The sequence below is a fragment of the Bradyrhizobium sp. SZCCHNS2022 genome (assembly GCF_032377575.1).
Taxonomy (GTDB): Bacteria; Pseudomonadota; Alphaproteobacteria; order Rhizobiales; family Xanthobacteraceae; genus Bradyrhizobium; species Bradyrhizobium aeschynomenes.
In genome coordinates, this window is the sequence record NZ_JAUHHZ010000001.1 from 4,853,015 (window position 1) to 4,908,599 (window position 55,585).

Below are 55,585 nucleotides of genomic sequence, written 5' to 3' on the forward strand. Positions count from 1 at the left end.
CGCTCGCCGCGCCCGCGGTCGAAGAAGAGAAGGATTGAGCCGTGCGCGAGCGTTGGCCTCTCATCGTCTTTGCCGTCATCGTTGCGGCGATCCCGTTCATCCCGGGCGTGCCGCCGTTCTGGATCGTGCTGCTCGACAATATCGGCCTGTCCGCGCTGGTCGCGATGGGGCTGGTGCTGCTGACCGGCGTCGGCGGCCTCACCTCGTTCGGCCAGGCGGCCTTCGTCGGCTTCGGTGCCTACACGACCGCGGTGCTGTCGGCGCAATATGGCGTCTCGCCCTGGCTGACCCTGCCGCTGTCGCTGCTGGTGTCCGGCCTTGCCGCGGTTCTGCTCGGCCTCGTCACGGTGAGGCTGTCCGGCCACTATCTGCCGCTGGGCACGCTCGCCTGGGGCCTTGGGCTCTACTACCTCTTCAGCAAGCTTGCCTTCCTCGGCCGCAATGACGGCATCTCCGGCATCCCGCCGCTGTCGATCGGCAGCCTCAGGATGCTCGATCCCGGCACGATCTATTTCGCGATCTGGGCCGCCGTGCTGATCTCCGCGCTGCTGACGATGAACCTGCTGGACTCCCGCACCGGCCGCGCCATCCGCGCGCTGCGTCGGGGCCACATCGCCGCGGAAGCGTTCGGCGTGTATTCGCCGCGCGCCAAGCTGCTGGTGTTCATCTACGCCGCCGTCCTCGCCGGCCTGTCCGGCTGGCTCTACGCGCACTTCACCCGCGCGGTGAACCCGACGCCGTTCGGCGCCCAGGCCGGCATCGAATATCTGTTCGTCGCGGTCGTCGGTGGCGCCGGCTACGTCTGGGGCGGCGTGCTCGGCGCTGCGATCGTCGTGGTGCTGAAGGAGGTGCTGCAAAGCTATCTCCCGCTGCTGCTGCATGGCGAGGGCCAGCTCGAGACCATCGTGTTCGGCATCCTCCTCGTCACCCTGCTGCAGCTCGCGCCGACCGGCCTGTGGCCGTGGCTGACTGCGCGGCTGCCGTTCAAGCCGCTCGCCAAGAAGCCGGACACCTCGCTCAAGCTGCCGGCGCGCGAGCGCGCTGCAAGCACGCCGAACGTGCTACTGCAGGTCGACAATGCGCGCAAACAGTTCGGCGGCGTGGTGGCGGTCAACAACGTCTCCTTCGACGTCCAGGCCCGCGAGATCGTGGCGCTGATCGGCCCCAACGGCGCCGGCAAGAGCACGACCTTCAATTTGATCACCGGCGTGCTGCCGCCGACCTCCGGCAACATCTCGGTGCTCGGCAAGGCCGTCGGCAATGCGCCGCCGCAGGACGTCGTCAAGCTCGGCATTTCCCGCACCTTCCAGCACGTCAAGCTGGTGCCTGACATGACCGTACTCGAGAACGTCGCGATCGGCGCGCATCTGCGCGGCCATTCCGGCGCGCTCTCCAGCATGTTCCGGCTCGACCGCGGCGACGAGGCCAAGCTGCTCGCCGAAGCGGCGCGGCAGATCGAGCGCGTCGGGCTCGGCGACCAGATGCACCAGCTCGCCGGCTCTCTGTCGCTCGGCCAGCAGCGCATCGTCGAGATCGCCCGCGCGCTGTGCGTCGATCCGATGCTGCTGCTGCTCGATGAGCCCGCCGCCGGCTTGCGCCACATGGAGAAGCAGCGCCTCGGCGCGCTGCTCCGCGACCTCAGGGCCGGCGGCATGTCGGTGCTGCTGGTGGAGCACGACATGGGCTTCGTCATGGATCTCGCCGACCGCATCGTGGTGCTCGATTTCGGCACCAAGATCGCCGAGGGCACCCCAGCCGCGATCAAGACCAATCCCGAGGTGATCAAGGCGTATCTCGGAGCCACCGCATGAGCACCCTGCTGGAAGTCAGCGACGCCCACGTCTCCTACGGCAAGGTCGAGGCGGTCCGCTCGGTCTCGCTCACCGTGGCCGAGAACGAGATCGTCACCATCATCGGCGCCAATGGCGCCGGCAAGACGACGCTGCTGAGCGCCATCATGGGCGTGTTTCCGCTCAAGGGCCGCGTCTCCTTCCTGGGCGAGGACCTCGCACGCTACGAGATCGAGGACCGCGTCGCCCGCGGCCTCTGCCTGGTGCCGGAGCATCGCGAGCTGTTCGCGACCATGAACGTCGAGGACAATCTGCAGCTCGGCGCGTTCAGGATGTCGAAGGCGCATGCTTCCAGAGGTTTCGAGCACGTCTATACGCTGTTTCCGAAGCTGAAGGAGCGGCGCAAGCAGCTCGCCGGCACCTTGTCGGGCGGCGAGCAGCAGATGCTGGCGATGGGTCGCGCGCTGATGGGCTCGCCGAAGATGCTGATGCTCGACGAGCCGAGCCTCGGTCTGGCGCCGATCATCGTCGCCGGAATCTTCGAGATCGTCGCCAAGCTGCGCCAGGAAGGCGTCTCGGTGCTGCTGGTCGAGCAGAACGCCAAGGCCGCGCTGAACGTCGCCGACCGTGCCTATGTGATGGAGCTCGGCGAGTTCGTGCTCAATGGCAAGGCGAGCGACATCGCGACCGACCAGCGCGTGGCGGCGAGCTATCTCGGCTTTGCCGAGACGGCCGCGAGCTGAGCCGGACCTGGAGATGGGACGGCGCTGCTTCAGGATGGCGCCTCCTTCGACAAGAGGAAGTCGACCATCACGCGCTCCAGGGCCCGGTACATGTCGGTGCCGGTCGCCGTCAGGCAGCCGCGTTCACGCGCGGCGGCGATGAACGGCGAGACCTCCGGCTTGGTGATGACACAACCGCAATAGGCTGACGGGCTGACGGTCGCCATGTCGACCGGCAGGGGATCGCCGGGCTGCATGCCGGCCGGGGTCGCATTGGCGACCATGTCGAATCCGCCGGCATCGGTGCTGCCGATGACCGCGCGGCCTTTGCCGCGCTCATTGAGACGCGCGATCAGCGCATCGCGACGGCCTGGATCGCTGTCGTGAATGGCGAGCTCGCGCACGCCGGAATCGATCAGCGCCAGCGCGATCGCCGAGCCGGCACCGCCTGCCCCGACCTGCAAGGCGCGAACGCCGGCGGGATCGAAGCCCGCGGCCTTCGCTGCACCGACGAACCCGAGCCCGTCGACCATGTCGCCGTGCCACTTGCCATGGACGCCACGTCGCATCAGGTTCACGGCGCCGATGAAGTGCGCGCGCTCGGTCGCGGTCGTGCAGGCCCGGTAGCAAGCGAATTTATGCGGGATGGTCGCCACGATGCCGTCGAGATTTTTGACCCGCGTCATCGTCGCGATGAAGGCAGCGAGATCGGCCGGCGCGACCTGGACCGCAACCAGGATCGCATCGCTCTCGCGATCCGCGAAGGCTTCGCTGACACCGGCCGGCGCACGGACCTGCGCGATGGGATCGCCGATGATGATGTGGAGCCTGGTGGCGCCGGTGGGGGCGAAGATCATCGCGGCCTCTCGGAAAACGATAAAGATTGTGGTCCAAATAGCCGAAAGGCCGGCTCATCGAGCCGGCCCTTCTCATTCGAAGCTATGGTCTGTCCGCTCACTTCGCCGGGACGTACTTGCCGTCCTTCACGGTCAGGATGATGCGGGCGCGGTCGTCGAGGCCGGAGCGGTCCTTTTCGGTGAAGTTGTAGACGCCCTGCGAGGCCGCCATGTCCTTCTCGGTCAGGAGCGCCTGGCGGATCGCCTCGCGGAACTCCGGCGTGCCGGGCTTGGCGGTCTTGAGCGCCACCGGGATGACGCGCTTGAGGATCTCGAACGCGTCGAACGAGTGGCCGGCGAACTGGCTGCGGCTGTTCGGACCGTACTTGCCCTCATAGGCCTTGTTCAGCTCCATACCCGGCTTCTTGGTCAACGCGCTGTCGTCCTGCGTCTCCGGCGACATCACCGGGCCCGAGGCCATGATGACGCCTTCCGCCGCCTTGCCGGCGATGCGGATGAAGTCCATGCTCGCCGCGCCATGGGTCTGATAGATGAGACCCGTGTAGCCGCGCTCGCGCAGCTCGGTCTGCGGCAGCGCCGCGGCGGTGCCGGAGGCGCCGACCAGGATCGCATCCGGATTGGCGGCGACGAGCTTCAGCACCTGGCCGGTGACCGAGGTGTCGGGACGCGCGAAACGCTCCTCGTCGGCAATGGTGATGCCCATCGGCACGGCCTGGTTCTTGAGGTCGTTGAACCAGAGATCGCCATAGGAGTCGGAATAGCCGATATAGCCGACAGTCTTGATGTTGTGCGCCTTCATGTGCTCGTACAGCACCTTGCCCATGATAGGCACCGGCTGCGGCATCACCACGGACCATTTGGCGCGCTCCGGCGTGACCGGGAACGGCGCCAGGCCGAAATGCGGAATGCCGGCTTCGCTGGCGACGTTGGACACCGCGATGGTCGGCGGCGTCAGCGCCGAGCCCATGATGATGTCGGCCTTGGATTCGGTCACGAAGCGGCGGGCGTTGGTGGTCGCCGTGGTCGGATCGCCGCCGTCGTCGAGCACGATCACCTTCAGCGGCACGCCGCCGATCTCCTTCGGCACGAACTCCAGCGCATTGCGCTCGGGGATGCCGAGCGCCGCGCCCGGACCCGTGGTGGTGGTGGTGATGCCGATGGTGATCTCGCTGGTCTGCGCCAGCGCCGGGACCGACGCGAGCATCGCGATGACGCCAGCCGCCGCCAGATAGGCCTTCCTCATAAAATCCTCCCTCAATCTTTTCGGTTCAGCTCGTGATCCGCCGATCCTGTTTGCATTCCGCCCCTTGTCCGGGGCGCCTTCCAACACGGCCGGCCGATATGTGTCCAAACGTGATCATAGCATTGAACACGAGAAGATCACTTCTCACCATCCGACCAAAGCACGACAGCTGAACATCCTTAAGACGGCCGCATGTCGCACCTATTCCAGCCTCATCCTCCGAGAAACCTGGCTCGCATCTCCTCCGGGAACGGCGCCGATTTCAGCCTGTCCGGGTCCGCCGGATCGCGGCCGACCAGCACCCGCGTCTCGAAGCCCTCGATCGCCAGCGCCTCGCCCTTGAACACCTTGTGGGTGACGTCGAAGGAGGAGCGCTTGATGCTCTCGATCCGGCTCTCGATCGTGATCCAGTCGCCATAGGTCGAGGGGATGTAGAATTTCGCGCGGGTGTCGACCATGGGGATGCCGACCAGTCCATAGCGGCGGACGATGTCCTGCTTGGAAAAGCCGGCCGCCTCGAACATCACCGAGGTCGCATCGTCGAACATCGCGAAATAGCGCGGATAGTAGACGATGTTGGCGGGATCGCAGTCGCCCCACTGGATCTGCACGTCGCGGCGGTTGACGAACATCAGTTGTGTCCCTCGCTATCGGCTGCGGAGACGGTGAGCCCCCTCTCCCCGTCCTTCACGGGGAGAGGGTCGGGGTGAGGGGCAGCCACGCGCACCAGACTCGCGGAGAGCCCCCTCACCCGGATTGCATCTGGCGATGCAATCCGGCCTCTCCCCGCATCCGCCTTCGCTCTTCGAGCTACGGCGGACAAGCGCGGGAAGAGGCTGGGAGCGAGCTCGTGGCGAACAGTGGTGTCCATCAATCCAACTACGCTTCACCGTTTTCCTGGGCGGTGGGCACGCTGCGCTTTGCCCACGCTACGGATCTCTCCGTCGTCATTCCGGGGCGCGCAAAGCGCGAGCCCGGAATCCATGTCTCGATTGCGTCAGACGCCAAATGGATTCCGGGCCCGACGCTTTCGCGTCGTCCCGGAATGACAACCATGTGGACGTCGGTGCGCTGCACTTATTTCGGCGCCATGCGCAGCGAGCCGTCGAGGCGGACGACTTCGCCGTTGAGATAGGGGTTCTCGACCATGTGCAAAGCGAGTGCGGCGAATTCGTCGGCGTGGCCGAGCCGGCGCGGGAACGGGATCGCGGCGGCGAGCGAGTCCTGGGCCTCCTGCGGCAGGTTGGCGAGCAGCGGGGTCAGGAACAGGCCGGGCGCGATGGTCAGCACACGGATGCCGAACTGCGCCAGCTCGCGCGCGATCGGGAGGGTCATGCCGACGATGCCACCCTTCGAGGCCGAGTAGGCCGATTGCCCGATCTGGCCGTCATAGGCGGCCACCGACGCCGTGTTGATGACGACGCCGCGCTCGCCGGTCGCCTGCGGCTCCAGCTTGGTCATGCCGTTGGTGACCAGACGCAGCATGTTGAACGAGCCGATCAGGTTGACCTTGATGACCTTCTCGAAATCGGACAGCGCCATCGGACCGTCGCGGCCGACGACGCGCTTGGCGACGCCGATGCCGGCGCAGTTCACCAGCACGCGCGGCTGCTGGCCGAGCGCCTTGACGGCCTCGGCGACGCCGGCTTCCGCGCCCGCGGCGTCGGAGACGTCGCAGACCACGGAGACGCCGTTGATCTCGGCTGCGACCTCGGCCGCCAGCTTGGCGTTGAGATCGAACACGGCGACCTTGGCGCCCTGCGACGCGAGCTTGCGGGCGGTGGCGGCCCCGAGGCCGGAGGCGCCGCCGGTGACGATGGCGGCCTGATCCTTCAACAACATGTCGTTTCTCCCTTGAATGCTCAGGTCAGCGGGCCAGGATGACGTCGTCGTCCGGCGCCGCAGCGTAGATGCGCTCGATCAGGTCCTTGCGGTTCTCCAGCACGGCGCGCTGGTTGATCGAGCCCTTGTCGGTGACCTCGCCCTTGTCGATGGACAACGGCAGGCCGAGCAGCACGGCGCGCGCGATGCGGGTCGACGAGCCGGTCGCGGTGGCCAGGAACTTCGTGAACCGCTCCCGGAACGCTTCCCGGATCAGGGGATCGGCAGCGGTCGCGGCGAGGTCGTCGAACGGCAACGTCGCGTTGATCAGGCGGCAGCCGTCGAGATCGAGCACGACGATGGCCGCGATCTCGTCGCGGTTGATGCCGGCAATGATCACGTCGCGCGCCAGTGGCGCGCAGGCCGCGACGAAGCGCGCCCTGAGAGGGCCGACCGAGACCCAGGTGCCGGATGCGAGCTTGAAGTCCTCGGCGACGCGGCCGTCGAAATCGAAGCCGGCGTTGAAATCGTTGGGGTCGACGGGCTTCAGCGCGTCGCCCATCTGATAGTAGCCTTCCGAGTCGAACGCCGCGGCCGACACCTCGGGCAGGCGCCAATAGCCCGGCGTGACGTTCGGGCCTTTGGCGCGCACTTCCATCTTGCCGTTGTTCGGCACCAGCTTGGCCTCGTTGCCCGGCACGGGAAGGCCGACATGGCCGGAGCGGCTGGTGCGCGGATTGACCGACATGAAGAACGGCGCGGTCTCGGTCGAGCCGAGGCCGGTCAGCATCGGCACGCGATATCCCGTCTCGGCCACGGAGAGCTCGTCGAGCTCGTTCCAGACGTGCGGGGCGAGAGCGGCGCCGGAGAAGAACATCGCGTGCAGCCGCTTGAAGAAGGTCTTCCGCAGACCCGGGTCCTCGCGGAAATACGGCAGTAATGACTCGTAGCCCTTGGGGACGTTGAAGTAGACCGTCGGCGAGATCTCGCGCAGGTTGCGCACCGTCTCCTCGATGCCGCCGGGCACGGGCTTGCCCTGGTCGAGATACATCGAGCCGCCGTTGAACAGGGTCAGGCCGATGTTGTGGTTACCGCCGAACGTGTGATTCCACGGCAGCCAGTCGATGATGACGGGCGGCTCGTCCTTCAGGAAGGCCAGCGTCTCGCGGATCATCACCTGGTTGGCGCAGATCATGCGCTGGGTGTTGATGACGGCCTTCGGATTGCCGGTCGAGCCCGAGGTGAGCAGGAATTTCGCGATCGTGTCCGGACCGATCTTGTCATTGATAGCGTCGAGGCCGGGGAACAGCGGCGAGGCGATGAGATCGGCGAGCATCGTGACCTTGCGGCCCGGCACCGCGCCGAACGACGCCACGATCTCGGTGCCCTCGGGCACGTTGGCGACCAGCGCGTCAGCGAACTTGTCGGCGTCGTCGACGAAGACGAGGCCCGGCGTCAGCAGCTTCATCAAATAAGCGAGCTTGCCGTAGTCGCGCGACACCAGCGAATAGGCCGGGGAGACCGGGCAGAACGGCACGCCGGCATAGAGCGAGCCGAACGCGACCAGCGCATGGTCGATCGAGTTGCCGGAGAGGATCATCACCGGGCGATCCGGCGACAGGCCGCGGGCGAGCAGGCCGGAGGCGATGTGCCGGCTTGCCGCCAGCAACGTGCCATAGCTCAGCTCGCGCCAGCCCTCGGGGCCGACGCGTTCGGCCATGAAGACGCGCTCCGGCGTTTCCTTGGCGAAGTGGTGCAGCCGGTCGGTGATCCGCTGCGGGAAGTCGCCGAGCGGCCGCGACGGCCGGAGATAGATGGTGCCGTCGTCACGGCGCTCGACGTTGACGACGGGATCGTTGAAAGAGATCGCGCGCAACGGATGAACACTGGCGCTGCGCGCCGTGTTGTCCGTCCCTCCCTGTGTGCTTGTTCTTGTTTGTGCGGTCATGTCACGTCGGCTTCACTTTTGCGGTCTTGTGATCGAGGAAGGCGCGGATACGACTCTTGGCCTCCTTGTCGCTCTGCGCGACGGTGGCCATCAGCGATTCCATCAGCAGCCCGGTCTGCGGGTTGGCCTCGGCGATCATCGGCAAGGCCTGCAGCACGGCGAAGTTCGTCAGCGGCGCGTTGCCCGCGATCTTGGCCGCCAGCTCCAGCGCCTTGGTCATCGAGGCACCGGCGTCGACGAGATATTGCGCGAAGCCGTAGGACGAGCCTTCGGTGGCCGAGTAGACGCGGCCGGTCAGCATCATGTCCATCATGCGGGCGACGCCGATCAGGCGCGGCAATCGGACCGAGCCGCCGCCGCCGACGAAGATGCCGCGCTGGCCCTCGGGCAGCGCGAAATAGGCCGAGGGCTCGGCGACGCGAATATGCGCGGCGCAGGCCAGCTCGAGGCCGCCGCCGATGACGGCGCCCTTCAGCGCGGCGATGACCGGCACGCGGCAGTATTGGATGCGGTCGAACACGCGATGCCACATCTGCGAATGCTGGAGGCCTTCGGTGGCGTCGCGCTCGCGCAACTCGGACAGATCGAGGCCGGAGGAGAAATTCTCGCCGAGGCCGTGGATCACGACGCAGCGGACGTCGTCGGGCAGGCTCGTGAAGCACTCGCCGATCGCGAGGATGATGCCGTCATTCAGCGCATTGCGCTTGGCGGGACGGTTGAGCCCGATCGTCAGGACGGCGCCCTGCTGTTCGATCTGCAGCAGAGACGGATCGCCCGCTGGCGTGGCGGTGTCGGCGTTTCCCATCGCTTGATTGTGTCCTGTTCAGAATAGTTATGTTTTATAACGATCTCGGCAGGAGTCAATAAGCGGCGCCTGAGATCGTGTTGTGCAATGCAAAATGGACGGTGCCTCGAATGAACTACATGAGGCGTGCGGGCGGCATCGTAAGACGCATCAGCGCAAAGGCAAATGACATGATGCGGCATTCCCGCGGCGAATTCGCGCCCGGGGTTTGCTGATCTCGTTCACCCTCTCATGCAGAGGGCGCAGGGAAGGCCAGGCGCCGACTGACGCCTGCGGCCCGCCTGCGAAAAAAATGCAGGCGGCAGGTACCACAGGTGCAGCCGGAGAACGCCCGGCCTTCCCTGCGCGATGGTCTTCACGCTTATACGCAGTCTGCCTGGTGCGCCGGGCTTGTTGGCCACCATTCGCGACAATGCTTACGCATTGCGCGGGACACCAGCATCGGGGTGCCAGCACGCTGCGACTTCACGTCCGCGTCACGCCGTTCGTCCGCGCGAGCAAAGCCCACGCTGCGGCATGATCGCGGCCACCGCTCCCCGCCCCGCGTGTCGTGACGATCGCGCGCAACGCCCCTCGGCTTGGGGCGGGATGGGGGAGATAATCACGATTTCCGATAAATCGCAAGATATTTTTATTTTACAGAATGCCCAAACGGCGCCATCGGATCGACTTCACAGTCGCGAGATATCTCCTCTCGTCATTCCGGGGCGCCCGCAGGGCGAGCCCGGAATCCATAACCACCATCGGGAGTATGGATTCCGGGCTCGTGCCGCTTCTCGGCCGCCCCGGAATGACCCGTGGATGGGTCGACGATCTGGATCATCTAACAGGTTAATTACGCCCGGCCGGGCGTCGAAGAATCCGATGCACCGTCGAAGTGATGCATCGGCCTGATGCGACAGTTTCTACCGCCGGCTCCGAAACTGAACGGCCCACAACACCCCATTCAGGGTGCCTTCAAAGCGCGCGCTGTAGAACGTTGACCGTCACCACACTTCCCAATGGAGGGGACCATGGTTTCGCTGAAGAATTCTCTTGCTGGCGGCGTTGCCGCGCTTGCCGTGACCGCCACCCTGCTCGCCGGCGCGGCGCCGGCCCAGGCGCATGACGGCCGCAACGCGGCGCTGATCGGCGGTCTCCTGGTCGGCGCGCTCGTCGGCGGCGCCATCGCGTCGGAAGCGCAAGCCTATGAGCCCGCGCCGGTGTACCGCTCCCACTACCGCGACGCTGCGTATGATGGCTACGGCTACGAGCGCCACCGCTACGTGCCTGCTTACCGCGACCGCAATTGCGACCATGGCGGCTACGGCCGGGCGTCGAGCTGGGACGACGAGGATTAGTCGCCGGCCTTGCCGAATACGAAGCTGTTGCGACGAACGACCCGGTCAGCCAATAACTCCGTCATGGCCGGGCTTGTCCCGGCCGTGACGACGTGGAGACAGGCGACCGCCAAACTCAGGCCGCCTGATGCGATCGCATTACGCAAGCAGCCGGGCCTACAACACCACGTGCACGTCGATGATGACGCGGTCCGCGTGCCGGGCGGCGGAGCCGACGAAGACGTGCTCCATCAGCCAGCGATATCTGTCGTGGCCGGTCTCGAAGCGCGGGTGGGTGCGGAAGTAGATCAGCTTGGGGTCCACCGGCTCGCCGCGCTTGAGCTTCTGCAAGAGGTCGACCGGCCCGAAGCGGATGCCGCGGTTTTCGACATAGATGGTTGCGCCGTCATCGGTCTCGAAAGCGTATTTGGCCTCGAGATCGATCAGCTCGTTCGGGCGGATGACCTGGAAGTCGGCGCCGAAATTGCAGATCCTGCCGCCGACGCCCTCGCCGTTCAGGCCGGGACCCTTCACCTCGCCGCCGTGGATCGGGATGATCCGGCGCACGCCGATGCCGGTTTCGCCGGCCGAGGTCACGGCGCCGATCATCACGGTGAGGGTGAAGACGTAGCGGGTGTCGAGAGCGGGCGTCGTCATCAGCGGGCCATCTGTTGCGGGAGCCAGGTCGCGAGCAGCGGGAAGGCGATCAGGATCACCAGCCGGATCAGGTCGGTTGCGACGAACGGCAGCACGCCCTTGAAGATGGTCGAGAACGACACGTCCTTGACCACGCTCTTGATGACAAAGACGTTCATGCCGACCGGCGGATGGATCAGGCCGAGCTCGACGGTCATCACGATGATGACGCCGAACCAGATCGGATCGAAGCCGAGATGCTGGATGACCGGAAAGATGATCGGCACGGTCAGGATGATCATCGCCATCGCGTCCATCAGGCAGCCGAGGACGAGGTACATCACCATGATCAGCGCCAGCACGCCATACGGCCCGAGGCCGAGGCCGGTCAGGAACTCCGTCACCTTCTGTGGCGTCTGCGTCACCGTGAGGAAATAGCCGAAGATCAGCGCGCCGATCAGCACCGTGAACACGGCAGCCGCGGTGCGCGTCGCCTGCAGCAGCGAGGCCAGGATCTTCTCCTTGTCCAGGCGCCCGGTGAACACCCCGATCAGGAATGCGCCGGTGGCGCCGACGCCGCCGGCCTCGGTCGGCGTGAAGCGCGGCAGGAAGGGCAGACCATAGAGGCCACCGATCACGAACAGGAACAGCAGCATCGGCGCCCAGATGCCTTTCAGGCCCTTGATGCGCTCGGACCACGGCGGCGCCTCGCCCTTCGGCAGGAAGTCCGGCCTGACGCGCCCGATCACCGTGATGGTGATCATGTACATGGTCATCGCCAGCAGGCCCGGGATGATGCCGGCGATGAACAGCTTGCCGATGTCCTGCTCGGTGATGATGCCGTAGACGGCGAGCACCGTCGACGGCGGCAGCATCGCGCCCAGGGTGCCGCCGGCGGCGATGACGCCGGTGGCGAAGGACTGCGGATAGCCGAAGCGGCGCATCTCGGGATAGGCCACCGCCGAGAAGGTCGCGGCCGTCGCGACCGACGAGCCGCAGATCGCGGCGAAGCCGCCGCAGGCCGCCACCGTCGCGATGCCGAGGCCGCCTCTAAGATGACCGACGAAGCCGTTGGCGGCGCGGAACAGCTCGCGGCTCATGCCGGAGTTGGACACGAACGTACCCATCAGCAGGAACATCGGGATCACGCCGAACGTGTAGTCCGTGACCGTGCGCATCGAGGTCTGGCCGACCAGCTTCAGCGCCGCCGTGCCGTTGACGAGATAGGCGAAGCCGGAGACGCCGACGAGGCCCATCGCCATGCCGACGGGAACGCGCAGCAGCATCAGCGCGAACAGCGCAACGAAGCCGATGACGGCAACCGCATCCGTGCTCATGCGGCACTACTCCGTGGGCTTGACGTGAGGGTCATGAATCTCCTCGGGATGGAAGATCAGGCGATAGGTTCGGATGGCGATCAGCAGCACCGCCGAGACGTCGCCGATCCAGGCGATGGCGAAGAACGGCCAGGTCGGCATGTGCAGATCGTAGGTGAGGACGTTGTCCTCATAGGTGCCGCGCACCTTGTCGAACAGGGTCCAGGTCTGCACGGTGACGACGAACAGCAGGACGAGCGTTGCGAAGATGTCGATCCAGCGCTGGTAGCGCGGACCGACATTGCCCCAGATCAGATCGACCGTGATGTGGGTGCCGCGATACGACGTCGCAGCAATGCCCCAGAAGATCAGGATGCCGAGCAGCATGCGCCCGATGTCGAACGAGTCCGGGATCGCGTAGTTCAGCGTGTTGCGCAGCAGCACCGACAGGAAGATGTCGAGCGCGACGATGCCGACGAAGAACGCGGCGATCCACTCGATCCCGTCGATGATCCGATCCATGAAGGCGCGCTGCATGGTGTGTCCGTTTCAGAAAGCCTGGTGCTTATCGCAGAGTGTGGAGCAAGCTGCTGCGCAGCTGTCGGTGAGCCCCCTCTCCCCGCGTGCGGAGAGAGGGTTGGGGTGAGGGGACGCTCCAAGCGCTCGGCTGAAGGAGTGGGTGCAGGTCCAGCCGCGAGGACTGCCCGTGCGGCTGCCCCTCACCCCAGCCCTCTCCCCGTGAAGAACGGGGAGAGGGGGCGCACCGTCTGCCGCGCAATAGCTTGGGTGACAATCAGACTTACTGCGCCAGCGCTTTGTACTTGGCGAGCGAGGCCTTCAGCTCGGTCATGGCGGCGTCGGCGTCGATGCCGGTCTTCTTGACGCCGTCGGCCCAGGTCTTGAACAGCGGCTCGGAGGCCTTCTTCCAGGCAGCGGTCTGCTCCGGCGTCAGCTTGTAGACCTCCTGGCCGGACTCGGCCTTGATCTTGTCCACGCCGGCGTCCTCGAACTTGCCCCAGGGCTCGCCGACCCGGCCGGCCGCTTCCGTGTTGCAGTTGTCGTCGATCGCCTTCTTCTGCATCGCCGACATCTGGTTGTACTTGTCCTTGTTCATGACGAAGACGAAGGTCGTCACGTAGAACGGCGCGTCCATGTGATACTTGGTGACCTTGTCGACGCCGAACAGCACCAGCGACCCGGCCGGGAAGGTGACGCCGTCGGCGACGCCGCGCTCGATGATGTCGCGCACTTCAGGCGCCGACGACTGCACGTTGGTGCCGCCGAGCAGGGTCACGAAATTCGCGATCGTCGCATCCGCCGGGCGGATCTTCATGCCCTTGACGTCCTCGGGCAAGACGACCTTCTTGGTCCTCGTATGGAAGGCGGAGGGGGTATGGACGAAGGCGAGGCAATATTTGACGTCCTTCATCTCCTTCTCGGCGTACTTGCGATACCAGGCATCGAGACCCTCCGAGCCGCCCTTGGCGTCGGAGATCAGGAACGGCAGCTCGCCGGCGCCGATGATCGGGAAACGGCCGGGCTGATAGCCGGGGTTCACATAAGTGACATCGGCGATGCCGTCGCGTGCCATGTCGTAATGGTCGAATGCCTTGCCGAGCTGCTGGGCCGGGAACACCTTGCCCTTGATGGTGCCGCCGGAAGCCTTCTCGACCGACGCGGCCCAGTCCTCCAGTGCCTTTTGCAGCGGATGGCTCGCCGGCACCCAGTGGGAAATCTTCAATTCGAACGTCTTGTCCTGCGCAAGAGCGGGAGTCACACCGGCAGCCAGCGCCAACGCCAGAAGCGTCTTCCTCATCGAATCGTCTCCTTCCATCGATTGAGCCTTCGAGGGCCCTTTGCTTCATTGTTATAGCATATAAGCATCATTGCAAGCGTGACGGCAGGCTTGCCATTGCTGCACGCGCCAAGCGGAGCCTGTCGCTGCGGCCGGCGTCAGTATGGCAGACGAAAGTTGCAGGTGCACGATTTTTCCTTAACACGTTAAGGATTTGCGATTCACCCAAAATTGCGCATCCGCATCGACACACCAAGAGATTGCTCAATGCGCCTGGCCGCCGAGCTGCGACTGCGACATCATGCGCGCGGTTCCTCTCCGCGTCGGCGCGCGGCGTTTCAAACATCGGCGCAAAAGTCGTTTGAAACTTTGTAGGCGGTGCAAAACGCGCGCAGACATCGTTGACTGTGGACGTCACCAGCAATGAACGAGACGCGCATGAGCAGCATTCCCGCCGGATTCGAACCGCATTTCCGCAAGAGCCCGTTCACCGATCCCTGGGAGCCGCTCTATGCCAGGAAGACCGACAAGGCCGTCATCCTCGGCCTGCGGCTGGCCACACCGCACACCAATTCGCGCGGCTTGATCCATGGCGGCCTGATCGCCTCGCTGGCCGACAATGCGATGGGCTACAGCTGCGCCCAGGCGCTGGGCTGGGAGGTGTCCCTGGTCACGATCAATCTCGCGGTGGACTATATCGGCAGCGCCGGAATCGGGCAGTGGCTCAGCGTCGAGAGCGACGTCATCAAGAGCGGGCGGACGGTCTCGTTCGCCCATTGCCTCGTCCGCGCCGACGACGTCGTGATCGCGCGGGCCAATGCCACCTTCCACGTCACGCCGAAGCGGCATGACGCCCCGGCGTGACGCGATCACCCGAAGCGCCAGTTGCAGCTTTCCGTCACCAGATCGATGAAGGCGCGGACCTTGGCCGACAGCAGCCGCGAGCTCGGAAACACGATGTGGATCGGCAGCGGCGGCTGCTCGTATTTCGCAAGCACGCGCTTGAGGCGGCCGCCATGCAGCGCCTCCGCGGCCTGATAGGCGAGCACCCGCGTCACGCCGCCGCCGGCCTCGGCATATTGAATCGCGGTGTCGGCATTGTTGGTGACGAGCCGCGGACTGATCGGGATGCGCAGCTCGCGATCGTCCTTGACGAAGCGCCAGTCCGGCCACGGGCCGAACTGGATGGTCTGGTGCCTGGCCAGCGCCTCCGGGGCCCGCGGCTCGCCATGCGCCTTGAAGTAGGCGGGCGCGCCGACCACGATCCGCCGCATGCTGCCGACCTGGCGGGCGACGAGCGAGGAATCGCCGAGATGGCCGATGCGCACGGCGCAATCGATGCCGTCCTCGACCAGGTTGATGATGCGGTCCTCCAGACGCAACTCAGCGGAGACATCGGTATAACGGCTCAGATAGGCCGACATGACCGGGCCGACATGCAAGCGGCCGAAGCCGACGGGAGCGGAGACGACCAGCCGCCCGGCCGGCTGCAACCGCTCGCTCTCGGCCGCCAGCTCCGCTTCCGCGAGGTCGGCGAGGATGCGGCTGGCGCGCGCGAGGTAGCGCCGCCCGGAATCGGTGAGCGTCACCGAGCGCGTCGTCCGCTGCAGCAGGCGGACGCCGAGATGCGTCTCGAGCGCGGCAACCAGCCGGGTGACGGCCGACGGCGACAGCTTCAGCCGGCGCGCCGCCGGCGCGAAGCCGTTGAGCTCGGCGACGGTGACGAACGCCTGCATGGCATCGATGCGGTCCATGGGATTATTGCAGCATTCGCAACGATCCAGTGTCAAGCCACCGGATTATTTCCGGCGGGATTCCGGACCATATTCCGGTGCGGCGGCAGTTGCTGCCGCATCGACAGGGAGTCATTGCCATGACCCAGACAGCCATCCAACCGCCCACCGATGTCGTGTTCTCGCCGGCCGTGAAGGCGGTCCAGGCGCGGAAGGGATCGCGCGAGAGCTATGCCCGGATGGAGAGCCGCGGCTGGCGCCGCGAGGTCGACGCCGATCTCGCCGGCCGCCTCGCCGAGGCCACGAGCTTCTATCTCGCCACCGCCTCGGCCGACGGCCAGCCCTACATCCAGCATCGCGGCGGGCCGAAGGGCTTTCTCAAGGTGCTCGACAGCCGCACGCTGGCGTTCGCCGACTACAGCGGCAACCGGCAGTACATCACGCAGGGCAATCTGTCGGAGAATGCGCGGGCGTACATCTTCGTGATGGACTACGCGCACCGGCGGAGGGTGAAGATCTGGGGTACGGCGCGCGTGGTCGAGGATGATGCCGCGCTGACGGCGTCCTTGATGCCCGGGAACTACCGGGCGCGGCCGGAGCAGGTCATCCTGTTCACGATCGAGGCGTGGGACACCAACTGCCCGCAGCACATTCCGCAGAAGTTCGACGCGGCTGACGTTGCGGAAGCACTGGCCGTTCGGGACGCGAGGATTGCAGAGCTCGAGGCCGAGCTGGCGCGATTGAAGGGCGAGGGTGCAGCCGCTGTCTAAGTCCTGCGCCTGACAGGCCACTTCCGTCATTCCGGGTTCAAGGCCTCACGGCCTCGCCCCGGAACGACGGCGGTGGTGACGGAGTGGCTCAGGCGGCTTCCGCCGCCCGGCCCCAGTCGAACTCCGGAAAATACTGCGTCATCATCCGATCGGCATAGGCCACCAGATTGCCGAAACCCTCGGTGCGCCGGCGCAGCTCGGAGTCGAAGAACGGCGTCAGGATGCCCGCGATGACCGCGAACGCCGTGGCGTCGGTGCCGCAGGGACGATCCCCCATCAGATACGGCCGCTCGCCGAGCTGCACCGACAAGGCGCGCAACGAGCGTGCGGCAAGATCGATGTCCTCGTCGGGCGCATGGCGGCCCAGCCCGGAAATCAGGTAGTTCTCGGCGACGCGGAACTGCGCGTCCTCGCGCAGCTTGTCACGTCGGTCGGCGGGTGCGCCGTCGAAGAAATGCGCCGGGCCCTTGGCGAAGTTGACCGGATCGACCCAGCGCGCGCCGACGAGCGCAAAATACAGATGATGCTCGATCATGCGCTCGAACGCCCAGGCCTGCGCCCGCGCGCGCACGTCGAGCCCGGCATCGAAGTCGAAGCCGTAGCGCCGCTCGATATGGGCGCGGATGAAGGTGGAGTCGGCGATCAGCGCGCCGCCATCGTCGATGAAGGGCAGCTGGCCCTTGGGCGAGGCCGGCGGCATCGCCCGTTGTTTCCGATAGGCGAGCCCCGCCATCTTCAGCTGCACCTCCGTCTTGGTGACGAAGGGGCTGATCTCCGGCAGGCCGAAGCCCGCGCCCAAACCAAACAGCGCAATCATGACAGCACTCCCGACTTCCTGAGCAGGCGTCGGACGCTACGCACATGCTGCTGCCACCATGGTGTCAGCAGCGGCAGTAGCGTGGTGGCAAGGCCCAGGCCATAAAGCATCATCATCGACATCACCCCTTCAATCCTTGTGTTGGCCCGGTATAAGGACAGGCTGCTGCCAGCATCCTGTCAGCAGCGGCGGGGTGATCGCTTCCGCGGGGACCCACCATGAGACGCGCCGACCGGCTGTTCCAGATCATCCAGGTGCTGAGACGCACGCGCCGCCCGCTGACGGCGGATGCGATCGCGGCCGAGCTGGAGACGTCGAAGCGCACGATCTATCGCGACATCGCCACTTTGATCGGCCAGCGCGTGCCGATCCGCGGCGAGGCCGGCATGGGCTACATCCTGGAGAAGGGTTTTGATCTGCCGCCGCTGATGCTGACGCCGGACGAGATCGAGGCGGCCGTGCTCGGCGCGCAATGGGTGGCGGCCAATGCCGATCCGGTGCTGGCGCGCGCGGCGGAGGATCTGATGGCCAAGATCGCCGACACCGTGCCGGAGCGGCTGCGGCCGTTCGTGCTGGAGCCTGCGAGCCGCGCGCCGCGGCCATGGAGCCGCGAGCCCGACCGCATCGACATGTCACGCACGCGCTCGCAGATTCACGAGGGCCGCAAGATCCGCTTACGCTATCGCGACGAGCAGGGCCGCGACAGCGAGCGGGTGATCTGGCCGATCGCGATCGGCTATCATGACGCGGTGCGCATCCTCGCCGCCTGGTGCGAGCTGCGCCGCGACTTCCGCAGCTTCAGGACGGATCGCGTGGTCGAAGCGGCCTATCTGGACGACAAATATCCCGAGCGGCGCGAGGCGCTGCGCGCGAAATGGCGGCGCAGCCTGGTGTGGGAGGTTCCGAAGGATGTCTGAGCCGATGTCTGATCAGCTTGACGCCAGCCCCTGTCAAAGCTGCGGCGCCTGCTGCGCCTATTCGTCGAACTGGCCGCGCTTCACGATCGAGGAGGATGACGCGCTCGACCTGATCCCGCCCGAGCTGGTCAACGACAGGCTGTCGGGCATGCGCTGCGAGAACGACCGCTGCTGCGCGCTCGACGGCGAGATCGCACGCGCCGTGTCCTGCAGGATCTACGCAATCCGTCCGGATGTGTGCCGCATTTGCATGCCGGGCGATGCCGAATGCGCGATGGCGCGGCGCAAGTTCGGCCTGCCTGCGCTGCCGCGAGCGAAAGGTCCGCTCAGGCGGTGACAGGCGCGAGATCGTCGTCGAGGTCGTCGTCGAGCGGCGCTACCGCGGAGAGCGGCTTGGTCGACAGCGAGATTGGCTTCTTGCTCGACAGCGGGCTCGCCCGCCCGCCGCTGCTGCCGCGCGACTGCGCGTAGAGAACGGTGCCGACGCGGCCGCCGAACTGCAGCAGATCCTGCTCGGTGCAGGTGGAGGCGATCGCCAGCGCCAATGAATGCAAATGGGTCCGCCGGTAGCAGAACAGCGCGAGCATGGCGCGGACATCGGCCGACACGCTCTCGACCAGTGCAGGCAGTCCGTTTGCATCGGCGCGATAGAGCGCACCGAGAAGTTCCTCGCCGACCGGGCAGGCATCGCTGTCGAAGGCACTACGGCTTGGAAGCATCTGTTGAATCCTCTTCAAGCGAGGATGCAGCGCGAATCGCTAATGCGGGGTTAACCATGTTCGACGGCGGGCATAGCGACCCGCGCAGCCGCGTCTCAGCCGTTCGCCGCCATGAAGATCGACAGCCCGAAGCCGGTGAGGTGATGCAGCGCCTGGTCGACGCCGATCAGGGTCCAGAACCAGGGATGCTCGAGGGTCATGCCGAAACGCGACGAGCAGATGCCCTTGATGCGATCGATCGTGATGTGGATCGCAAAGTCGATCACCGCGACGAACCAGAACTTCGGCGCGACGATCAGGATCAGCACCATCGCCACGGCGAGATGGATCAGGCAGTGCACCAGCAATGGCAGTGCCCAGCCCTTCCGCTGGTCCTTGCCATAAGCCATCCAGGCATTCTGCAGCACGAAGTCGCCAATGATGTGCTTGAAGGTGAGCAGCAGCATCCAGCCGACCAGCGCACCTACCGGAACCTGCGACGACAAAGCGGGGAAAGACAAAGCTGACGCTCTCGCTACGACCAATCCTTTGACGCACCGGGAACTGGAGGCGTTCAGCGCAATCTGATGAGAATACCCGGCCAATTCGACGCGTATGCGACGCTTATGACATCTCTGGTGGCGAATTGCACGCGAAAGGGAACCTGAAAGCGCACTCTGCTACCCTTCCCACATCTTCGACGAGAGGTAAGGTTACCTTCACCGGCGTTGGCGTGCGACTCCGCGCCGTGCGGCGGCATTCATTCGGCCGCGTTGCTCTTCGGTTCCGGCGTCAGCGCCCGCGCGCGGATCTGGGCGATGGTCCGCTTCAGGGCGCCCTGCCCCGGCTCCGCCAGCGCGACGGCGCGGGCCTCGGCGATGGCGGCGGCGAGATCTTGGATCGGCAGCACGCCATCGAAAGTCGGCTTGGCCAGGCCGTCGATGATGGCATGCCAATCCGCGAGCCCCTGCCGGTAGGCGTCGCCCTGCCCCTGGATCATCGTCGCCGTCGCGATCACCGCGGCAGCCGCGGCGGGCTGCTTGTCGAGCGCACGGGCGATCATGTGCAGCCAGCGCTCGACCCAGGCCCGCTCCTCGCCATAGCGCACCGACTGCAGCCGCCAACGCCGCAGCCCGGCGATCAGCTTGAGCCGGCGCACCGCGAGCCGCGATCGGACCGAGAAGCGGACCTTGATGCGGCGGCGACCGAGCCAGCCGATCTGCTCGAAGCCGGTCAGCATCGAATCGGCGATGGCCTGCGGCAAGGCCCCGAGCAGTTCGTCGAGCCGAAACCGCCTGACATCGTCGGTGTCCCGCCCGCCCGGCCTGCGCCCCCGCTCCAGGCTCATCAATCTCAGCTGCGCGATCCGGATCGGATCCTCATAGGCCATGCGCGCCGCCAGCAATTGCGCGATCTCACACAGCGTGCCGACGTCGAGGTTCGATCGGCGAACGAACCGCTTGATGCGATCGACATAGAGCTGCGCGTAGCTGGCGCCCTGGTACTCCATCAGCAGATGGATCCCTTCGCTCACCGCCAGGGCAGCGGCCTCAGGAAGGCCATCGGGCAGAAAAGGCGGCTCGCCATCGTGGTCGCCGATGAAGTCGGCGAACAGATATCGCAGCGAGGACCGGACGCTTTCCACTGTGGTCAGCCTCCCCGGATCACGCCGATTTCGACACGGGCGCAGCGGCTGCGGTCTGTTGCGCCAGCCGCCGCTCGAGCGTCTCGATGTTCTGGAACAGGCGGGCGCTGGCCAGGCGCAGGAAATAGAAGGCGAAAGCGGGGTTCTGGACGTAGAGCTGCTCGACCTGGTCGTAGGACACCGACAGGATCAGGCCGCCCTCCACGCATTCCAGCGTCTGCGTGCGCGTATTGGACGGCGAGATCATGCCGAACTCCCCGACGATGGCGCCGATCGGCAGCTCGATGCCCGATTCGACCAGACGGAACCGGCCGCTGACGATGTAGTACATGCTGTCGGCCTTCTCGTCCTTGTAGAACAGGACCTCGCCGGGGCCGCATTTGCGCTCGGTCATGAACGGCTTCAGCCACTCCATGGACAGGTCGCTGTTGACCGACTGCTTCACGTCGCGGACCAGCTGCAGCATCTGATGCAGGCGGTAGCTGTTGAGCGGCAGCAGCACGCCGTGCAGGATGAGCACCGGGTAGTTGTGCGTCGGCACCGCGGTCGCGATCAGGACGATGTTGGTGAGGATGGCGAACACCCGCAGCGGAATCATCGTCCGCATCGACAGCGTGGCGACCACGAAGATCGATGCGAAGAGGCTGCCGGCGGCGCCTGCATGTTCGACCAGGTGTGAGGTATCCATCGGGATCAACCAGACCAGTGGGATTTCAAGGGGGAGCGGACGCCGAGGCCCGACCTCCAGACGGCGAATTTAGCGTGTCCATGCCGACTTCCGATATACGGCGAACAGACGACGATTGAACCGGTATTTGAGCCGGGACGGCAAAATTCCCCGCCCGCGGCGCCGGTCGGGCCGCCCGTCGACGTCGCGCAGCTCCGGCCGGCGTCGTCGACAACCTTCCCTGCTCAACGCACCTTGCCGCGGCCGGACCACGAGCACGACAGGCGCCTGCGTCCGACGACCCAAGCGTTGCTCCACCCTGCCGGCGTTGTCGCCGTGAGGTCGACGAAACATCGCCTGAGCAGTCAAGGAGTCGGCAGCGCGCGGCCCACCCGCCGTAATGTCGTCGATGATGGATGCGGCCCATCCGCTGCGCAGCGCTGGATCGTGCCCCTGTTCTGGGGATGCCTTACCGTTTGGTCGCCGAACGGGCCGCCCGGGTTCAGCAGGCGGCACGAACGGACACCGCCGCGGCCTTCCTGGACGCCACTTCCCCTCCTTTCGGTGCTCAATGCCTCCCCGCCTTGCCGGGCCAGCGCCCGCGGCACCGCTGCACCGCTGTCCGCCCAGGGCTTGCCCCCGCGGTTACATGTGTTTCATTGCTTTGGAGGTCGAGCGTCCCGACATGGTCGGCGACTGGAGCTGTGCGGCGCCGCGCTGGGCCGCGGTCGGCACCACCTCGCTGTCCGAGCTGCTGGCCCTCGACCTCGTCGCGTGCTGATGGCACGTCATCCCGCCCTGGCGCAGCGCATCCATGCCCGGCGCCGCTTTGGAGACCAAGACATGACCGATGGACCGACCGCCGTGGCCGAAGAGGCGCCCAGCACGCCCGTTCTGACCATCGAGGGCGCACGCGCCACGATCCGGCTCAACCGGCCCCGTCATCTCAACCGTCTTCAGCCGGAAGATCTCGGCGCCCTGATCGCGCTGTTCGATCGCATCGAGGCCGACGCCAGCCTGCGCGTGCTGATATTGACCGGGACGGGACGCGCCTTCAGCGCCGGCTATGATCTCGGGTCCATCGGCGGCGGGCCCGAGACGAGTCCGGCCGGCGGCACCGGCCCGTCCTTCGAAGAGGTCGCCGACCGGCTCGAGGATCTCGCTCTGCCGACGATCTGCCGGATCAATGGCGGCGTCTATGGCGGCTCGACCGACCTCGCACTGGCCTGCGATTTCCGAATCGGGGTCGACACCGCCGACATGTTCATGCCCGCGGCGCGGCTCGGGCTCCACTACTACCCGAACGGCATCAGGCGCTACGTCTCCCGGCTCGGCATCGATCACGCCAAGCGCCTGTTCCTCACGGCAGAGAGGATCGGCGCGGCCGACATGCTACGCATCGGCTATCTGACCAGCATGGTGGCGGCCGAGGCGCTCGATGCGGAGGTCGAGCGACTGGCCGCGCAGCTGGCCGGCAACGCTCCAGCCGCCATGCGCGGCATGAAGCGCGCGATCAATGAGTTTGCCCGCGGCGCCCTCGACGATGCGGCAGCTCGCCGCAGACATCAGGACAGCCTCAGCGGGACGGAGATCCGAGAAGGCATGAGATCGTTTGCAGAGAAGCGGGCGCCGAGATTTTGAGCGCAATGCGCGCGTCGGCCCCTCGAATATTGCATGCATCTCGCTGTATCCAGCCGGTGTGCCGCCACACGCTCAACGAACTATCGACTTAAAGCTCCAATTTGCGGTTGACAGCCTTTTGTCCGCAGCTAGCTTGGCTTTGGGCGGAGACTTTCACATGCAAGTGATAGACGCGTATTGGGGACGGCGGGCTCTGGACTACGTCGATGCGATCGAAGCGTCGAAGACCAGCGCGAGCGTGCTCTCCCAATTCGAGAAGATGATCGGCGATCTGGGCTTCCATGCCTACATCATGGCCGGAGTACCGGCGCCGGGCCAATCCCTGCAGCAGACCATCCTGGCCAACGGATGGCCGCGGGAATGGTTCGACATGTATGCGCGGGAGCAGTTTCACCGCTTCGATCCGATTCCGCGGCACTGCGTCTCGACACTGAATCCATTCGCCTGGTCGGAGGCGCCCTACGACCGCCAGGACGAGCCGGGTGCGCACGAGGTGATGACGCGCGCAAAGGACTTCCGATTGAACGAAGGGTTCTGCGTGCCCATCCATTACGACGATGCGGTCGGCGCCGTCAGCATCGCCGGAGAGCATCCCAATCTCGCCCCCGATGCCAGAGGCGCACTGCACCTGATCAGCATCTTCACGCATTCGAGGCTGCGAGCACTGGTGCGCGCGACCACGAGCAATCAGGGCCGGCGCCTGTCGCGGATCGAGGCCGAGGTGCTGAGCTGGGCGGCGCGCGGCAAGACCGCTTGGGAGACCGCGCGCATCCTCGGCGTCTCCGAGCGCAACGTTCGTTGGCACCTCGAGGAGGCGCAGCGCAAGCTGGAGACCAAGAACAAGACGGCGACGGTTGCGACCGCTCTTGTCAACGGCGAGATCTCGATCTGATCTGGCGTTTTTTCCACTGGATCAATTCGAGCGCATCAGCAATCTGCAAACCCCAAGTTGCTTCAGACGACCGGGGGTTTCGATGCCTGAGATTCATGTCGTTCGAAAAGATAATCGCTCGCTCTACGAGAAATATTTCGATCCTTATTTCCGGCTGCGCCACGATATTTACGTCAAGCAGCGCAAGTGGATGGACCTCGATCGTCCGGACGGACGCGAGATCGATCAGTTCGATACCGAAGATGCCGTCTATCTGTTCTGCATCGACAACGGCCAGCTGATCGGCGCGATGCGCGCCGTGCCGACGGTGCTGCCGACGCTGATGAGCGACATCTTTCCCTACCTCAATCTGCGCGGGCCGGTTCAACGGCCGGATGTCTACGAGCTGTCACGCATCTTCGTGATCCCGGAGCGGCGCGGCGAGCATGCGGGGCCCCGGGTCGATCTGCTGCTGCTCACCGCGATCATGGAGTACGGCATCTCGATCGGGCTCACCGGCTTCTCGATCGTGCTCGAAACATGGTGGCTGCCGCGCTTCGAGAAATGCGGCTGGAAGGCGCGCCCGCTCGGAGTCCCGCACATGATGGATGGGATGGCGGTGATGGCGGTCCTGGTCGATTGTGACGAGACGACATGGAAGTCGCTGTGCACGCAGATCGGCCTGAAGCGGCCGACGCTGACCTGGCAGGGGCTCGAAGAGGTCAGCCGCCAGGCCCTGCCGGATATCTTTCTTCATCTTCCACCAGCCGTTCAGCCAGCGCAATGAGCTGCTCCCGGTTCCGCGTCAGCCTCAGCCTGTGGAACGCCTTCAAGAGGCGGTGACCAAGGAGCGTCGCCTCATCCACCTCGAGGGCGTAAAGGTTGGACGGCGTGTTCATGGAATCCATCGCTGATACTTCAGGTTTTGAGCCGTGACTGAACCTTCAATCGAGAAGATCATCGAGCGTCTGCAATTCTGCATCGTAGACGCTCGGGCAATGCAACTCAAAATGTTAGAGAGGATTTTGTCAATATCATTGCTTGAAGCCCATGAGCTCAAGGAAAGATGCGCGCCCAAGCCGAACGACAGCAACCACTAGCAACACGAGACGCTACTTCCGTCACGCTGTTGCGCGTCCGGTCCCGCGGCGCAACCCGGGAGCACGCTCAAGGTCTTGATTTGTAGATGTGATTTGCAGAGGTCTTTCATTCACAAACGGCACAGCGGCGCCACATTGATCCGCCTGCACGTTGCCGCAAGCCTGCACCGCACCACGGCCATCGCCTGATTTCGCCGCAACATCCTGAAACAAACATGCGGATCGATGGCGCCCTACCGCCCCGCGGAGCCGACATCGCGCGACGACAGAGTTCTAGAATACGGAACTGAAATTGTCCGCGGTCGCTCTCCGCGATTTGGCTCTCGACGACAGCGCCTAATCGTCCACGAAGCGGACGGTGTCCGCGAGCGCGGCACGGCTGGTGCGATAGGAGTTGGCGTCATGGGCGAGGTCGGGATAGCCGAACGAGATGCCGCAGACGATCTTGCGGTCGTCGCCCAGGCCGAAATGGTGCCGCACCACGTCGGAATGAAAAGCCAGCGCGGCCTGCGGCACCGTGGCAACGCCGAGCGCCTGGGCTGCCAGCATGAAGCTCGTGACATAGCCGCCGCAATCGATCGCGCCGTAGGTGCCGAGCGCCTCGTCGCTGTGGATGATCGCGACATGCGGCGCGCCGAAGAAGTTGTAGTTCTCCAGCGCCTGCCGCGCATAGCCGGCCTTGTCGCCGCGTGCGATGCCGAGGGCGTTGTAGAGCTGGAAGCCGCTCTCGCGCCGCCGCTCCAGATAGACGCCCTTGTATTCGCGCGGGAACGGGAAGTCGCCTGAGGGCGGCTTGCCGCTCGAGGCGGCCGTGTACATCACCTTGCGGAAGGCCGCGGTCGCGGCGCCCGAGGTGATCTCGACCCGCCACGGCTGGCTGTTGCACCACGACGCGGTCTTCTGCGCGGCGGTGAGGATGCGCTCCATGGTCGCGCGCGGCACGGGATCGGCGCGAAAGCTGCGGCAGGAGAACCGCGCGGCCATCAGGTCTTCGAGAACGGAAATGGAGTCAGTGTGGGTCGCCATGGCTTTTGCTTCCATGTGATTGTCTCTCGTCTCGACCGATCTCACTCCTCATGGTGAGGAGGCGCGCAGCGCCGTCTCGAACCATGAGGCCACATCACGGGCCTCATCCTTCGAGACGCTGCTGCGCAGCTCCTCAGGATGAGGGTCTAATTGCGTCCCTTGGTCGGGACCTTGTTGAACGGCACATCCTTGTCGACCCGGATGTCGCCGGGCAGGCCGAGCACGCGCTCGGCGATGATGTTGCGCAGGATCTCGTCGGTGCCGCCGGCGATGCGCATCGACGGCGAGGTCAGCAGCATCTGCTGGAACTGGCCCTGCGTCTCCGCCTCGTCCGCGCCGGTGAGCACGCCGGCCGCGCCTTCGAGGTCCATGGCGTAGGTCGCGATGTCCTGCAGCATGACCCCGGCGACCAGCTTGCCGATCGAGTTTTCCGGACCCGGCCGGTCGCCCTTGGACAGCGCCGAGATCGCGCGGTAGCTGGTGTACTTCAAGCCGCTCGCCTTGACGGCCCAGGACGCCAGCTTCGAGCGCGTGGCGCGATCGTCGATGGCGAGGCCATTGTCGGTCATCAGATTCGCGCAGAACTCGAACATCTCGGGGAAGCCGGTCGCGAGCCGCGCGCCGATCGACATGCGCTCGTTCATCAAGGTCGTCAGCGACACGTTCCAGCCGTCACCCACGGCCCCGAGGCGCTGGCTATCAGGGATCACGACATCGGTGAAATAGACCTCGTTGAACTCCTGCATGCCGTTGGCCTGCTTGATCGGACGGACCTCGACGCCCGGGCTCTTCATGTCCAGGAAGAACATCGTGAGTCCCTTGTGCTTGGGCACATTGGGATCGGTGCGCGTGATCAGCAGGCCGTAGTCCGAATAGTGCGCGCCCGAGGTCCAGATCTTCTGGCCGTTGATGACCCAGTCGTCACCGCGCTTCTCCGCGCGCGTGCGCAGGCCTGCGACGTCGGAGCCGCCCGCGGGCTCGGAGAACAGCTGGCACCAGATCTCTTCGCCGGAGGCGAGCTTCGGCAGATAGCGGCGCTTGTGCTCCTCGCTGCCATAGGCCATCACGGTCGGACCGCACATGCCCTCGCCGATCTGGAACGGCTGCGTCAGCTTGCCGTAGACGCCCTCCTCCTGTTGCCAGATCACGCGCTCGATCGGCGTGGCGCCGCGGCCGCCATACTCCTTCGGCCAATGCAGACAGGCCCAGCCGGCGTCGGACTTCTTCTTTTGCCAGGCCTTGCCGACCTCGACGATGTCGGCGTGCTTGAGCCGGATGCGCCCGAGCGAGGAGCTCGCGAGCTCCTCCTCGAGCTCCTTCGGCGCGTTGGCCGCGACCCAGGCGCGCGCGGTCTCGCGAAAGGCGGCTTCCTGCGGGGTGTCGTCGAAATTCATGGTCGTTCTCTTTCCCGTTCGTCATTCCGGGGCGCGCGCAGCGCGAACCCGGAATCTCGACTTGATCAGCTCCAGATTCCGGGTTCGCCGCGTTCCGCGGCGCCCCGGAATGACAGCAACTACGCCCGCCCCTTGGTCGGGACCTGGTTGAACGGCAGGTCCTTGTCGACGCGGATGTCGCCGGGCAGGCCGAGCACGCGCTCGGCGATGATGTTGCGCATGATCTCGTCGGTGCCGCCTTCGACGCGCGTGCCGGGCGCGCGCAGCAGCATCGCCTGGAATTTGCCGGCGACCTCCGCCTCGGGGCCGCTGAGCACGCCAGCGGCGCCCTGCAGATCCAGCGCGTAGGCCGCGACGTCCTGGATCATCGGTCCGGCGACGAGCTTGCCGATCGAGTTCTCCGGCCCCGGGCGCTCGCCTTTCGACAGCGCCGAGATCGCGCGCATGCTGGTGTATTTCAGCCCGCTCGCTTTCACCGCCCAGCTCGCGAGCTTGGAGCGCACGTTGCGGTCCTCGATCGCCGGCCGATCGTCGAGCATGACGTTCGAGCAGAAGTCGAACAGCTCGGGGAAGCCGGTGGAGACGCCGGCGCCGATCGACATGCGCTCGTTCATCAGCGTCGTGAGCGCGACGTTCCAGCCGTCATTGACGGCGCCGAGCCGCTGCGAGTCCGGGATCACGACATCGGTGAAATAGACCTCGTTGAAATCCGAGTGCCCGCTCGCCTGCTTGATCGGGCGGACCTCGACGCCCGGACTCTTCATATCCAGGAAGAACATCGTGAGGCCCTTGTGCTTCGGCACCGTCGGATCGGTGCGCGTCAGCAGGATGCCGTAGTCGGAGTAGTGCGCGCCCGAGGTCCAGATCTTCTGGCCGTTGATCACCCACTCGTCGCCGCGCTTCTCGGCGCGGGTGCGCAGGCCGGCGACATCGGAGCCGCCGGCCGGCTCGGAGAACAGCTGGCACCACACCTTCTCGCCGGACGCCAGCGGTGGCAGATATTGCCGCTTATGTTCCTCGGAGGCGTAGGCCATCACAGTCGGGCCGCACATGCCGTGGCCGATGATGAACAGGCCGGAGAGCTTGCCGAACGGCCCCTCCTCCTGCTGCCAGATCACCCGCTCGATCGGCGAGGCGCCGCGGCCGCCATACTCCTTGGGCCAGTGCAGGCAGGCCCAGCCGGCGTCCGCCTTCTTCTTCTGCCAGGCTTTTGCGACCTCGAGAATGTTGGCGTTCTTCAGCGCGGTGCGGCCGAGCGAGGACGCGCGCAGTTCGTCCTCGTATTGCTTGGGCGCGTTCGCGGCGATCCAGGCACGCGCCTCGGCGCGGAACGCGGCCTCCTGCGGGGTGTCATCGAAGTTCATGGTCTAAACCCTGCTTTTGTAGCAATTGACCCGTCAGTTTCCACATCGTCATTGCGAGCGAAGCGAAGCAATCCAGTGCCAAACGAAGATTCTGGATTGCTTCGTCGCCTTCGGCTCCTCGCAATGACGACGGCACATTCAAGCTTGGCTCACGCCGCGTTGCGCTTGCGCATGCGATCGATCAGCTGGTCCTCCCAATAGGACAGGCTGCCGAGGCCGAGCGCGAGCGCGTTGGCGCGGCGGTAGTACATGTGGCAGTCGAACTCCCAGGTGAAGCCCATGCCGCCATGGACCTGGATGTTGTTCTTGCCGCAATGCTGATAAGCCTGCGTCGCGCTGATGCGCGCCGAGGCCGCAGCCTCCGGCAATTCCGGCGCGTTGGTCGACAACGCCCAGGCACCATAATAAGCGTTGGAGCGCGCGAGCGTCGCCGAGACATACATGTCGGCCAGCATGTGCTTGACGGCCTGGAACGAGCCGATCGGACGGCCGAAGGCGATGCGGTCGAGCGCGTAGTCGCGGCCCATCTCCAGCGCGCGGTCGGAGCCGCCGACCTGCTCGAATGCGGTCAACACCGCGGCGCGGTCGAGCACCTGGCTGATGATGCTCCAGCCCTCGCCGATCGCCCCGAGCGGCTCGGCTTTGCAGTTCGTGAAGGTGAGCTCGGCCTGGCCGCGGGTCGGATCGAGATTGGTCAGCGCCTTGGCCTCGACGCCGCCGGCCTTGGCGTCGACCAGGAACAGCGAGATGTCGCTGTCGCGGCCGGTCGATGCGGTGCGCGCGGCGACGATGATGAGATCGGCGATCGCGCCGTCGGCGACCGGCTTCTTGGTGCCGTTGAGCACGCCGTTGCCAGCTTCGAGCTTGATCGCCTTCGGCGACGGATTGCCGGTGCCCTCGAACAGCGCGAGCGTGCCGATCGTCTCGCCGCTCGCGATCTTCGGCAGCCAAGCCTGCTTCTGCGCATCGCTGCCGGCCAGCATCAGCGCTTCCGCCGCGAGATAGACGGTCGACGAGAACGGCACCGGCGCGAGCGCGCGGCCAACTTCTTCTGCGATCACGCAGAGTTCGAGATGGCCCGCGCCCGCCCCGCCATATTCCTCGGGGATCGCGACGCCGAGGAAGCCCATCTCGGCAAAGCCCTTCCACAGCGCACGGTCATAGGCCTCCTTGCCGTCGAGCACGACGCGCACGGCTTTCGGCGGGCACTTCTCGGCAAGGAATTTCCGCGCCTGGTCCCGCAGCTGCTTCTGGTCGTCGGAGAAATCGAAGTTCATGGCCGTTACTCGCTTCTTGGCGTCATTCCGGGGCGATGCGCAGCATCGAACCCGGAATCTCGATGTGATTAACTTCTGGATTCCGGGTTCACTCGCTTCGCGAGTGCCCCGGAATGACGGAATCAAAAAAATCTCATCACAGCACGATCACGTCGCTGTCGGGCGTGGCGGCATAGAGCCGCTCGACCAGCGCGGCGCGGCGTTCCAGGCCGGCGCGCTGGTTGATGTAGCCCTTGTCGGTCAGCTCGTGGCCGTCGATCGACGGCGGCTCGGCCATCAGCATGACGCGGCCGATACGCCGGCTGCTGGCGCCTTCGCAGTCCTTGTTGTGGGCCTGGAGGCCGCGACGGACGCAATCGATCACGGCGGGATGCTTCACCACGTCCTCGAACGTCGCTTGGGGATTGCCGACCAGTTGGCGGCAGGCGTGCAGGTTCGGCCACGCCAGGAGTCCGATGTAGTCGCGGTCCTGCCCCGCCACCAGCGCGTCGTGGATCGCCGGCGTCGCCGCCGCGATCGCGTCGGTGCGCAGCGAACCGACATGCACGAAGGTACCGGTGGTCAGCTTGAAATCCTCGACCACGCGTCCGGCGAAGATGATGCCCTGCACGGGATCATTGGGATCGACGAACACGCCGGCGTCGCCGATGCAGTAGAAGCCTTCGTCGTCGAACGCCTTCTTGGTCAGCTCGGGCTGGCCGAAATAGCCGGGCATCACGTTGACGCCGCGCAGCCGCAGTTCGTATTTGTCGCCGGTCGGCACCATCTTCAGCTCGACGCCGGGGAATGGCAGGCCGATCAGCCCGACGCGCTCGGTGTTCCAATAGGTGCCGGTCGAGGTCGGCGCGGTCTCGGTCGATCCCCAACCGGTGTAGAACACGATGCGCTCGCCGGTGGTCTTCACCGCCAGCGCCTGCATACGCTCGTAGAGATCGTCCGGCAGCCGCGCGCCGCCATAGGCCATGATGCCCAGATCCTTGAAGAAGGAGCGACACAGCGAATCGTCCTTCTCCATCGCTGCGGCCAGCGCGGCATAGCCGGCGGGGACGTTGGCGTAGTAGGTCGGCGACACCTCGCGCAGGTTGCGGAGGCTCTCCTCGAACATCCCGGGCATCGGGCGGCCGTCGTCGATGTACAGCGTGCCGCCATCGATCAGCAGGGGATTGAACGCCGCATTGCCGCCCATCGTGTGATTCCACGGCATCCAGTCCAGGACCGTGGAGATCGGCGCATCCGGCGCACGCGGACGCGTCTGCATCATCATCGCCGCATTGGCGCACATCATGCGCTGGGTGTTGATGACCGCCTTGGGCATGCCGGTGGAGCCGGACGTGAACAGCAGCTTGCCGACGGTGTCGGGCGTGATCTGCGCGATGGAGGCATCAACGTCGCCGGTGATGGGCGTCGCAGCGAGATCGGCGAAGCTGACGCTCGGAATGCCCTCGCAGGGACGCGCGACATGCACGACGGTGACGCCGTCGAGATCGAGCGCCTTCAGCGCCTTCTCGAAGGTCGGGCCGTCCTGCACCATCACGACGCCGGGCTTCACCAGGCCGAACAGATATTTCAGCTTGAGATGATCGTGGCTCATCAGCGAATAGGCCGGCGACACCGGCGCCGCCGGGGAGCGGGCCTGCATCGCGGCGAACGTCATCAGCGCATGCTCGATGGAATTGCCGGAGAGGATCGCGACCGGACGGCCGTCGAGCTTCAGGTTGAGCAGGCCCTGCGTCAGTCCGTCGACCGTGCGCTTGGCCTCCGCATAGGACAGCTTGCGCCATTGCCGCTCCGGACCGGTGCGCTGCGCGAGCCAGGTTCGCGTCGGCGCCTCCTTGGCCCAGCGGGCGAGCGGCGCGGCGAGATGCGGCTCATAGGCCTGCAGCGGAATCCGCGACTTGATGACGATCACGCCGTCCGCGCGACGCTCGACGTCGATGTCTCGCGCCAGCCAGTTGACCTTGCGGAATGCCGGCTTCTCCAACACCTTCGCTGCCGTCCCGTCCATTTTGCGTCTCCCGAAATATCGTCCTTTGCGGATCTTGATATCTAGCGGTTGGTATAGACCGGCTTGCGCTTCTGGAGGAAGGCTTCAATGCCTTCCTTGAAATCCTCGGAGCGGCTGCACAGCACCTGGTTGCGGTCTTCCATCGCGATGACGGCTTCGATCGATGACGCATCGACGCTCATGTTGAGACATTCTTTGGACAGGCGGAGCCCGACCGGCGAGGCGGTCATCATGGCCTCGATGAATGGCACCGCGGCGCTCTCGAGCGTGTCTTCCTCGACGATCTCCGACACCAGTCCGACCATCAGAGCGCGTTCGGCGCCGATGAAACGCCCGGTGAGAATCAGCTCGGAGGCGACGGAGACGCCAACCAGGCGCGGCAAAAAGTAGCTGGTGCCGATGTCGCAGCCCCCTAAGCCGAGCTTGATGAAGGCGCAGTTCATCCGCGCCGACCGCGCGGCGATGCGAATGTCGGCGGCGAGCGCCAGGGCGAAGCCGCCGCCGGCGGCCGCGCCTTGCACCAGCGCGATGATCGGCTGCGGACAGCGCCGCATCAGCATCACGATGTCGGCGATGCGGCGTTGCGAGTCCAGGGAGTCGGTCACGCTTGGCGGCTCGTTGACGCCGCCGCGGCGCTGCATGGCGGCCTTAAGATCAAGGCCGGCGCAGAAATTCTTGCCGGCGCCCTTGAGCACGACGACGCGCGTGGTGCGATTGCGCTGGAGGCTTTCGAAATAGGCGTTGAGCGCATCGATCAGCGCCGTGTCGAGCGCGTTCAGGTTCTCCGGGCGATTGAGCGTCACCCGGTCGACACCATTGTCATGCTCGATCAGCAGCGGTTGGGACATGGCGCGCTCTCTCCTCACCGTCATCCCGGCGAACGCCGGGATCCATAGCCACCGGCTTGTTTGGTCAGAGCGCGGCGTCTGCCGAGTGCTTCTCACAGACGCCGCGGAGTATGGGTCCCGGCTCAAGGCCGGGACGACGGCGGAATGTGCGTCAGCGCGGGGCCATGCGGATGGCGCCGTCGAGGCGGATGGTTTCGCCGTTCAGCATCGGGTTCTCGACGATGTGGACGGCGAGGTTGCCGTATTCCGAGGCGTCGCCGAGACGGGCCGGATGCGGCACCTGGGCGCCGAGGCTCTTGCGGGCCTCTTCGTTCAGGCCCATCAGCAGCGGCGTCAGGAACAGGCCGGGCGCGATGGTGTTGACGCGGATCTTCTGGCTGGCGAGATCGCGCGCGGCCGGCAAGGTCAGGCCGACGACGCCGCCCTTCGAGGCCGAATAGGCGATCTGGCCGATCTGGCCTTCATAGGCCGCGACACTGGCGGTGTTGATCGCAACGCCGCGCTCCTCGCCGATTGGCTCGGCGGTGACCAGGCGCTCGGCGAACAGGCGCAGCACGTTGAAGGTGCCGATCAGGTTGACGTTGATGATGCGCGCGAACTTCGCCAGCGGGTAGACGCCGTCCTTGCCGACGATGCGCTGCGAGCCGCCGATGCCGGCGCAGTTCACCAGCACGCGGGCGATGCCGTGCGCGGCTTCGGCCTTGGCGATGCCGGCCTTGACCTGCTCCTCATTGGTGACGTCGGCATGCAGGGCGACGCCCTTGAGTTCAGCCGCGACGTTTTCGGCATTCTCCAGGCTCTGATCGAGCACGGCGATCTTGGCGCCCTTGGCCGCCATGGCGCGCGCCGTGGCGGCGCCGAGACCCGAGCCACCGCCGGTGATGAGAACGGCAACGTTGTTGAGTTGCATGGTGCGTTTCCTCCTTTGTCTGTTTTCGGCGAATAGCGAATAGGGAGTAGCGAATAGAGAAGGATGCTCTTCCCCCCTATTCGCTACCCCCTATTCGCCATTCGCCCGTTTCAATATCCCGCCGCAGATCAGCGCCTCCATATGGGCGATGTACTGGCGGCAGACCTCGTCGGTGACCGGGCCGACGCCGATCGCGCGCGACATGGCGTGGCGGCCGAAGAACAGGTGATCGCAGGCGCCGATCAGGCTGGTGTAGAACAGCACGGGATCGACGGCGCGAAACTCGCCCTTGGCGATGCCCTCTTCGATCAGCCGGCGATGGAATTCCAGCAGCGGCGCGACGAAGAATTTCGACACCTCGTCGGCAGCTTCGGCGCTGCTCTCGTGCAGCAGATAATGGATCAGCCGGTTCATATAGGGAAACCGGTGATAGGCGCGGATGATGCCGCTGATGTGCAGCTTCAGCTTGGCCGTCGGCGGCAGCGGCTGCGCCAAGAGATATTCGAGATTGGCGACCTCGGTGGCGGCGTCGCGCGCGAGCAGCGCCAGCAGCAGGCCGTCCTTGTTGCCGAAATGGTATTTCACCAGCGCGGCATTGGAGCCGGACTTCTGGGCGATGTCGCTGAGCGAAATCTCGATCGAGGACCTCGCGATCATCAGCTCGCTGGCGGCGTCCAGCAGCTTTTCCGCGGTGGCATTCCGCCCCACGGCAAGCTTCTCCGGCGCGCTGGTCTGCAGCTGAGGTCCCAAGGCGTTTCCCATCGATTGTTGCGGCCAGATAAGCCGAAGCCGAAGGCGATCTCAAGAGTTAATTGATCGATTGACTAAAGCTCAATCGCGCATTTAAATCCCTCCCAATCAACGAACCAAGTCTAGGGAGGAAACCTCATGGCGGAAGCCTATATCGTCGCGGCTGCGCGCACGGCCGGCGGTCGCAAGGGCGGGCGTCTGGCCGGCTGGCATCCGGCGGATCTGGCGGCAAAGGTGCTGGACGCGCTGGTCGAGCGCTCCGGCGCCGCGCCGGACCAGGTCGAGGACGTGATCATGGGCTGCGTCATGCAGACCGGCGAGCAGTCCACCAACATCGCGCGCAATGCGGTGCTCGCGTCGAAGCTGCCGGAGAGCGTGCCGGGCACCTCGATCGACCGCCAGTGCGGCTCATCTCAGCAGGCGCTGCACTTCGCCGCGCAGGCGGTGATGTCGGGCGCGATGGATGTGGTGATCGCCGCCGGCGTGGAGTCGATGACCCGCGTGCCGATGGGCCTGTCGTCGACCTTGCCGGCCAAGAACGGCTTCGGGCATTACAAGAGCCCGAACATGGAGAGCCGCTATCCGAACATCCAGTTCAGCCAGTTCACCGGCGCCGAGATGATGGCGGAGAAGTACGGGCTCTCCAAGGATGAGCTCGACGAATACGCCTATAACAGCCATCAGCGCGCGATCGCCGCGACGCAAGCAGGGCACTTCAAGGACGAGATCATTCCGCTGCAGATCACCCGCGCAGACGGCTCCACCGACACGCATCACATCGATGAAGGCATCCGTTTCGACGTCAGCCTCGACGGCATCAAGGGCGTCAAGCTGATCGCCGAGAACGGCAAGCTGACCGCGGCCTCCGCCAGCCAGATCTGCGACGGCGCCTCGGGCGTGATGGTCGTCAACGAGCGCGGCCTGAAATCGCTCGGCGTCAAGCCGCTGGCGCGCGTGCACCACATGACCATGATGGGCGGCGATCCCGTGATCATGCTGGAAGCCCCGCTGCCGGCAACGCAGCGCGCGCTGCAGAAGGCCGGCATGTCGATCGACGACATCGATCTCTACGAGGTCAACGAGGCGTTCGCCTCGGTGCCGACCGCCTGGCTGAAGACCACCGGCGCCGATCCCAGCCGTCTCAACGTCAACGGCGGCGCCATCGCGCTCGGCCATCCGCTCGGCGGCTCCGGCACCAAGCTGATGACCACCCTGCTGCATGCGCTGAAGCAGCGCAACAAGCGCTATGGCCTGCAAACCATGTGCGAAGGCGGCGGCATGGCAAACGTGACGATCGTCGAGCGGCTGTAGCTCTCGCAACACCACCGGCGTCGTCCCGGCCTTGAGCCGGGACCCATAGCCACCGAATTGAATGTCGGGCGAGCTGGAGCCACAGCTCGCTCTCGCCACAGGCCCCTGTGGTTCTGGGTCCCGGCTCAAGGCCGGGACGACACCATTTTCCTGATTGAGCGGTGAGCCCATCATGACCCACCCGTCCATCTATGCCCAAAGCCATCCCGACAAGATCGCCTATCAGATGGCCGGCACCGGCAAGGCCATCACCTATCGCGAGCTCGACGAGCTCTCCAATCAGGGCGCCCAGCTGTTTCGATCGCTCGGGCTGAAGGCCGGCGACCACATCGCCTTCCTGATGGAGAACCGGCTCGCCTTCATGGAGATCGCCTGGGCCGCTCAGCGCTCCGGTCTCTACTACACCGCGATCAGCCGCTATCTCACCAAGGACGAGATCGCCTACATCATCAAGGATTGCGGCGCCAAGGTCTTCATCACCTCGCCGAAATGCGCCGAGCAGGTCCGCGACCTCGTCACGGCCGACGGCCCGCTGTTCTTCATGGTCGACGAGCCCGAGCCCGGCTTCCGCTCCTGGGACAAGGAGGCCGGCGCGCAGCCCAAGACGCCGATCGCCGACCAGGTCGCCGGCTATGACATGCTGTATTCGTCCGGCACCACCGGGCGGCCGAAGGGCATCAAGAAGGATTTCGAAGGCAATCCGATCGACCAGCCCAACCAGTTCCTGCGCGTGCTCTGCGCCGACATGTGCGGCATGAATGCCGAGAGCATCTATCTCTCGCCGGCGCCGCTGTATCATGCGGCTCCGCTGCGCTTCAACATGATGGCGATCACGCTCGGCGGCACGTCGATCATCATGGAGCATTTCGACGCCGAGGAGTTCTTGCGGCTGGTCGAGAAGTACAAGGTGACGCAGTCGCAGCTGGTGCCGACGATGTTCGTGCGCATGCTCAAACTGCCGGAAGACGTCCGCAAGCGATACGACGTCTCCACCCTGAAGGGCGCGATCCATGCCGCGGCGCCCTGCCCGGTCGACGTCAAGGCCAAGATGATCGAATGGTGGGGACCGATCCTGATCGAGTACTACGCCGGATCGGAAGGCAACGGCGTCACCGTCTGCACCTCCAAGCAATGGCTGGAACATCGCGGCAGCGTCGGCCGCGCCGTGGTCGGCAAGATCAAGATTCTCGGCGAGGACGACCAGGAGATGCCGACCGGCGAGATCGGCACGGTCTATTTCGCCGATGCGCCTGTGTTCTCCTATCACAACGATCCGGAGAAGACGAAGCGCGCCTACAACGCCAAGGGCTGGTCGACGCTCGGCGACGTCGGCTATCTCGACGCCGACGGCTTCCTCTATCTCACCGACCGCAAGTCCTACATGATCATCTCCGGCGGCGTGAACATCTATCCGCAGGAGACCGAGGACGTGCTCATCACCCATCCTGATGTCGCCGATGTCGCCGTGTTCGGGGTGCCGAACGAGGAGATGGGCGAGGAGGTCAAGGCTGTCGTGCAGCCGCACGACATGACGCGGGCCGGCAAGGCGCTGGAAGAACAGCTGATGCTGTTCTGCCGCCAGCATCTGTCGCCAATCAAATGCCCGCGCTCGATCGACTTCGAGCCGGAGCTGCCGCGCACGCCGACCGGCAAGCTGGTCAAGCGCCACCTGCGCGAGCGCTACTGGCCGAAGAAGGGCGCGGCATAGCTCCGCCCACGGTGTCGTCCCGGCCTCGAGCCGGGACCCATAGCCACCGTCGCATGTTTTGCGAAGGCTGGAGCTGCCAGCAAGCCTTACCACGTTATCCTGTGGTGATGGGTCCCGGCTCAAGGCCGGGACGACACTGATGAGGGCCGCGATGACCTCTCCTTCTCAACTACCAGCCCTTCCCCCTCTCCCCCTTCCCTCCGCCATCCGCTCGCGCTACGTCGACGGCATCAACGGCTTGCGCATGCATGTGCTCGAAGCCGGGTTCGAAACATCGGACCGGCCATGCATACTGCTGCTGCACGGCTTTCCCGAGCTCGCCTATAGCTGGCGCAAGGTGATGCCGGCGCTGGCGGCCGCGGGCTACCACGTGCTGGCGCCGGACCAGCGCGGCTATGGCCGCACCACCGGCTGGAGCGCCGACTATGACGGCGACCTCGCGCCGTTCCGCTTCACCAATCTGGTGCGCGATGCGCTGGGCGTGGTCTATGCGTTCGGCCATCGCCACGTCGCGGCGGTCGTCGGGCATGATTTCGGCAGCCCGGTCGCAGCATGGTGTGCCCTGATCCGTCCCGACGTGTTCCGATCGGTCGTGATGATGAGCGCGCCGTTCGCGGGTCCACCGGCGGCGCCGTTCGACATCGCCAACCACCCTCTTGCTCCGCCCGACGATCCCGTGCATCGCGATCTCGCGGCGCTGCCGCGGCCGCGCAAGCACTATCAATGGTACTACTCGACGCCAGAGGCGAACGCGGATATGCATCGCGCGCCACAGGGTCTGCATGATTTTCTGCGCGCCTACTATCATCACAAGAGCGCGGATTGGCCTGACAACAAGCCCACTCCGTTGCAGGCATGGACTGCAGACGATCTTGCCAAGCTGCCGACCTACTACGTGATGGATCTCGACAAGACGATGGCCGAGACCGTCGCGGAGGTGATGCCTGACTCGGCGACGATCGCAGCCAACCGCTGGCTGCCGGATCATGAGCTCGCGGTCTACGCCGCCGAATATGAACGAACAAGCTTCCAGGGCGGCCTGCAATGGTATCGCTGCGGCACGTCAGGCCTGTTCGACGCGGAATTGCAGACCTGGTCGGATCGCACGATCGACGTTCCGTCCGCATTCATCTCCGGCCTGCAAGACTGGGGCATCTACCAACGGCCCGGCGTGGTTGAAGCGATGCAATCCCGAGTCTGCACCAGGATGATCTTGTGCGAGTTGATCGACCGCGCCGGACATTGGGTGCAGCAGGAGCAACATGACAAGGTCAACGAGCTCCTGTTCACGTTCCTGAACAAATCGACAGCCTGATTTTGGACGCGTTGCGGCCTCATCAGGCGAATCGAGGAACGAACATTCGGGGTGCGACGTTTTGGCATCCGGGCGATGCGCATCAGGAGATGAATTCATGGATAAGAAGATCGCAGGCTTGTTGGGCGCGGTCGCCGCTGTCGGCGCGCTCGGCACGGGCCAGGCGTCAGCGGCTCCGGCCCCCACCGACGTGCTGAAGGCCAATTCCTACGCCGATCTGCTCGAGCCGATCCCTAATGCCGCCAAGGTGCTGCAGGCGCTCGACGAGCAGGCGCCGCCGGAGGCCGAGCCGAAGGTGCAGCTGGCGCAGTGGTATCATCACCACCATCATCATCACCACCATCACCATGGCTACTGGCGCGGCTATGGCTACGGCCCCGGCTATGGATATGGCTACGGCCCCCGGGTCTATGTGGTGCCGCGCCGGTACTACCATCACCACCATCATCATCACCATCACCACTGGTACTACGATCGCTATTGATCGTGGTGCGGTAAGAAGGCAAAGGGCGCCGGCCGCGAGGTCGGCGCTCGTCATTAGAAAAGGGCATGCGAGCATCATTGGGAGACAGGGGACTGTCGCGACGAGCAGGCCTGTGAATTTGTTTCTCCGTCATGCCCGGGCTTGTCCCGGGCATCCACGTCTTTCAGCGCGCTGGGACCGACGTGGATGGCCGGGACAAGCCCGGCCATGACGACGAGGAGAGAAAAACGTGTACTTCTGACATCCGATACGATTGTCTGATCAGCGTCAGGACTTACGCGCCTTCTCCTTCGCTGCACGGTGCAGATGGCGGTAGGTGCCGTCGAACACCGTGTCGGTGCTCGACACCCATTCGGTCTCCTTGGCGAGCACGGGCCGGCTGGCGTGGATGCGGCGCGACTGCAGCTCGCGCTCCGCCGCCTCGTCGGGACTCATCGGCTCCACCGTAAAATTGGCTTCCTCCGGAATCACGATCACCTGCGCGAACGGCTCGCCCGGGCGGAAGATGTGCGTTCGCCCCTCCGCCGGCGCCTTGAACACGCAGAAGAACAGCATCGGCCAGAAGTTGCGCACCAGTGCCGGCACCGCGATCGGACAGGTATCCGTGCGATCGGTGTAGAAGCGCGGATGCGGCTCGGTCCGGATTGCAAAGCCCGGGGGCACCTTGAGATCGAGCAGGATCTGATAGGTGTAGAACGCGCCGCCAAAATTTCGGAATGGCGGCCATTGCAGCCCGGGGCTGGGCGGCTCCCCCCAATCGCCAGTGATCTCCAGCTTGCCGTCGCGCGTCGTGACCTGCAGCTCGAAATCATAGGGGTAGAACAGCTCGATGCCGTATTGCGCGCCTTCGGAGAACGGCACGCAGTGCCAGACCTGCTCGTGCGAGCCATTCGCGCGCGGCTGCCGCTCGCCGGCCCAGCCCGGAATGTCCATCCTGGTCCGCCGCGGCGCCAGTCCTGGATCATTCAGCCTGTATTTGACGCTGGTCATTGGAACTCCTTAGGTAAACAAGCGGAAGCGCGAACGTTGATTTTGCCTATGGGTTCCCTGACTGGGGCCTGAATGCGACCTCACGATATGTTTCGCGGCCGCGGCGCGGCAGCAGTTTGACCGCGCTGCGGCAGAGCCATATACAGATTAGAAACGTTCTAAACACTCGAATGTTGAGAACGGCAATCCGGGGACTTTGGAATGAAGAATTTCGCCGACCTCACCGAGCGCGAGATCCTGGCGATCGCGATCTCGGCCGAAGAGGAAGACGGCCGCATCTATATGAGCTTCGCGGAAGACCTGGCGGAGCGGTATCCGGATTCGGCGAAACTGTTCGAGCAGATGGCCGAGGAGGAGAAGGGCCATCGCCACATGCTGCTCGAACTCTATGAGGAGCGCTTCGGCAAGAACCTGCCGCCGATCCGGCGCGAGAACGTCAAGGGCTTCATGCAGCGACGGCCGATCTGGCTGACCAAGAACCTGTCGCTCGACGCCATTCGCAGGGAGGTCGGCACGATGGAGTTCGAGGCCGAGCGCTTCTATGCCAAGGCCGCCGAACAGGCCAAGGATGTCGGCGTGCGCCGGCTGCTCGGCGATCTCGCCGAGGCCGAGAAGGGCCACGAAAAGGTCGCGGCGCAACTCACCGACAAGATTCTCAGTCCGGACGTCCGGGACAAGGAAGACGAGACGCGCCGCCGCGTGTTCGTGCTGCAATATGTGCAGCCTGGCCTCGCCGGACTGATGGACGGTTCGGTCTCGACCCTGGCTCCACTATTCGCCGCCGCCTTTGCCACGCATCAGAATTTCCAGACCTTCCTGGTCGGCCTCGCCGCCTCGATCGGCGCCGGCATCAGCATGGGCTTTGCCGAGGCGCTGTCCGACGACGGCTCACTCACCGGCCGGGGCTCGCCCTGGCTGCGCGGCGCCGTCTGCGGCGCGATGACGACGCTCGGCGGCCTTGGCCATACCATGCCTTATCTGGTGCCGGACTCCTGGCCCAACGCGTTCTGGATCGCGACGGCGATCGCCAGCCTCGTCGTGTTCTTCGAGCTGTGGGCCATCGCCTATATCCGCGCACGCTACATGGACACGCCATTCATGCAGGCGGTGTTCCAGATCGTGCTCGGCGGCATCATCGTGCTGGGTGTGGGGATATTGATCGGCGCAGCCTAGCATCGCCCCAGCAGGCGGAACGTCCAGCCGCGGTGCTGATGGCGCTCCATCGATCGCAACGGAAGGCTCGTCATGACACCACGCCTGCACTACGGCACGCCCGCGAAGATCCTGCATTGGCTGGTGGTGGCGCTGCTCGCCATCCAATATCCGATCGGCTGGCTGATGCCCGATCTGCACGCCAACACGCCGCCGGGCGCGCCGATGATCCTGCACATCTCGTTCGGCCTCACCCTCCTGGCGCTGATCGTGCTGCGCTTGATCTGGCGGCTCACCCATCCGGTGGCGCCGGAGAGCTCGCTGCCGCCATGGCAGCGGCTGAGCTCGGAGGCTGTGCATTGGATGCTTTATGTGATGGTGCTGGCCAGCACCATCACCGGCTGGCTATTCGCCTCGTTCCGCGGCTGGAGCGTGTCGTTCTTCTATCTGTTTCCACTGCCGATGCTGGCCACGCACAACCCCGCCGGCAACCGCGCCATCGACGGCCTGCACCAGGCCTCCGAGTGGCTGTTGCTGATCCTGATCATCGTGCATGTCGGCGCCGCGCTGGCGCACATCTTTGTCTATCGCGACCGCGTGATGCAGCGCATGCTGCCGGGCTGATCGTCCAACCAGCAATTTCGGTCAAGCGGCCGCCGCACGCCTGGGGTAAAAGGCGAGCTCCACGCGCACGGGGAGCAGGACCTTGGCTGCATCGCAATGGACGTTCGCAACCGCCGTCGAGACGGCGAAAGCTCTGGCACATCGCGAGATCTCGTCGGTCGAGCTGACTCAGCTCGCGATCGACCGCATCGAACGACATGACAACAAGATCAATGCCGTCTGCGTGCGCGACTTCGATCGCGCCCTGGAGGCCGCGCGTCGCGCCGACGCGGCGCTGGCGCGCGGCGAGAGCCGGCCACTGCTCGGCCTGCCGCTGACCGTCAAGGAGTCCTACAACATCGCTGGACTGCCGACGACCTGGGGTTTTCCGCAACAGAAGGATTTCATCGCGGCCGAGGATGCACTGACGGTCACGCGCGCGAAGGAGGCCGGCGGCATCGTGCTCGGCAAGACCAATGTGCCGCTCGGGCTCGGTGACTGGCAGAGCTACAACGACATCTACGGCACGACGAATAACCCTTACGATCTCGGCCGCACGCCGGGCGGCTCCTCCGGCGGATCGGCGGCGGCGCTGGCCGCCGGCTACGGCTCGCTGTCGCTCGGCTCGGACATCGGCGGCTCGCTGCGCGTGCCGGCCTTTCATTGCGGCGTCACCGCGCACAAGCCGACCTATGGCCTCGTGCCGACACGCGGCCACACGCCGCCGCCGTTCCAGCCGCTGCCGAACGAGGCGGATCTTGCCGTGGTCGGCCCGATGGCGCGCTCGGCCGCCGACCTGTCGCTACTGCTCGACGTGATGGCTGGTCCCGATCCACTCGAAGCCGGCACGGCGTATCGGCTGGAGCTGCCGCCGCCGCGGCATGCGCGGCTGCAGGATTTTCGCGTGCTGGTGGTCGCGTCGGATCCGCTGCTGCCGACCGACACCGCCGTGCGCGGGGCGATCGAGCGGCTCGCAACTGATCTGGCGAAGGCTGGCGTCAATGTGGTGAGCGAGAGCCCGCTGCTGCCGGACTTCGCAGCAACCAGCCGGCTCTACATGCGCCTGCTGCTCGGCTTCCTCGGCGCCACCATGCCGCCGCAGGTTCATGCCGAGGCCAACCAGGCCGTCGCGCATCTTCCGAAGGAGGCGATGAGCCTTGCGGCCGAGCGGCTGCGCGGCCTCGCGCTCAGCCATCGCGACTGGGTGCAGGCCAACAACGCCCGCTTCGGCCTGCGCGCGCAGTGGCGGGCGCTATTCGCACGGTTTGATGCGGTGATCTGTCCGATCATGCCGACACCTGCGTTTCCGCACGACCACTCGCCGGATCAAAGAGAACGTCGCGTCAGCATCGATGGCGTGGCGCACGACTACAACGATCAGCTGGCATGGCCAGGCGTCGCGACCCTGCCCGGCCTGCCGGCGACGGCCATCCCGCTCGGGCTTGCGGATGGCCTGCCGGTCGGCGTGCAGATCGTCGGCCCCTTCCTCGAAGACCGCACGCCGATCAAGCTCGCCGAACTGATCGAGCGCGAGTTTGGAGGCTTCACGCCGCCGCCGATGTTCGCGGATTAGTTGGCGTCAGGGACGCAGTCACGCGCCTCACCCAGCGCCGTCGTCCCGGCCTTGAGCCGGGACCCATAACCACCGGCCGTGGTGAGACGATGACTCGTAGTTGAGCCAACTCGATAGATTCCGCGGTATGGGTCCCGGCTCAAGGCCGGGACGACAGCTGTGTGTACGGCGACAGCCTCTACTCCTCACGCATCGAACACGATGACGCTGCGAAGGGTCTTGCCGGCCTTCATGTTGGCAAAGCCCTCGTTGATCTCGGACAGCTTCAGCTTGGCGGAGATCCAGTCCTCCAGGTGCAGCTTGCCGCGCAGATAGAACTCGACGAGGCGGGGCATGTCGACGCGGAAGTGGTTGGAGCCCATCGACGAGCCCTGGATGCGGCGCTCGCGCAGGAAGTCGAAGCCGTGCAGCTCGATCTTCTGGCCGAACGGGATCATGCCGACGATGGTCGCGGTGCCGCCCGGCGCGAGCATGGCGAACGCCTGCTCCGCGGTCTCCTTGCGTCCCAGCACCTCGAAGGCGTGATGCACGCCGCCCTTGGTGAGTTCACGCACCTGCGCGACGACGTCGCCGTCGGCGGGATTGATGATGTCTGTGGCGCCGAGTTTCGTCGCAAGCTGCAGCTTGGCCGGATTGGTGTCGATGGCGATGATGCGCCCGGCGCCGGCAATCTCCGCGCCGTTGATCGCCGCCATGCCGACGCCGCCGCAACCGATCACCGCGACGGTTTCGCCGGCCGTCACCCGCGCGGTGTTGACGACCGCGCCATAGCCGGTGATCACGCCGCAGCCGATCAGCGCGGCGAGCTCGAGCGGCATGTCCTGCCGGATCTTCACGATCGCGTTCTCGTGCACCAGCATCTGCTCGGCGAAGGACGAGAGGTTGAGGAACTGATGCAGCTTCTCACTTCGTCCCCATGACAGCCGATTGGACGCGCCGGGCGGCATCTTCACCGTGGTGTCGGTGCACAGCACCGGCCGGCCCGTCGTGCAATTGTCGCAGGTGCCGCAGAACACCGAGAGACAGGTGACGACGTGATCGCCCGGCTTCACATAGGTGACGTCGGAGCCGACCTGCTCGACGATGCCGGCGGACTCATGGCCGAGCACGGCGGGCAGTGGATGCGGATAGAGGCCCTCGATGAAGTGCAGGTCGGAGTGACAGAGGCCTGCCACGCTCGTGCGGATCAGCACCTCGCGCGGCCCCGGCTTGGGCACGCTGATGTCCTCGATCACCAGCGGCTTGTTGACCTCCATCAGCACGGCGGCTTTCATTGGCGTTCTCCCGATCTTGTTTGTTGTTGGTCGTGGCAAGCCTACGCCGCTGACAGCAGTTCGCCAACCTCCTCCATGTCAGCGGCACGTTCGCCGAGCAGCAGTGTCGAGATGGCATCATCCATCCTATTTTCCGCAAGCCGGAACGGATCGGACGGCGTCAGCCGATGATCGACGACGAGCTTGGCGAGCAACAGCCGGCGCGCATCGCCACGCATGGCGTGAATGCGCGTGCTCTCCCAAGTGAGGGAGACGGCGCTCGACGTGTGATACAGCAGACTTGTCGCGCGGCGGGCTTCGGCTTCGTTGTCGGCGCGCGCCGCGACCTCACGCGCAAAGCCGACCGCGCGATCGACCAGACGATGCAGCTGATCGCGCCAGGCCTGCGGCACAGCGGCGCTATCATCGAGCCGCGCGTGCAGATCGGCTGCCAGCGCCTGCTCCGCGCCGTGACGCCCGACCGCGCGCTTCAGCGCATCGAGCGCGACGATGTTGCCCGTGCCCTCCCAGATCGAGCCGAGATGGGCGTCGCGCAAGAGGCGAGCGGTGGCGAACTCCTCGACATAGCCGATGCCGCCGCGCATCTCCAACGCATCGCCGCAGACCTTGCGGGCATCGCGGGTGGCACGGAATTTCAAGGTCGGCGTCAGGATGCGGAGCAGCGCGGCCGCGTCCTGGCTGCCGGCCTCGGCACGGTCGAGCGCATCGGCCGTGAGGAAGCTCATCGACAGCGCCTGCTCGGTCGCGAGCAGGATCTTCATCAGTTGACGACGACCGAGCGGCAGGTCGACGATGCGCTGCCCGAACACCACGCGATTGCGCGCAACGGTGATGGCATCGTGCCAGGCGCGCCGCATCAGGGCCGTCGACTTGACGCCGTTCGAGAGGCGCGACGAGTTGACCATCTCGGCCATCTGAACGAAGCCGCGATCGAGCCGGCCGACCGCATAGGCAATGGCGCCTTCCAGCTTGATCTCGCCCGACGCCATCGAGCGGGTGCCGAGCTTGTCCTTCAGACGCACGATCCGATAGTGGTTCTGGCTGCCGTCATCGAGGAAGCGCGGCATCAGGAAAAGTCCCACGCCGCGCGTGCCGCCGTCAGCGCCATCGGGTCGTGCCAGCAGCATCGCCACTTTCGCATCGGCATTGGAGCAGAACCACTTCTCGCCATGCAGCCGCCAATGATCACCCTCGGGCACCGCGACCGTGGACAAGGTGCCGACATCGGAGCCGCCCTCCTTCTCGGTCATGAACTGTCCGCCCTGGGTCAGCTTCCGCATGTCAGTCTGCGTCAGGCCGTCGAGATATCGGGCTTTCAGCGCGTCGCTGCCGAAGCTCGCGAGCAGCCTGGCGCAGCCGTCGGTCACGTTGATCGGACAGCCCAACCCGAACTCGGCCTGGTTGAACAGGAAGGTGAAGGCGTGCTTGGCGACGACCGGATATCTGGTGGGCCAGCCGAGAATACCCTTGCGGATCGACATCGCATGGATGCCGAATTCGCCGAAGGCGGCGCGCTCCAGCTCGCGATAGGCCGGATGATATTCGATCCACTGCACGTCGCGGCCGAAGCGGTCGCGCTGATGCAGCACCGGTCCGTGGCGATCGGCCAGCCTGGCGCATTCGTCGAGATAGCCGCCGGCGAGCTCACCCAGTCGGTCGAGGTGCGGCACGAGGTGATGAAACAAGCGCTCGGGCAGATGGATGCGCAGGAGGTCTGCGAGCGCCGGATCGGCCCGATAGAAGTTCAGCCCGGTGGTATCAGGCGCCAGCAGCTCCGGGCGCTTGCCGCCGGTCATCACGTCATCGCGTCTCAGGAACTGATGCATGATCGTTAAGCCCTCGTTCGTTTCCGCCAGTCTTCTTACGGACTCTTCGACAGGTTGCGCCTGATCGGATACACAACAGCAACGGCTTGCGCCGAACCGGGAGCAGATCCATGACCAGTCAGCCGACGGAGGTTTATCGCATCTTCGGGGCGGAGATGTCGCCCTATTCGGTCAAGGTGCGATCGTATCTGCGTTACAAGGGCATTCCGCATCACTGGATATTGCGCAACGCGGAAAGCGAGGCGGATTATGCGCGACATGCCAAGCTGCCGATCATTCCGCTGGTGGTCGCTCCCGACGACGCGCCGATGCAGGATTCGACGCCGATCATCGACGCGTTGGAGCTCGACTTTCCGGAGCCGCCGATTCACCCGGCCGACGTGCTGACCAGCTTCGTCTCGGCCCTGCTCGAGGAGTTCGGCGACGAGTGGGGCAACAAATGGATGTTCCACTACCGCTGGGCGCGCGACGTCGACCAGCGCGCCTCGGCCGGGCGCATCGCCCGCATGGTTGCGCCGAAGGCCGACGAGACCACCTTCGGCAAGGTGGCGGAGAAGATCCGCGCCCGCATGGTGGAGCGCCTCTGGTATGTCGGCTCCAACGAGGTCAACGCGCCGCAGATCGAGCAGGGTTTCGTCGAGATGCTCGGCCTGCTGGAACGGCATCTCGCCATCAGGCCCTATCTGTTCGGCGGCCGGCCGTCTTACGGCGATTTCGGCCTGTGGGGGCAGTTCTACGAACTGTGGACCGATCCGACCGCCGGCGCGCTGATCGAGGGCAATGCGCCGCATGTGCTGGCCTGGATCCATCGCATGCTGTGGCCACGCGCCGAAGGCGAGTTCGAGCTGTGGCCGGAACTGTCGCTGACCCTGATGCCGATCCTGACCCGGCAGGTCGGCGCATTGTTCATGCCGTGGACGCTCGCCAACGAGCGGGCGCTGACGGAGAACCGGGACATGTTCAGCGTTCAGCTCGGCGACACCGTGTGGACGCAGAAGCCGCAGAAATATCACGCCCGCTCACTGCAGATGCTCCGCAGCAAATACGCGTTCCTGCACGACCGCAGCCGGCTCGACGTGGTGCTGGAGGAGATCGGCTGCCTCAATGGATTGCAGCCGCGCCCGGCCTGACATCAGACAGATTTGTGGGGATGGACGATAGGAAGATGGCCGCAGCTGCACTAGCTTGAACGGCAGCGAACGCATGTCGAGGACAAGCCATGGACATCCCTGCCTACAAGATCGCCCTGATCGTCGGCGCCGGCGAAGGGCTCTCCGCCTCGCTGGCCCGGCTGTTCGCGCGCGAGAAGATCCGCGTCGCGCTCGCCGCGCGCAAGACCGAGAAACTTGGCGCGCTGTGCAACGAGACCGGCGCCCGCGCCTATCCCTGCGACGCCAGCAATCCCGAGGAGGTCGAGCGGCTGTTCGGCCTCGTGACGCGCGAGATCGGCGAGCCTGATCTCGTGGTCTACAATGCGAGCGCCCGGGCGCGCGGGCCGCTCACCGATCTGGTACCGGCCGACGTGCAGGAGTCCATTGCCGTCAGCGCCTTCGGCGGCTTCCTGGTGGGGCAGCAGGCAGCGCAGCGCATGCTGCCAAACAAGCACGGCGCGATCCTGTTCACCGGCGCCTCCGCCAGCGTGAAGGGCTATGCGCAGTCGGCCGCCTTCGCGATGGGCAAGTTCGCGCTGCGCGGCCTCGCCCAGAGCATGGCCCGCGAGCTGTCGCCGCAGGGCATCCACGTCGCGCATTTCGTCATCGATGGCGGCATCAGGAGCGCCGGGCGGCAGGAGCCGGCGGAGCGGCCGGACTCGATGCTCGATCCCGATGCGATCGCCGCCAGCTATTGGAACGTGCTGCAGCAGCCGCGCAGCGCCTGGAGCTGGGAGATGGAGCTCCGACCCTGGCTGGAGACGTTTTGAGAACTCCCCACGTGGAGGGCAAATCGCACCACAGTCGCCGTCATTGCGAGCGCAAGCGAAGCAATCCAGAGTCCTTGCTCGGCGCTGGATTGCTTCGCTCACGCTCGCAATGACGTGGATAGGTCCTTGCCAAATGCAAGCTGCTATCACCCGGCTTGACCGGGCGATCCAGTAAACGCAACTGATAGCTGGCGATACGGTGAGGCCGCGGCGTACTGGATGCCCCGCCTTCGCGGGGCATGACATCCTTCAGCCTATCTCAAACGTGCGATCTGCGGGTCGTTGTGGATCACGTGCAGATCTGCACCCGTTGAATGCGCCAGCGCTTGGCTCAGCACCCTCTCGAACCGCACCAACGTCCAATCATCCGCGTGCGGCTGGATGGCGAAGCCGGCCTTGCGCGCCAGCGCGATCATCACGTCGTTGGTGCGCAGCGCCTCGCCTGACAGCGTCACACCACCGAGTGCGCGCGCTCGGCCTTCGAGATGCGCGATCAGTGCCGGGCCGATGCCGTGGCCGTGCCAGCGGTCATGCACCGAGAGGCCGAACTCCACGCGGCCCGTGTTGCGATCGAGCGCGTAGCGCGCCTCGGCCACGATGCTTTCGACGCCGTCGTGATCCATCGCTCCGATCAGGCTGTAGCGGTCATTGCGACCGAGCGCGACGAAGTCGTCGAGCACCGGCTTCGGCAGCTCGCTGAGCGCGCCCAGGAAACGCCTGTTTCGCGAGCGTGGGCTCAGCGACCGCACATAGGCCTGCAGCACCTCGGCATCATCAGGCGTGACGAAGCGGAGGCGCACCTCCTCGCCGCGCCGCGTGCGGATGACATTGGACGCAGCGTGGACGGCAGCAGCTTGCGTCGGCATGGCGGGCTCCGGCGGAGATGGAGTTGCCGGCGTCCTCCTTTGCGAAGCGGCGCCGGCGCGGCGGGATGAGTGAGGGGCTCACCCCCGCCAGAACGGCTTGTCGATCTCGGCGGCGATGTCGCTGCGAGACAGGCCGAGATCGTGCAGGTCGCGCTCCGACCATTGCGCCAGCTCATGCCGGGTGCGGTAGCGGAAGCGCCAGGCCGAGAGCAGCTCGGCAACCCCCGACCAGAACCCGGGTGCATGATGTTTCGTCATTGACGAGGAGACGTAGAGCGACATGAAAGCCTCCCAAAATTCCTTGAGGATGCAATATCGAGCGGTTGCGCTTCATCCACAAACGACATTTACTACCGTTTCGGATGAAATAACGTCATGAAACGGGAGGCCGTGAATGGCCCGACTGCCGTCGCTGAATGGACTAAGGGCGTTCGAGGCTGCCGCGCGGCACCTGAGCTTCACCCGCGCGGCGTCGGAGCTGAACGTGACGCAGACCGCAATCAGCCATCAGATCAAGCGGTTGGAGGACGAGCTCGGCATCCGCCTGTTCGTCCGCCAGAACCGCAGCCTGGCGCTGACGCCGCAGGCCCGCGACTATCTCCCGCTGGTGCGTGCCGCATTCGACGATCTCCGGCTGGCGACGGAACGGCTGGTCCGCAAGGACAACGCCAAGGTGCTGACCGTCTCGACCATCGCCTCGCTGGCGGCGAAATGGCTGCTGCCGCGACTGACGGCCTTTCAGGAGGCCCATCCCGGCATCGACGTGCGCATCACGACCTCGACCGGCCTGGTGGATTTCCGCAAGGACGATGTCGACGCCGCGATCCGCTACGGGCGCGGCCACTGGCCGGGCGTGCGCGCCGAATGGCTGATGGCCGACGAGCTGTTTCCGGTGTGCAGCCCGGCCTTGTTGCAGGGCGACAAGCCGCTGCGCTGTCCGGAGGACCTCGCCCATCACACGCTGTTGCAGGCCAGCGGCGGCTATGATGACGACTGGCGGCTGTGGCTGACGGCGGCGGGGCTGCCGGTGGAGCTGTCACGGCAAAGCCGGCTGAGCTTCGATCTGTCGCTGATGACCGTGCAGGCCGCGATCGACGGGCTCGGCGTCGCGATCGGCCGCACCGCCTATGTCCAGGACGACATCGCCAAGGGCCGGCTGGTGGTGCCGTTCAAGATGGCGCTGCCGAGCGATGCCGGCTTCTATCTGGTGATGCCCGAGGGCCGCACAGACCCGCCGAAGCTGAAGGCGTTCCGGCAGTGGTTGAAGGGTGCAGCGCAGCAGAAGTCTCCGTCGCTGAATCCCGTTCAGATCTAGGCATTCGCCAGCAAATCTATTGGCCCAATTGATCAGGCGTGGCAGATTGTCGCACCTTTCCTTCGGCCGGCGTAGAAATCCTCCGCACGAGCCCCTCGACGGTAGGAGTTTCCCCGCGTGTCCTCACAGCCAATCCCGCAGCCGGCTACCATCCATTCGCGCATCGGCGCGATTCTGCGCGCCACCAGCGGCAATTTCCTCGAGCAGTTCGACTTCTTCCTGTTCGGCTTCTATGCCCCGATCATCGCCAAGGCGTTCTTTCCGTCGGAGAACGAGACCGCGGCGCTGCTCAACGCCTATGGCGTGTTCTGGCTCGGCGCCTTGATGCGGCCGGTCGGCGCGGTCGTGCTCGGCGCCTATGTCGACAAGATCGGCCGACGGCAGGGCCTGATCGTGACGCTCGGCATCATGGCGTTCGGCACGGTCGTCATCGCGTTCTGCCCGACCTATGCGACCATCGGCATCGCAGCCCCGATCATCGTGCTGCTCGGCCGCCTGCTGCAGGGCTTCTCGGCCGGCGTCGAGCTCGGCGGCGTATCGGTCTACCTGTCGGAGATTTCCACGCCCGGCAATCGCGGCCTCTACACCTCGTTCCAGTCCTCCAGCCAGCAGGTCGCGATCTTCGTCGCCTCTCTCATCGGCTATGTGCTCAATCAGGCCATGCCCGCGGACATGGTGGCCGCCTGGGGCTGGCGCATCCCGTTCTTCATCGGCTGCCTGATCATCCCGCTGATCTTCTTCTTGCGCCGGACGCTGGAGGAGACGCCGGCCTTTCTCGCGATGAAGAAGCACCCGACCGCGCGCGAAGTATTCGCCTCGGCGCTGGACAATTGGCGCATCGTGATCCTCGGCATGATGATCGCGGTGCTGACCACGACGACGTTCTACTTCATCACCGTCTACGGCCCCGGCTTCGGCAAGGAGCTGAAGCTGTCAGCGGCGGACTCGCTGCTCGTCACCCTGCTGGTCGCCGTCACCAACTTCCTGTGGAATCCGGTCGGCGGTGCGGTGTCGGACCGGATCGGGCGCAAGCCGGTGCTGGTGGCCATCGCGGTGCTGGCGCTTCTCACCGCCTATCCGGCGCTGCATTGGCTCGCGGCGGCGCCGAGCTTCGGCAAGTTGCTCACCGTCGAGATGCTGTTCTCGTTCTATTTCGGCGTCTACAGCGGCACCATGCTGGGCTGCCTGGTCGAGATCGTGCCGGCGCATGTCCGCACCACCTGTTTCTCGATCGCCTTCGCGCTGGCCGCCGGCCTGTTCGGCACCGCGACGCCGGCGGTCTCGACCTGGCTGATCAACAAGACCGGCGACAAGGCCTCGCCCGGCTACTGGCTGATGTGCGCCGCCGTGCTCGGCATCATCGCCGCGACGACCGTGTATCGCGGCGGCCGGCAGGCCGTCGCGGCGCGCGAGCCGGTCGCGGCCTGATCCGCTTGTCTGTTCGCGTCGCGGGCGGCATCATCGAATGCCGCCCGTTTTTCGTCGGGGGCCGGAGTGGGAGCGAGGTCTGTCATGGATGAACTGATTGCCGTCGCCGCCCGGGCGGCCGAACGGCTGATCGCCAACAAGCAGACCATCGCGGTGGCGGAGTCGTCCGCGGGCGGGCTGATCGCGGCGGCGCTGCTGGCGGTTCCCGGCGCCTCGGCATATTTCCTCGGCGGCGCGGTGGTCTATACCCGCGACGCCCGCCGCGTGCTGATGGACATCCCGGACGAGGCGATGAAGGGCATCCGCTCGGCATCGGAGCCCTATGCGGAGCTGCTGGCGCGGCAGATCAGGACGCGCTTCGCGACGGATTGGGGCCTGTCGGAGACCGGCGCCGCGGGCCCGACCGGCAACCGCTACGGCGATGCGGCCGGGCACGCGTGTTTCGCCGTGGCCGGTCCGGCATCAGCCGTGGTCACGCTGGAGAGCGGCAGCGTAGACCGCGCGGCCAATATGCAGCTGTTCGCGAAGAGCGCGCTGGAGTTGTTGTTAACAAAGCTTGATGAGTAACTCGGTGTCGTCCCGGACAAGCCCGTCGACGCGAAGCGGCGGCGGGCGCCGATCCGGGACCCATACCGCGTGATCTGTCTTGGGGCAGGCTGGATGTTGAAGCTGTCGCGCAAGCCAACAACCGCCTGTGGTTATGGATCCCCGCTTTCGCGGGGATGACAGTGAGTGTGAGGTGCCAGATGTGGGCCAAGCGAGTGGGCCGGCCCCTCACTTCTCCCGGAACGCCCTCATCAGCTGATCGTGCAGCGGCTTCATCAGATAGGAGATCACGGTGCGGTCGCCGGTCTGGACGAAGGCTTCCACCGGCATGCCCGGGATCAGCTTGACGTCGCCGAGCCGGGCGATCTCCTCGGGCGGCATCGAGACGCGGATGGTGTAGTAGCTCTGGCCGGTGCGCTGGTCGGTGGTGACATCCGGCGACACGCGGCTGACGACGCCGTTCAATTCCGGCGTCGTGCGCTGGTTGAAGGCGGAGAGACGCAGCAAGGTCTTCTGCCCGACCTGCAGCTTGTCGATGTCCTGCGGATTGACCTTGGCCTCGACCTGCAGGTCGTCGCTCTGCGGCACGATCAGCATGATGGTGTCGCCGGCGGAGATGACGCCGCCGACCGTGTGCACGCTGGACTGCAGCACCATGCCGTCCTGCGGCGCGCGGATGTCGACGCGGCGGAGCTGGTCCTCGGCGGTGACCTTGCGCTCGACGAACTCGCCGATCTTGTCGGTGGTCTCGCGCAGATCCTTGGAGACCTCGCTGACCATGTCCTTGTCGACCTGGATGATCTGCAGCTCGGTCTCGCTGATCTTGCCCTTGGCCTGGGCGCGGGCGGCGATGTATTGCGCGCGTTCGCCATTGAGGCGGGCCGCATCACGCTCCAGCGTGGTCAGGCGCGACAGCTGCACCAGGTGCTGCTCATAGAGCTGGCGCACGCCGTCGAGCTCCTTCTGCACCAACGCGATCTCCTGGTCCTTGGCGCTGACCTGCGCCGACAGCCCCTCGATCTCCTCCGTGAGCTGGGCCACGCGTTCGCGCAGCTGCGCCTTCTGGCCGATGCGGCCGTTGACGCGAACCTCGAACAGCTTGGTCTCGCTGGCAGCCAGGCTCTTGACGTCGGGATCGCTCATCCGCTGCAGCAACTGCGGCGGAAACAGAATCTTGGCCCAGCCGCGCTGCTCGGCCTCGAGCCGGGCGGCGCGCGCCTGCAGCGCGTCGAGATTCTTGGTGACGATGGCGAGAGACGCCTTGGTCACGGTGTCGTCGAGCCGGACGACGATGTCGCCTGACTTGACGACGTCGCCATCGCGCGCGCGCAGCTCGCCGACCACGCCGCCGGTCGGATGCTGCACCTTCTTGACGTTGGATTCGACGACGATCTGGCCCGGCGCGATCAGCGCGCCCGAGATCTGCTGCGTCGCGGCCCAGCCGCCGAGCCCGCCGGCCACCGCAACGACGACGCCCATGCCGACGATGAGGTGACGCCGGATCGACTGCTGCGCGCTCTCCGGCCGCCGGACGCCCGGGACAGGACCGGTGATGACCTGACTGCTCATGCGCCGCAACTCCTCATGACTTCGTCACGCCGGCTTCCGAGACGATCTTGATCGGCGCCGGCGGCCGCGGCTGCAGCACCTGCGCCAGCACCGTCTCCTTCGGGCCGAACGCCTGCGCGCGGCCGTCCTTCATGACCAGAACCTGATCGACCGCCTCGATGCCGATCGGGCGATGCGCCACGACCACGACGATGGCACCGCGCGCCCGCGCCGAGCGCACCGCGCGTGACAGCGCCTCGTCGCCTTCGGTGTCGAGATTGGAGTTGGGCTCGTCGAGCACGATCAGGAACGGATTGCCGTAGAGCGCGCGCGCCAGCGCCACGCGCTGGGCCTGGCCGGCCGACAGCGCCGTGCCCTGCTCGCCGATCTCGGTGTCGTAGCCCTCCCGCATCTTGATGATCATGTCGTGCACGCCGGCCTCCTTGGCGGCGGCGATGATGCCGTCGGCGGAGGCGTGGGGATCGAAGCGGCAGATGTTCTGCGCCACGGTGCCGGCAAACAGCTCGACGTCCTGCGGCAGATAGCCGACATGGCGGCCGAGTTCGTCCGTCGACCATTGGTCGAGCGCGGCGCCGTCGAGCCGGACGTGGCCGCGCACCGGACGCCAGACGCCGACCAGCGCGCGCACCAGCGAGGACTTGCCCGACGCGCTCGGGCCGATGATGCCCAATCCATTGCCGGCCGACAGCGCGAAGCTGACGTCCTGAACGATCGCCTTCTGGTCGCCCGGGGCGACGATCGAGATGCCCTCGACCGAGAGCTTGCTGACCGGAGGCTGCAGCAGCGTCGGCACGCCGCGCTGCGGCATGGTCTGCAGCAGCTGGTTGAGCCGGTGCCAGCTCTGGCGCGCGGCGACGAAGCTCTTCCAGTGCGCGATCGCGAGATCGACCGGGGCCAGCGCCCGCGCGCTGAGAATCGAGCCGGCAATGATGATCCCGGCGGTTGCCTCCTGGTGGATCACCAGATAGGCGCCGACCGCGAGCACCGCCGACTGCAGCATCATCCGCAGCACCTTGGCG

General features: G+C 65.6%; 55 protein-coding genes (2 of these 55 cut by a window edge). 24 read left to right on the forward strand and 31 right to left on the reverse strand.

The window, feature by feature from the left end; translation table 11 throughout:
- The 3 genes in view from QXZ94_RS21755 to QXZ94_RS21765 are tightly spaced (at most 3 nt apart) and all read left to right on the forward strand, a layout consistent with a single transcriptional unit that may run on beyond the window.
- Window positions 1–38: the final stretch of a branched-chain amino acid ABC transporter permease gene (locus QXZ94_RS21755; RefSeq protein ID WP_315722145.1), read on the forward strand. Its footprint begins 1,003 nt before the window's first position; the window shows 38 of its 1,041 coding nt (coding positions 1,004–1,041); its start codon lies off the left edge, out of view; the stop codon is at window positions 36–38.
- A 3-nt stretch (window positions 39–41) separates the two neighbouring features.
- Window positions 42–1,811 (forward strand): branched-chain amino acid ABC transporter ATP-binding protein/permease, encoded by a 1,770-nt coding sequence (locus tag QXZ94_RS21760; RefSeq protein ID WP_315722146.1) that lies wholly within the window; start codon window positions 42–44, stop codon window positions 1,809–1,811.
- The gene (locus tag QXZ94_RS21765) at window positions 1,808–2,533 is read left to right on the forward strand and encodes an ABC transporter ATP-binding protein (RefSeq protein ID WP_315722147.1); all 726 of its coding nucleotides are present in this window, start codon (window positions 1,808–1,810) and stop codon (window positions 2,531–2,533) included. Before QXZ94_RS21760 ends, QXZ94_RS21765 begins: the two co-directional genes overlap by 4 nt.
- Before the next feature lie 29 nt (window positions 2,534–2,562).
- On the opposite strand, the gene QXZ94_RS21770 is transcribed toward QXZ94_RS21765, so the two are convergent.
- From QXZ94_RS21770 to QXZ94_RS21795, 6 genes are all read right to left on the reverse strand, one after another.
- On the reverse strand, window positions 2,563–3,369 hold the full coding sequence (locus QXZ94_RS21770) for a shikimate dehydrogenase (protein WP_315722148.1): 807 nt from the start codon (window positions 3,367–3,369) through the stop codon (window positions 2,563–2,565).
- Between the two features lie 97 nt (window positions 3,370–3,466).
- A complete protein-coding gene (locus QXZ94_RS21775) occupies window positions 3,467–4,612 on the reverse strand; it encodes an ABC transporter substrate-binding protein (protein ID WP_315722149.1) in 1,146 nt (381 codons plus the stop codon).
- 212 nt (window positions 4,613–4,824) lie between these two features.
- Window positions 4,825–5,244: a thioesterase family protein gene (locus QXZ94_RS21780; RefSeq protein WP_315722150.1), complete on the reverse strand. Its 420-nt coding sequence runs from the start codon at window positions 5,242–5,244 to the stop codon at window positions 4,825–4,827.
- A 445-nt stretch (window positions 5,245–5,689) separates the two neighbouring features.
- Window positions 5,690–6,454: an SDR family NAD(P)-dependent oxidoreductase gene (locus tag QXZ94_RS21785; RefSeq protein WP_172183461.1), complete on the reverse strand. Its 765-nt coding sequence runs from the start codon at window positions 6,452–6,454 to the stop codon at window positions 5,690–5,692.
- A gap of 25 nt (window positions 6,455–6,479) precedes the next feature.
- The gene (locus QXZ94_RS21790; RefSeq protein ID WP_315722151.1) at window positions 6,480–8,381 is read right to left on the reverse strand and encodes a feruloyl-CoA synthase; all 1,902 of its coding nucleotides are present in this window, start codon (window positions 8,379–8,381) and stop codon (window positions 6,480–6,482) included.
- 1 nt (window position 8,382) lies between these two features.
- Complete coding sequence (locus QXZ94_RS21795; protein WP_315722152.1) at window positions 8,383–9,186, reverse strand: crotonase/enoyl-CoA hydratase family protein; 804 nt, start codon at window positions 9,184–9,186, stop codon at window positions 8,383–8,385.
- 1,013 nt (window positions 9,187–10,199) lie between these two features.
- Here QXZ94_RS21795 and QXZ94_RS21800 point away from each other — a divergent pair.
- On the forward strand, window positions 10,200–10,526 hold the full coding sequence (locus tag QXZ94_RS21800) for a hypothetical protein (RefSeq protein ID WP_315722153.1): 327 nt from the start codon (window positions 10,200–10,202) through the stop codon (window positions 10,524–10,526).
- A gap of 156 nt (window positions 10,527–10,682) precedes the next feature.
- Here QXZ94_RS21800 and QXZ94_RS21805 read toward each other — a convergent pair whose 3' ends face one another.
- From QXZ94_RS21805 to QXZ94_RS21820, 4 genes are all read right to left on the reverse strand, one after another.
- Window positions 10,683–11,162: a DUF3237 domain-containing protein gene (locus QXZ94_RS21805; RefSeq protein WP_315722154.1), complete on the reverse strand. Its 480-nt coding sequence runs from the start codon at window positions 11,160–11,162 to the stop codon at window positions 10,683–10,685.
- Window positions 11,162–12,478, reverse strand: a complete 1,317-nt coding sequence (locus QXZ94_RS21810) for a TRAP transporter large permease (protein ID WP_172111516.1) — start codon at window positions 12,476–12,478, stop codon at window positions 11,162–11,164. Before QXZ94_RS21810 ends, QXZ94_RS21805 begins: the two co-directional genes overlap by 1 nt.
- Before the next feature lie 6 nt (window positions 12,479–12,484).
- A complete protein-coding gene (locus tag QXZ94_RS21815; protein WP_315722155.1) occupies window positions 12,485–12,994 on the reverse strand; it encodes a TRAP transporter small permease in 510 nt (169 codons plus the stop codon).
- 262 nt (window positions 12,995–13,256) lie between these two features.
- The gene (locus QXZ94_RS21820; protein ID WP_172111518.1) at window positions 13,257–14,273 is read right to left on the reverse strand and encodes a TRAP transporter substrate-binding protein; all 1,017 of its coding nucleotides are present in this window, start codon (window positions 14,271–14,273) and stop codon (window positions 13,257–13,259) included.
- A gap of 417 nt (window positions 14,274–14,690) precedes the next feature.
- Here QXZ94_RS21820 and QXZ94_RS21825 point away from each other — a divergent pair, with 417 nt between their 5' ends.
- Complete coding sequence (locus QXZ94_RS21825) at window positions 14,691–15,116, forward strand: PaaI family thioesterase (protein ID WP_315722156.1); 426 nt, start codon at window positions 14,691–14,693, stop codon at window positions 15,114–15,116.
- 5 nt (window positions 15,117–15,121) lie between these two features.
- Here QXZ94_RS21825 and QXZ94_RS21830 read toward each other — a convergent pair whose 3' ends face one another.
- The gene (locus QXZ94_RS21830) at window positions 15,122–16,006 is read right to left on the reverse strand and encodes a LysR family transcriptional regulator (RefSeq protein WP_315722157.1); all 885 of its coding nucleotides are present in this window, start codon (window positions 16,004–16,006) and stop codon (window positions 15,122–15,124) included.
- 119 nt (window positions 16,007–16,125) lie between these two features.
- Between QXZ94_RS21830 and QXZ94_RS21835 the strand changes: the two genes are divergently transcribed.
- Complete coding sequence (locus QXZ94_RS21835; protein WP_315722158.1) at window positions 16,126–16,755, forward strand: pyridoxamine 5'-phosphate oxidase family protein; 630 nt, start codon at window positions 16,126–16,128, stop codon at window positions 16,753–16,755.
- Window positions 16,756–16,843: 88 nt separating this feature from the next.
- On the opposite strand, the gene QXZ94_RS21840 is transcribed toward QXZ94_RS21835, so the two are convergent.
- Window positions 16,844–17,572 carry a glutathione S-transferase family protein gene (locus QXZ94_RS21840; protein WP_315722159.1) on the reverse strand — a complete coding sequence of 243 codons (729 nt, stop codon included), beginning with the start codon at window positions 17,570–17,572 and terminating at the stop codon, window positions 16,844–16,846.
- A 218-nt stretch (window positions 17,573–17,790) separates the two neighbouring features.
- On the opposite strand from QXZ94_RS21840, the gene QXZ94_RS21845 reads away from it, so the two are divergent.
- Together QXZ94_RS21845 and QXZ94_RS21850 are read left to right on the forward strand one after the other, a co-directional pair.
- Window positions 17,791–18,489, forward strand: coding sequence for a helix-turn-helix transcriptional regulator (locus tag QXZ94_RS21845; protein WP_172111523.1), 699 nt, complete (start codon window positions 17,791–17,793; stop codon window positions 18,487–18,489).
- A 4-nt stretch (window positions 18,490–18,493) separates the two neighbouring features.
- Window positions 18,494–18,826: a YkgJ family cysteine cluster protein gene (locus QXZ94_RS21850; RefSeq protein WP_315722160.1), complete on the forward strand. Its 333-nt coding sequence runs from the start codon at window positions 18,494–18,496 to the stop codon at window positions 18,824–18,826.
- On the opposite strand, the gene QXZ94_RS21855 is transcribed toward QXZ94_RS21850, so the two are convergent.
- The 4 genes from QXZ94_RS21855 to QXZ94_RS21870 form a co-directional block, all read right to left on the reverse strand.
- Window positions 18,816–19,208: a hypothetical protein gene (locus QXZ94_RS21855; protein WP_172111525.1), complete on the reverse strand. Its 393-nt coding sequence runs from the start codon at window positions 19,206–19,208 to the stop codon at window positions 18,816–18,818. The two genes, QXZ94_RS21850 and QXZ94_RS21855, sit on opposite strands and share 11 nt — an antisense overlap.
- Before the next feature lie 95 nt (window positions 19,209–19,303).
- On the reverse strand, window positions 19,304–19,654 hold the full coding sequence (locus tag QXZ94_RS21860; RefSeq protein WP_172111753.1) for a DUF3307 domain-containing protein: 351 nt from the start codon (window positions 19,652–19,654) through the stop codon (window positions 19,304–19,306).
- A 293-nt stretch (window positions 19,655–19,947) separates the two neighbouring features.
- The gene (locus tag QXZ94_RS21865; RefSeq protein ID WP_315722161.1) at window positions 19,948–20,832 is read right to left on the reverse strand and encodes a DUF6537 domain-containing protein; all 885 of its coding nucleotides are present in this window, start codon (window positions 20,830–20,832) and stop codon (window positions 19,948–19,950) included.
- Window positions 20,833–20,851: 19 nt separating this feature from the next.
- The gene (locus tag QXZ94_RS21870) at window positions 20,852–21,520 is read right to left on the reverse strand and encodes a cyclic nucleotide-binding domain-containing protein (protein ID WP_315722162.1); all 669 of its coding nucleotides are present in this window, start codon (window positions 21,518–21,520) and stop codon (window positions 20,852–20,854) included.
- A 628-nt stretch (window positions 21,521–22,148) separates the two neighbouring features.
- Between QXZ94_RS21870 and QXZ94_RS21875 the strand changes: the two genes are divergently transcribed.
- From QXZ94_RS21875 to QXZ94_RS21890, 4 genes are all read left to right on the forward strand, one after another.
- On the forward strand, window positions 22,149–22,280 hold the full coding sequence (locus QXZ94_RS21875; RefSeq protein ID WP_315722163.1) for a hypothetical protein: 132 nt from the start codon (window positions 22,149–22,151) through the stop codon (window positions 22,278–22,280).
- Window positions 22,281–22,342: 62 nt separating this feature from the next.
- The gene (locus QXZ94_RS21880) at window positions 22,343–23,140 is read left to right on the forward strand and encodes an enoyl-CoA hydratase/isomerase family protein (protein ID WP_315722164.1); all 798 of its coding nucleotides are present in this window, start codon (window positions 22,343–22,345) and stop codon (window positions 23,138–23,140) included.
- A gap of 157 nt (window positions 23,141–23,297) precedes the next feature.
- A complete protein-coding gene (locus tag QXZ94_RS21885; RefSeq protein ID WP_315722165.1) occupies window positions 23,298–24,032 on the forward strand; it encodes a LuxR family transcriptional regulator in 735 nt (244 codons plus the stop codon).
- A gap of 82 nt (window positions 24,033–24,114) precedes the next feature.
- Complete coding sequence (locus QXZ94_RS21890) at window positions 24,115–24,798, forward strand: acyl-homoserine-lactone synthase (protein WP_315722166.1); 684 nt, start codon at window positions 24,115–24,117, stop codon at window positions 24,796–24,798.
- A gap of 649 nt (window positions 24,799–25,447) precedes the next feature.
- Here QXZ94_RS21890 and QXZ94_RS21895 read toward each other — a convergent pair.
- The 8 genes from QXZ94_RS21895 to QXZ94_RS21930 form a co-directional block, all read right to left on the reverse strand.
- On the reverse strand, window positions 25,448–26,095 hold the full coding sequence (locus QXZ94_RS21895; protein WP_315726431.1) for a nitroreductase: 648 nt from the start codon (window positions 26,093–26,095) through the stop codon (window positions 25,448–25,450).
- 188 nt (window positions 26,096–26,283) lie between these two features.
- Entirely contained in the window at window positions 26,284–27,531 is a 1,248-nt protein-coding gene (locus QXZ94_RS21900) for an acyl-CoA dehydrogenase (protein ID WP_315722167.1), read from the reverse strand.
- A 119-nt stretch (window positions 27,532–27,650) separates the two neighbouring features.
- Complete coding sequence (locus QXZ94_RS21905) at window positions 27,651–28,895, reverse strand: acyl-CoA dehydrogenase (RefSeq protein WP_315722168.1); 1,245 nt, start codon at window positions 28,893–28,895, stop codon at window positions 27,651–27,653.
- A 149-nt stretch (window positions 28,896–29,044) separates the two neighbouring features.
- Window positions 29,045–30,172 (reverse strand): acyl-CoA dehydrogenase family protein, encoded by a 1,128-nt coding sequence (locus QXZ94_RS21910; RefSeq protein ID WP_315722169.1) that lies wholly within the window; start codon window positions 30,170–30,172, stop codon window positions 29,045–29,047.
- 136 nt (window positions 30,173–30,308) lie between these two features.
- A complete protein-coding gene (locus QXZ94_RS21915) occupies window positions 30,309–32,177 on the reverse strand; it encodes an AMP-binding protein (RefSeq protein ID WP_315722170.1) in 1,869 nt (622 codons plus the stop codon).
- Window positions 32,178–32,218: 41 nt separating this feature from the next.
- Complete coding sequence (locus QXZ94_RS21920; protein ID WP_315722171.1) at window positions 32,219–33,025, reverse strand: enoyl-CoA hydratase/isomerase family protein; 807 nt, start codon at window positions 33,023–33,025, stop codon at window positions 32,219–32,221.
- 151 nt (window positions 33,026–33,176) lie between these two features.
- Window positions 33,177–33,935, reverse strand: coding sequence for an SDR family NAD(P)-dependent oxidoreductase (locus QXZ94_RS21925; protein ID WP_315722172.1), 759 nt, complete (start codon window positions 33,933–33,935; stop codon window positions 33,177–33,179).
- 90 nt (window positions 33,936–34,025) lie between these two features.
- The gene (locus QXZ94_RS21930; RefSeq protein ID WP_315722173.1) at window positions 34,026–34,685 is read right to left on the reverse strand and encodes a TetR family transcriptional regulator; all 660 of its coding nucleotides are present in this window, start codon (window positions 34,683–34,685) and stop codon (window positions 34,026–34,028) included.
- Window positions 34,686–34,823: 138 nt separating this feature from the next.
- Between QXZ94_RS21930 and QXZ94_RS21935 the strand changes: the two genes are divergently transcribed.
- The 4 genes from QXZ94_RS21935 to QXZ94_RS21950 all read left to right on the forward strand — a co-directional run bounded on the left by QXZ94_RS21935 (window position 34,824) and on the right by QXZ94_RS21950 (window position 39,503).
- A complete protein-coding gene (locus QXZ94_RS21935; RefSeq protein WP_315722174.1) occupies window positions 34,824–35,996 on the forward strand; it encodes an acetyl-CoA C-acetyltransferase in 1,173 nt (390 codons plus the stop codon).
- Window positions 35,997–36,168: 172 nt separating this feature from the next.
- Window positions 36,169–37,704: an acyl-CoA synthetase gene (locus QXZ94_RS21940; RefSeq protein ID WP_315722175.1), complete on the forward strand. Its 1,536-nt coding sequence runs from the start codon at window positions 36,169–36,171 to the stop codon at window positions 37,702–37,704.
- Between the two features lie 244 nt (window positions 37,705–37,948).
- Entirely contained in the window at window positions 37,949–39,019 is a 1,071-nt protein-coding gene (locus QXZ94_RS21945; protein ID WP_315726433.1) for an alpha/beta fold hydrolase, read from the forward strand.
- Window positions 39,020–39,116: 97 nt separating this feature from the next.
- Window positions 39,117–39,503: a hypothetical protein gene (locus QXZ94_RS21950; RefSeq protein WP_315722176.1), complete on the forward strand. Its 387-nt coding sequence runs from the start codon at window positions 39,117–39,119 to the stop codon at window positions 39,501–39,503.
- Window positions 39,504–39,770: 267 nt separating this feature from the next.
- Here the strand turns inward: QXZ94_RS21950 and QXZ94_RS21955 are convergent, their stop codons facing one another.
- Complete coding sequence (locus tag QXZ94_RS21955) at window positions 39,771–40,493, reverse strand: hypothetical protein (protein WP_315722177.1); 723 nt, start codon at window positions 40,491–40,493, stop codon at window positions 39,771–39,773.
- Between the two features lie 201 nt (window positions 40,494–40,694).
- Here QXZ94_RS21955 and mbfA point away from each other — a divergent pair, with 201 nt between their 5' ends.
- The 3 genes from mbfA (at window position 40,695) to QXZ94_RS21970 (ending at window position 43,821) form a co-directional block, all read left to right on the forward strand.
- A complete protein-coding gene (gene mbfA, locus QXZ94_RS21960; RefSeq protein ID WP_315722178.1) occupies window positions 40,695–41,666 on the forward strand; it encodes an iron exporter MbfA in 972 nt (323 codons plus the stop codon).
- Between the two features lie 72 nt (window positions 41,667–41,738).
- Window positions 41,739–42,269 carry a cytochrome b gene (locus tag QXZ94_RS21965; protein WP_315722179.1) on the forward strand — a complete coding sequence of 177 codons (531 nt, stop codon included), beginning with the start codon at window positions 41,739–41,741 and terminating at the stop codon, window positions 42,267–42,269.
- 82 nt (window positions 42,270–42,351) lie between these two features.
- Window positions 42,352–43,821, forward strand: coding sequence for an amidase (locus QXZ94_RS21970; protein ID WP_315722180.1), 1,470 nt, complete (start codon window positions 42,352–42,354; stop codon window positions 43,819–43,821).
- Window positions 43,822–44,006: 185 nt separating this feature from the next.
- On the opposite strand, the gene QXZ94_RS21975 is transcribed toward QXZ94_RS21970, so the two are convergent.
- Both QXZ94_RS21975 and QXZ94_RS21980 read right to left on the reverse strand, forming a co-directional pair.
- Complete coding sequence (locus QXZ94_RS21975) at window positions 44,007–45,095, reverse strand: Zn-dependent alcohol dehydrogenase (protein ID WP_315722181.1); 1,089 nt, start codon at window positions 45,093–45,095, stop codon at window positions 44,007–44,009.
- A gap of 41 nt (window positions 45,096–45,136) precedes the next feature.
- Window positions 45,137–46,921, reverse strand: a complete 1,785-nt coding sequence (locus QXZ94_RS21980) for an acyl-CoA dehydrogenase family protein (RefSeq protein ID WP_315722182.1) — start codon at window positions 46,919–46,921, stop codon at window positions 45,137–45,139.
- 110 nt (window positions 46,922–47,031) lie between these two features.
- On the opposite strand from QXZ94_RS21980, the gene QXZ94_RS21985 reads away from it, so the two are divergent.
- Window positions 47,032–48,051: a glutathione S-transferase family protein gene (locus tag QXZ94_RS21985; protein WP_315722183.1), complete on the forward strand. Its 1,020-nt coding sequence runs from the start codon at window positions 47,032–47,034 to the stop codon at window positions 48,049–48,051.
- Between the two features lie 89 nt (window positions 48,052–48,140).
- A complete protein-coding gene (locus QXZ94_RS21990) occupies window positions 48,141–48,842 on the forward strand; it encodes an SDR family NAD(P)-dependent oxidoreductase (protein WP_315722184.1) in 702 nt (233 codons plus the stop codon).
- A gap of 254 nt (window positions 48,843–49,096) precedes the next feature.
- Here the strand turns inward: QXZ94_RS21990 and QXZ94_RS21995 are convergent, their stop codons facing one another.
- Window positions 49,097–49,708, reverse strand: coding sequence for a GNAT family N-acetyltransferase (locus QXZ94_RS21995; protein WP_315722185.1), 612 nt, complete (start codon window positions 49,706–49,708; stop codon window positions 49,097–49,099).
- A 78-nt stretch (window positions 49,709–49,786) separates the two neighbouring features.
- Complete coding sequence (locus QXZ94_RS22000) at window positions 49,787–49,990, reverse strand: DUF1127 domain-containing protein (protein WP_172131266.1); 204 nt, start codon at window positions 49,988–49,990, stop codon at window positions 49,787–49,789.
- 112 nt (window positions 49,991–50,102) lie between these two features.
- Here QXZ94_RS22000 and QXZ94_RS22005 point away from each other — a divergent pair, with 112 nt between their 5' ends.
- The 3 genes from QXZ94_RS22005 (at window position 50,103) to QXZ94_RS22015 (ending at window position 53,018) form a co-directional block, all read left to right on the forward strand.
- Window positions 50,103–51,023: a transcriptional regulator GcvA gene (locus tag QXZ94_RS22005; RefSeq protein WP_315722186.1), complete on the forward strand. Its 921-nt coding sequence runs from the start codon at window positions 50,103–50,105 to the stop codon at window positions 51,021–51,023.
- Between the two features lie 117 nt (window positions 51,024–51,140).
- Entirely contained in the window at window positions 51,141–52,451 is a 1,311-nt protein-coding gene (locus QXZ94_RS22010) for an MFS transporter (protein ID WP_315722187.1), read from the forward strand.
- Between the two features lie 84 nt (window positions 52,452–52,535).
- Complete coding sequence (locus tag QXZ94_RS22015; protein WP_315722188.1) at window positions 52,536–53,018, forward strand: CinA family protein; 483 nt, start codon at window positions 52,536–52,538, stop codon at window positions 53,016–53,018.
- A gap of 207 nt (window positions 53,019–53,225) precedes the next feature.
- On the opposite strand, the gene QXZ94_RS22020 is transcribed toward QXZ94_RS22015, so the two are convergent.
- Together QXZ94_RS22020 and QXZ94_RS22025 are read right to left on the reverse strand one after the other, a co-directional pair.
- The gene (locus tag QXZ94_RS22020; protein WP_172111552.1) at window positions 53,226–54,566 is read right to left on the reverse strand and encodes an HlyD family type I secretion periplasmic adaptor subunit; all 1,341 of its coding nucleotides are present in this window, start codon (window positions 54,564–54,566) and stop codon (window positions 53,226–53,228) included.
- A gap of 13 nt (window positions 54,567–54,579) precedes the next feature.
- Window positions 54,580–55,585: the 3' portion of a type I secretion system permease/ATPase gene (locus tag QXZ94_RS22025; protein WP_315722189.1), read on the reverse strand. It continues 737 nt past the right edge of the window; 1,006 of the gene's 1,743 nt are visible here — the last part of the coding sequence; the start codon falls outside the window, past its right edge — the gene reads right to left on this strand; the stop codon is at window positions 54,580–54,582.

Bases quoted from the DNA above. Each gene is read 5' to 3' on its own strand.
- QXZ94_RS21765 (WP_315722147.1), top strand. From the start codon at position 1,808: ATGAGCACCCTGCTGGAAGTCAGCGACGCCCACGTCTCCTACGGCAAG.
- QXZ94_RS21770 (WP_315722148.1), bottom strand. From the start codon at position 3,369: ATGATCTTCGCCCCCACCGGCGCCACCAGGCTCCACATCATCATCGGC.
- QXZ94_RS21775 (WP_315722149.1), bottom strand. From the start codon at position 4,612: ATGAGGAAGGCCTATCTGGCGGCGGCTGGCGTCATCGCGATGCTCGCG.
- QXZ94_RS21780 (WP_315722150.1), bottom strand. From the start codon at position 5,244: ATGTTCGTCAACCGCCGCGACGTGCAGATCCAGTGGGGCGACTGCGAT.
- QXZ94_RS21785 (WP_172183461.1), bottom strand. From the start codon at position 6,454: ATGTTGTTGAAGGATCAGGCCGCCATCGTCACCGGCGGCGCCTCCGGC.
- QXZ94_RS21790 (WP_315722151.1), bottom strand. From the start codon at position 8,381: ATGACCGCACAAACAAGAACAAGCACACAGGGAGGGACGGACAACACG.
- QXZ94_RS21795 (WP_315722152.1), bottom strand. From the start codon at position 9,186: ATGGGAAACGCCGACACCGCCACGCCAGCGGGCGATCCGTCTCTGCTG.
- QXZ94_RS21800 (WP_315722153.1), top strand. From the start codon at position 10,200: ATGGTTTCGCTGAAGAATTCTCTTGCTGGCGGCGTTGCCGCGCTTGCC.
- QXZ94_RS21805 (WP_315722154.1), bottom strand. From the start codon at position 11,162: ATGACGACGCCCGCTCTCGACACCCGCTACGTCTTCACCCTCACCGTG.
- QXZ94_RS21810 (WP_172111516.1), bottom strand. From the start codon at position 12,478: ATGAGCACGGATGCGGTTGCCGTCATCGGCTTCGTTGCGCTGTTCGCG.
- QXZ94_RS21815 (WP_315722155.1), bottom strand. From the start codon at position 12,994: ATGCAGCGCGCCTTCATGGATCGGATCATCGACGGGATCGAGTGGATC.
- QXZ94_RS21820 (WP_172111518.1), bottom strand. From the start codon at position 14,273: ATGAGGAAGACGCTTCTGGCGTTGGCGCTGGCTGCCGGTGTGACTCCC.
- QXZ94_RS21825 (WP_315722156.1), top strand. From the start codon at position 14,691: ATGAGCAGCATTCCCGCCGGATTCGAACCGCATTTCCGCAAGAGCCCG.
- QXZ94_RS21830 (WP_315722157.1), bottom strand. From the start codon at position 16,006: ATGGACCGCATCGATGCCATGCAGGCGTTCGTCACCGTCGCCGAGCTC.
- QXZ94_RS21835 (WP_315722158.1), top strand. From the start codon at position 16,126: ATGACCCAGACAGCCATCCAACCGCCCACCGATGTCGTGTTCTCGCCG.
- QXZ94_RS21840 (WP_315722159.1), bottom strand. From the start codon at position 17,572: ATGATTGCGCTGTTTGGTTTGGGCGCGGGCTTCGGCCTGCCGGAGATC.
- QXZ94_RS21845 (WP_172111523.1), top strand. From the start codon at position 17,791: ATGAGACGCGCCGACCGGCTGTTCCAGATCATCCAGGTGCTGAGACGC.
- QXZ94_RS21850 (WP_315722160.1), top strand. From the start codon at position 18,494: ATGTCTGATCAGCTTGACGCCAGCCCCTGTCAAAGCTGCGGCGCCTGC.
- QXZ94_RS21855 (WP_172111525.1), bottom strand. From the start codon at position 19,208: ATGCTTCCAAGCCGTAGTGCCTTCGACAGCGATGCCTGCCCGGTCGGC.
- QXZ94_RS21860 (WP_172111753.1), bottom strand. From the start codon at position 19,654: ATGCTGCTGCTCACCTTCAAGCACATCATTGGCGACTTCGTGCTGCAG.
- QXZ94_RS21870 (WP_315722162.1), bottom strand. From the start codon at position 21,520: ATGGATACCTCACACCTGGTCGAACATGCAGGCGCCGCCGGCAGCCTC.
- QXZ94_RS21875 (WP_315722163.1), top strand. From the start codon at position 22,149: ATGTGTTTCATTGCTTTGGAGGTCGAGCGTCCCGACATGGTCGGCGAC.
- QXZ94_RS21880 (WP_315722164.1), top strand. From the start codon at position 22,343: ATGACCGATGGACCGACCGCCGTGGCCGAAGAGGCGCCCAGCACGCCC.
- QXZ94_RS21885 (WP_315722165.1), top strand. From the start codon at position 23,298: ATGCAAGTGATAGACGCGTATTGGGGACGGCGGGCTCTGGACTACGTC.
- QXZ94_RS21890 (WP_315722166.1), top strand. From the start codon at position 24,115: ATGCCTGAGATTCATGTCGTTCGAAAAGATAATCGCTCGCTCTACGAG.
- QXZ94_RS21895 (WP_315726431.1), bottom strand. From the start codon at position 26,095: ATGGCCGCGCGGTTCTCCTGCCGCAGCTTTCGCGCCGATCCCGTGCCG.
- QXZ94_RS21900 (WP_315722167.1), bottom strand. From the start codon at position 27,531: ATGAATTTCGACGACACCCCGCAGGAAGCCGCCTTTCGCGAGACCGCG.
- QXZ94_RS21905 (WP_315722168.1), bottom strand. From the start codon at position 28,895: ATGAACTTCGATGACACCCCGCAGGAGGCCGCGTTCCGCGCCGAGGCG.
- QXZ94_RS21910 (WP_315722169.1), bottom strand. From the start codon at position 30,172: ATGAACTTCGATTTCTCCGACGACCAGAAGCAGCTGCGGGACCAGGCG.
- QXZ94_RS21915 (WP_315722170.1), bottom strand. From the start codon at position 32,177: ATGGACGGGACGGCAGCGAAGGTGTTGGAGAAGCCGGCATTCCGCAAG.
- QXZ94_RS21920 (WP_315722171.1), bottom strand. From the start codon at position 33,025: ATGTCCCAACCGCTGCTGATCGAGCATGACAATGGTGTCGACCGGGTG.
- QXZ94_RS21925 (WP_315722172.1), bottom strand. From the start codon at position 33,935: ATGCAACTCAACAACGTTGCCGTTCTCATCACCGGCGGTGGCTCGGGT.
- QXZ94_RS21935 (WP_315722174.1), top strand. From the start codon at position 34,824: ATGGCGGAAGCCTATATCGTCGCGGCTGCGCGCACGGCCGGCGGTCGC.
- QXZ94_RS21940 (WP_315722175.1), top strand. From the start codon at position 36,169: ATGACCCACCCGTCCATCTATGCCCAAAGCCATCCCGACAAGATCGCC.
- QXZ94_RS21945 (WP_315726433.1), top strand. From the start codon at position 37,949: ATGCATGTGCTCGAAGCCGGGTTCGAAACATCGGACCGGCCATGCATA.
- QXZ94_RS21950 (WP_315722176.1), top strand. From the start codon at position 39,117: ATGGATAAGAAGATCGCAGGCTTGTTGGGCGCGGTCGCCGCTGTCGGC.
- QXZ94_RS21955 (WP_315722177.1), bottom strand. From the start codon at position 40,493: ATGACCAGCGTCAAATACAGGCTGAATGATCCAGGACTGGCGCCGCGG.
- mbfA (WP_315722178.1), top strand. From the start codon at position 40,695: ATGAAGAATTTCGCCGACCTCACCGAGCGCGAGATCCTGGCGATCGCG.
- QXZ94_RS21965 (WP_315722179.1), top strand. From the start codon at position 41,739: ATGACACCACGCCTGCACTACGGCACGCCCGCGAAGATCCTGCATTGG.
- QXZ94_RS21975 (WP_315722181.1), bottom strand. From the start codon at position 45,095: ATGAAAGCCGCCGTGCTGATGGAGGTCAACAAGCCGCTGGTGATCGAG.
- QXZ94_RS21980 (WP_315722182.1), bottom strand. From the start codon at position 46,921: ATGCATCAGTTCCTGAGACGCGATGACGTGATGACCGGCGGCAAGCGC.
- QXZ94_RS21985 (WP_315722183.1), top strand. From the start codon at position 47,032: ATGACCAGTCAGCCGACGGAGGTTTATCGCATCTTCGGGGCGGAGATG.
- QXZ94_RS21990 (WP_315722184.1), top strand. From the start codon at position 48,141: ATGGACATCCCTGCCTACAAGATCGCCCTGATCGTCGGCGCCGGCGAA.
- QXZ94_RS21995 (WP_315722185.1), bottom strand. From the start codon at position 49,708: ATGCCGACGCAAGCTGCTGCCGTCCACGCTGCGTCCAATGTCATCCGC.
- QXZ94_RS22000 (WP_172131266.1), bottom strand. From the start codon at position 49,990: ATGTCGCTCTACGTCTCCTCGTCAATGACGAAACATCATGCACCCGGG.
- QXZ94_RS22005 (WP_315722186.1), top strand. From the start codon at position 50,103: ATGGCCCGACTGCCGTCGCTGAATGGACTAAGGGCGTTCGAGGCTGCC.
- QXZ94_RS22015 (WP_315722188.1), top strand. From the start codon at position 52,536: ATGGATGAACTGATTGCCGTCGCCGCCCGGGCGGCCGAACGGCTGATC.
- QXZ94_RS22020 (WP_172111552.1), bottom strand. From the start codon at position 54,566: ATGAGCAGTCAGGTCATCACCGGTCCTGTCCCGGGCGTCCGGCGGCCG.